At 71.7% G+C, this 57671-nt stretch carries 46 protein-coding genes, 1 tRNA gene, 1 other RNA gene and 1 riboswitch (1 of these 49 only partly in view); of the genes, 25 read left to right on the forward strand and 23 right to left on the reverse strand.

Annotation, left to right across the window (positions count from 1 at the left end; translation table 11 throughout):
* The coding region (dnaX, locus tag G569_RS63360; RefSeq protein ID WP_157592593.1) for a DNA polymerase III subunit gamma/tau at nt 1–1449 on the reverse strand (1449 nt) is incomplete at its 3' end.
* A gap of 54 nt (nt 1450–1503) precedes the next feature.
* Between dnaX and G569_RS63365 the strand changes: the two genes are divergently transcribed.
* On the forward strand, nt 1504–2835 hold the full coding sequence (locus G569_RS63365) for a hypothetical protein (protein ID WP_028067324.1): 1332 nt from the start codon (nt 1504–1506) through the stop codon (nt 2833–2835).
* A gap of 8 nt (nt 2836–2843) precedes the next feature.
* Here the strand turns inward: G569_RS63365 and ffs are convergent.
* An RNA gene (ffs, locus tag G569_RS60635) (signal recognition particle sRNA large type) lies at nt 2844–3107 on the reverse strand.
* An 8-nt stretch (nt 3108–3115) separates the two neighbouring features.
* The gene (locus tag G569_RS0138350) at nt 3116–3586 is read right to left on the reverse strand and encodes an RNA polymerase sigma factor (RefSeq protein ID WP_028067325.1); all 471 of its coding nucleotides are present in this window, start codon (nt 3584–3586) and stop codon (nt 3116–3118) included.
* Nucleotides 3587–3764: 178 nt separating this feature from the next.
* Between G569_RS0138350 and G569_RS0138355 the strand changes: the two genes are divergently transcribed.
* The gene (locus G569_RS0138355) at nt 3765–4244 is read left to right on the forward strand and encodes a hypothetical protein (protein ID WP_157592594.1); all 480 of its coding nucleotides are present in this window, start codon (nt 3765–3767) and stop codon (nt 4242–4244) included.
* A 124-nt stretch (nt 4245–4368) separates the two neighbouring features.
* Here G569_RS0138355 and G569_RS0138360 read toward each other — a convergent pair whose 3' ends face one another.
* On the reverse strand, nt 4369–5979 hold the full coding sequence (locus G569_RS0138360; protein ID WP_028067327.1) for an O-antigen ligase family protein: 1611 nt from the start codon (nt 5977–5979) through the stop codon (nt 4369–4371).
* A gap of 640 nt (nt 5980–6619) precedes the next feature.
* Here G569_RS0138360 and G569_RS55200 point away from each other — a divergent pair.
* Complete coding sequence (locus tag G569_RS55200; protein WP_053227635.1) at nt 6620–7945, forward strand: sugar transferase; 1326 nt, start codon at nt 6620–6622, stop codon at nt 7943–7945.
* A 45-nt stretch (nt 7946–7990) separates the two neighbouring features.
* Here the strand turns inward: G569_RS55200 and G569_RS0138370 are convergent, their stop codons facing one another.
* A complete protein-coding gene (locus G569_RS0138370) occupies nt 7991–9163 on the reverse strand; it encodes a glycosyltransferase family 4 protein (protein WP_028067328.1) in 1173 nt (390 codons plus the stop codon).
* A 113-nt stretch (nt 9164–9276) separates the two neighbouring features.
* Nucleotides 9277–10731 (reverse strand): putative glycoside hydrolase, encoded by a 1455-nt coding sequence (locus tag G569_RS0138375; RefSeq protein WP_028067329.1) that lies wholly within the window; start codon nt 10729–10731, stop codon nt 9277–9279.
* A 29-nt stretch (nt 10732–10760) separates the two neighbouring features.
* On the opposite strand from G569_RS0138375, the gene G569_RS0138380 reads away from it, so the two are divergent.
* From G569_RS0138380 to G569_RS0138395, 4 genes are read left to right on the forward strand one after another with little or no spacing between them, the layout of a single operon-like run.
* On the forward strand, nt 10761–11759 hold the full coding sequence (locus G569_RS0138380) for a glycosyltransferase family 4 protein (RefSeq protein ID WP_157592595.1): 999 nt from the start codon (nt 10761–10763) through the stop codon (nt 11757–11759).
* The gene (locus G569_RS0138385) at nt 11760–13070 is read left to right on the forward strand and encodes a tyrosine-protein kinase domain-containing protein (protein WP_028067331.1); all 1311 of its coding nucleotides are present in this window, start codon (nt 11760–11762) and stop codon (nt 13068–13070) included.
* Nucleotides 13067–14368 (forward strand): O-antigen ligase family protein, encoded by a 1302-nt coding sequence (locus tag G569_RS59950; protein ID WP_157592596.1) that lies wholly within the window; start codon nt 13067–13069, stop codon nt 14366–14368. The genes G569_RS0138385 and G569_RS59950 overlap by 4 nt, the downstream gene beginning before the upstream one ends.
* Nucleotides 14365–15414 carry a glycosyltransferase family 4 protein gene (locus G569_RS0138395; protein WP_028067332.1) on the forward strand — a complete coding sequence of 350 codons (1050 nt, stop codon included), beginning with the start codon at nt 14365–14367 and terminating at the stop codon, nt 15412–15414. Before G569_RS59950 ends, G569_RS0138395 begins: the two co-directional genes overlap by 4 nt.
* Here the strand turns inward: G569_RS0138395 and G569_RS0138400 are convergent.
* The gene (locus tag G569_RS0138400; protein WP_028067333.1) at nt 15380–16906 is read right to left on the reverse strand and encodes a putative glycoside hydrolase; all 1527 of its coding nucleotides are present in this window, start codon (nt 16904–16906) and stop codon (nt 15380–15382) included. The genes G569_RS0138395 and G569_RS0138400 overlap by 35 nt on opposite strands.
* 51 nt (nt 16907–16957) lie before the next feature.
* A riboswitch (cyclic di-GMP riboswitch) is annotated at nt 16958–17036 on the reverse strand.
* Nucleotides 17037–17088: 52 nt separating this feature from the next.
* Nucleotides 17089–18240 carry a glycosyltransferase gene (locus G569_RS64240; protein ID WP_169542341.1) on the reverse strand — a complete coding sequence of 384 codons (1152 nt, stop codon included), beginning with the start codon at nt 18238–18240 and terminating at the stop codon, nt 17089–17091.
* Nucleotides 18241–18258: 18 nt separating this feature from the next.
* Between G569_RS64240 and G569_RS61910 the strand changes: the two genes are divergently transcribed.
* The 7 genes from G569_RS61910 (at nt 18259) to G569_RS0138455 (ending at nt 24532) form a co-directional block, all read left to right on the forward strand.
* A complete protein-coding gene (locus G569_RS61910; protein WP_053227638.1) occupies nt 18259–19401 on the forward strand; it encodes a glycosyltransferase in 1143 nt (380 codons plus the stop codon).
* Nucleotides 19382–20920 carry an oligosaccharide flippase family protein gene (locus G569_RS0138420; protein ID WP_028067334.1) on the forward strand — a complete coding sequence of 513 codons (1539 nt, stop codon included), beginning with the start codon at nt 19382–19384 and terminating at the stop codon, nt 20918–20920. The genes G569_RS61910 and G569_RS0138420 overlap by 20 nt, the downstream gene beginning before the upstream one ends.
* Nucleotides 20917–21666, forward strand: a complete 750-nt coding sequence (locus tag G569_RS55220) for a tyrosine-protein phosphatase (RefSeq protein ID WP_053227639.1) — start codon at nt 20917–20919, stop codon at nt 21664–21666. The genes G569_RS0138420 and G569_RS55220 overlap by 4 nt, the downstream gene beginning before the upstream one ends.
* 31 nt (nt 21667–21697) lie before the next feature.
* Nucleotides 21698–22216, forward strand: coding sequence for an ArsR/SmtB family transcription factor (locus G569_RS0138430; RefSeq protein WP_028067335.1), 519 nt, complete (start codon nt 21698–21700; stop codon nt 22214–22216).
* On the forward strand, nt 22213–22788 hold the full coding sequence (locus tag G569_RS64245) for an SRPBCC family protein (protein WP_169542343.1): 576 nt from the start codon (nt 22213–22215) through the stop codon (nt 22786–22788). Before G569_RS0138430 ends, G569_RS64245 begins: the two co-directional genes overlap by 4 nt.
* Before the next feature lie 10 nt (nt 22789–22798).
* Nucleotides 22799–23734 carry a universal stress protein gene (locus G569_RS0138440; RefSeq protein ID WP_028067336.1) on the forward strand — a complete coding sequence of 312 codons (936 nt, stop codon included), beginning with the start codon at nt 22799–22801 and terminating at the stop codon, nt 23732–23734.
* A gap of 726 nt (nt 23735–24460) precedes the next feature.
* A tRNA-Val gene (locus tag G569_RS0138455) sits at nt 24461–24532 on the forward strand.
* Nucleotides 24533–25555: 1023 nt separating this feature from the next.
* Here G569_RS0138455 and G569_RS0138465 read toward each other — a convergent pair.
* Nucleotides 25556–26209, reverse strand: coding sequence for a LysR family transcriptional regulator substrate-binding protein (locus G569_RS0138465; protein WP_028067337.1), 654 nt, complete (start codon nt 26207–26209; stop codon nt 25556–25558).
* 187 nt (nt 26210–26396) lie between these two features.
* Between G569_RS0138465 and G569_RS61915 the strand changes: the two genes are divergently transcribed.
* The gene (locus G569_RS61915) at nt 26397–29285 is read left to right on the forward strand and encodes a PAS domain S-box protein (protein WP_084286189.1); all 2889 of its coding nucleotides are present in this window, start codon (nt 26397–26399) and stop codon (nt 29283–29285) included.
* A 210-nt stretch (nt 29286–29495) separates the two neighbouring features.
* Nucleotides 29496–29717 carry a hypothetical protein gene (locus tag G569_RS63375; RefSeq protein WP_028067339.1) on the forward strand — a complete coding sequence of 74 codons (222 nt, stop codon included), beginning with the start codon at nt 29496–29498 and terminating at the stop codon, nt 29715–29717.
* Between the two features lie 78 nt (nt 29718–29795).
* Here the strand turns inward: G569_RS63375 and G569_RS55230 are convergent, their stop codons facing one another.
* Nucleotides 29796–30740, reverse strand: coding sequence for an NmrA/HSCARG family protein (locus tag G569_RS55230; RefSeq protein ID WP_053227641.1), 945 nt, complete (start codon nt 30738–30740; stop codon nt 29796–29798).
* A gap of 134 nt (nt 30741–30874) precedes the next feature.
* Here G569_RS55230 and G569_RS59970 point away from each other — a divergent pair, with 134 nt between their 5' ends.
* Nucleotides 30875–31525, forward strand: a complete 651-nt coding sequence (locus G569_RS59970; protein ID WP_053227642.1) for a TetR/AcrR family transcriptional regulator — start codon at nt 30875–30877, stop codon at nt 31523–31525.
* 303 nt (nt 31526–31828) lie between these two features.
* Here the strand turns inward: G569_RS59970 and G569_RS0138490 are convergent, their stop codons facing one another.
* The gene (locus G569_RS0138490) at nt 31829–32515 is read right to left on the reverse strand and encodes a GntR family transcriptional regulator (RefSeq protein WP_169542344.1); all 687 of its coding nucleotides are present in this window, start codon (nt 32513–32515) and stop codon (nt 31829–31831) included.
* Between G569_RS0138490 and G569_RS55240 the strand changes: the two genes are divergently transcribed.
* The 3 genes from G569_RS55240 to G569_RS0138505 all read left to right on the forward strand — a co-directional run bounded on the left by G569_RS55240 (nt 32510) and on the right by G569_RS0138505 (nt 35981).
* Complete coding sequence (locus G569_RS55240) at nt 32510–34090, forward strand: replication initiator (protein WP_157592598.1); 1581 nt, start codon at nt 32510–32512, stop codon at nt 34088–34090. The genes G569_RS0138490 and G569_RS55240 overlap by 6 nt on opposite strands.
* A 224-nt stretch (nt 34091–34314) precedes the next feature.
* The gene (locus G569_RS0138500; protein ID WP_028067341.1) at nt 34315–34641 is read left to right on the forward strand and encodes a hypothetical protein; all 327 of its coding nucleotides are present in this window, start codon (nt 34315–34317) and stop codon (nt 34639–34641) included.
* Nucleotides 34638–35981, forward strand: a complete 1344-nt coding sequence (locus G569_RS0138505) for a tyrosine-type recombinase/integrase (RefSeq protein WP_084286191.1) — start codon at nt 34638–34640, stop codon at nt 35979–35981. Before G569_RS0138500 ends, G569_RS0138505 begins: the two co-directional genes overlap by 4 nt.
* Before the next feature lie 137 nt (nt 35982–36118).
* Here the strand turns inward: G569_RS0138505 and G569_RS0138510 are convergent, their stop codons facing one another.
* Nucleotides 36119–37429, reverse strand: coding sequence for a phenylacetate--CoA ligase family protein (locus tag G569_RS0138510; RefSeq protein ID WP_157592599.1), 1311 nt, complete (start codon nt 37427–37429; stop codon nt 36119–36121).
* A complete protein-coding gene (locus tag G569_RS0138515; RefSeq protein ID WP_028067344.1) occupies nt 37413–38015 on the reverse strand; it encodes a TetR/AcrR family transcriptional regulator in 603 nt (200 codons plus the stop codon). Before G569_RS0138515 ends, G569_RS0138510 begins: the two co-directional genes overlap by 17 nt.
* 72 nt (nt 38016–38087) lie before the next feature.
* Between G569_RS0138515 and G569_RS0138520 the strand changes: the two genes are divergently transcribed.
* Complete coding sequence (locus G569_RS0138520) at nt 38088–38990, forward strand: LysR family transcriptional regulator (protein ID WP_028067345.1); 903 nt, start codon at nt 38088–38090, stop codon at nt 38988–38990.
* Between the two features lie 5 nt (nt 38991–38995).
* Here the strand turns inward: G569_RS0138520 and G569_RS0138525 are convergent, their stop codons facing one another.
* From G569_RS0138525 to G569_RS55255, 10 genes are all read right to left on the reverse strand, one after another.
* Complete coding sequence (locus G569_RS0138525; RefSeq protein ID WP_028067346.1) at nt 38996–40867, reverse strand: molybdopterin biosynthesis protein; 1872 nt, start codon at nt 40865–40867, stop codon at nt 38996–38998.
* Nucleotides 40864–42066 carry a molybdopterin-binding protein gene (locus G569_RS0138530; protein ID WP_028067347.1) on the reverse strand — a complete coding sequence of 401 codons (1203 nt, stop codon included), beginning with the start codon at nt 42064–42066 and terminating at the stop codon, nt 40864–40866. The genes G569_RS0138525 and G569_RS0138530 overlap by 4 nt, the downstream gene beginning before the upstream one ends.
* A 3-nt stretch (nt 42067–42069) precedes the next feature.
* The gene (locus tag G569_RS0138535; protein ID WP_037501915.1) at nt 42070–43590 is read right to left on the reverse strand and encodes an NADH-ubiquinone oxidoreductase-F iron-sulfur binding region domain-containing protein; all 1521 of its coding nucleotides are present in this window, start codon (nt 43588–43590) and stop codon (nt 42070–42072) included.
* A complete protein-coding gene (gene fdhF / locus G569_RS0138540; protein ID WP_211233196.1) occupies nt 43587–46397 on the reverse strand; it encodes a formate dehydrogenase subunit alpha in 2811 nt (936 codons plus the stop codon). The genes G569_RS0138535 and fdhF overlap by 4 nt, the downstream gene beginning before the upstream one ends.
* A 2-nt stretch (nt 46398–46399) precedes the next feature.
* Nucleotides 46400–48139 carry an aldehyde ferredoxin oxidoreductase family protein gene (locus G569_RS0138545; RefSeq protein WP_028067350.1) on the reverse strand — a complete coding sequence of 580 codons (1740 nt, stop codon included), beginning with the start codon at nt 48137–48139 and terminating at the stop codon, nt 46400–46402.
* A gap of 26 nt (nt 48140–48165) precedes the next feature.
* Nucleotides 48166–48948 carry a molybdenum cofactor guanylyltransferase gene (mobA, locus tag G569_RS55245; protein WP_053227644.1) on the reverse strand — a complete coding sequence of 261 codons (783 nt, stop codon included), beginning with the start codon at nt 48946–48948 and terminating at the stop codon, nt 48166–48168.
* Nucleotides 48949–49376: 428 nt separating this feature from the next.
* A complete protein-coding gene (locus G569_RS0138560) occupies nt 49377–49712 on the reverse strand; it encodes a hypothetical protein (protein ID WP_157592600.1) in 336 nt (111 codons plus the stop codon).
* Nucleotides 49709–51121, reverse strand: a complete 1413-nt coding sequence (locus G569_RS0138565; protein WP_157592601.1) for a hypothetical protein — start codon at nt 51119–51121, stop codon at nt 49709–49711. Before G569_RS0138565 ends, G569_RS0138560 begins: the two co-directional genes overlap by 4 nt.
* Nucleotides 51118–51708, reverse strand: coding sequence for a CAP domain-containing protein (locus tag G569_RS55250; RefSeq protein WP_053227645.1), 591 nt, complete (start codon nt 51706–51708; stop codon nt 51118–51120). Before G569_RS55250 ends, G569_RS0138565 begins: the two co-directional genes overlap by 4 nt.
* A 439-nt stretch (nt 51709–52147) precedes the next feature.
* Nucleotides 52148–55189, reverse strand: a complete 3042-nt coding sequence (locus G569_RS55255; RefSeq protein ID WP_053227646.1) for a reprolysin-like metallopeptidase — start codon at nt 55187–55189, stop codon at nt 52148–52150.
* A gap of 163 nt (nt 55190–55352) precedes the next feature.
* Between G569_RS55255 and G569_RS0138580 the strand changes: the two genes are divergently transcribed.
* The 4 genes from G569_RS0138580 to G569_RS0138595 all read left to right on the forward strand — a co-directional run.
* Nucleotides 55353–55778, forward strand: coding sequence for a carbohydrate-binding protein (locus G569_RS0138580; protein WP_028067355.1), 426 nt, complete (start codon nt 55353–55355; stop codon nt 55776–55778).
* A 125-nt stretch (nt 55779–55903) separates the two neighbouring features.
* A complete protein-coding gene (locus G569_RS0138585) occupies nt 55904–56311 on the forward strand; it encodes a YciI family protein (RefSeq protein ID WP_028067356.1) in 408 nt (135 codons plus the stop codon).
* On the forward strand, nt 56308–57480 hold the full coding sequence (locus G569_RS0138590; RefSeq protein ID WP_245602679.1) for an RNA polymerase sigma factor: 1173 nt from the start codon (nt 56308–56310) through the stop codon (nt 57478–57480). Before G569_RS0138585 ends, G569_RS0138590 begins: the two co-directional genes overlap by 4 nt.
* A 46-nt stretch (nt 57481–57526) precedes the next feature.
* On the forward strand, nt 57527–57671 hold the 5' end (the start) of the coding sequence (locus tag G569_RS0138595) for a PKD domain-containing protein (RefSeq protein WP_211233198.1). Its footprint extends 1883 nt past the window's final position; 145 of the gene's 2028 nt are visible here — the first part of the coding sequence; the start codon lies at nt 57527–57529; the stop codon falls past the right edge of the window.

Here is a 57671-nt window from a genome sequence, read left to right on the forward strand (position 1 = left end):
TGCGGCCTGCGGCGGCGCGGCGTGCCCGGCGGGCGCGGGCGCTGCGGCCTGCGGCGGCGCGGCGTGCCCGGCGGGCGCGGCCTGCGGCGTCGCGGCGTGCCCGGCGGGCGCGGCCTGCGCGGGCGGCGCGGCCTGCGACGGCGCGGCGTGCCCGGCCTGCGCGGGCGGCGCGGCCTGCGGCGGCGCGGCGTGCCCGGTGGGCGCGGCCTGCGGCGGCACGGCGGCGCGGCCGGCGGCCGTCTGCGGGACCTCCGGGGTGCGTGGCGGCGCGGCGACCACGGGGCGGTTCGCCTCGAGCCGCGCGATGCGCTCCTGCAGCGCCTTCACGGTCGGCTCGAGGTCGGGCTTGGCCGCCTTGACGAGCGCGAGCTCGAGCTGGGTGCGCGGGTCGGCGCCGTCCTTCATCGCGCGCAGCGCGTTGGCGATCAGCTCGAGCAGCCGGACGAGCTCGGCGCCGCCGACGCGACGGGCCTGCTCGGCGAGGCGCTGGTCCTGCTCGGGGGTCACCGCGAGCTCGGTCGGCACCGCGCCGAGCACCTGGGTGACCATGAGGGCCCGGGCGTGGGCCTCGAGGTCGCCGAAGAAGCGACCGAGGTCGCGCCCGCTATCCGCCAGTCGTGCCGCCGCCAGCAGCGCCGAACGGGCGTCGCCGGCCGAGATCGAGTCGATCGTGCCGAACAGCAGGTCGGCGTCCGCGGCGCCGAGCACCGCCAGCACGTCGTCGATGACGATCGCCTTGCCGGAGTAGGCGACCAGCTGCTCCAACGTGCCCAGCGCGTCGCGGAAGGAGCCCGTGGCCGAGCGGGCGACCAGCGCGATCGCCTCGTCGGGGACCTCGATCGACTCGCTATCGGCCGCACGGCGCAGCACCGAGGCGATCTGCGGCACGCTCGGGCGCCCGAAGTCGAAGCGATGGCAGCGGTCGACGACCGTCGGCAGCACCTTGTTGGCCTCGGTCGTGGCCAGGACGAAGATCGTGTGCGGCGGCGGCTCCTCGAGCGTCTTGAGGAACGCGTTCCACGCCGCCGGCGTGAGCATGTGCGCCTCGTCGAGGATGTAGACCTTGTAGGCGCCGGCGACCGGCGCGTAGGCGACGCGCTCGCGCAGGTCGCGGATGTCGTCGACCGAGTTGTTGGACGCGGCGTCCATCTCGACGACGTCCAGCGAGGTCGCCTGGACGATGCTGCGGCAGGACTCGCACGCGCCGCAGGGGTCCAGCCGCGGGCCGCTCGGGCCGGTCCCGCCACCCGCCTCACCGGCGCAGTTCAGCGAAGCCGCCAGGATCTTGGCCATGGACGTCTTGCCGGTCCCTCGAGAGCCGACGAACAGGTACGCGTGGTGCACGCGGTTCTGCTCGATCGCGTTGGAGAGGGTGCGGACGACGTGCTCTTGGCCTACGACGTCTGCGAACGTGCGGGGGCGATGACGGCGGTACAGAGAAGCGGCCACGGGCTGTCTGAGTCTAGTGGCGAGGTCGGCCGCCTCGGGCTGCGCGCGGCGATCATGATCCCGCTCGGAGCGCTCGTCGCCTGGGCGCTGATCGGTGCCGGGTTCCTCAACTACGACACGGCCTACAGCCTGCTCTGGGGCGGAGACGTGGCGCACCTGCGCAAGCCGGACTTCAGCGTCCCCGTCGCTCCCACGCCGCACCCGCTCTCGACGGCGCTCGGCGTCGTCCTGACGCCGTTCGGCGACGCCGGCCAGACGATCTGGGTCGTGATCGCGTTCCTGGCGCTGGGCGCTCTGGCCTGGGTGACCTACGAGCTCGGAGCCCACTGGTTCGGGCCCGCGGCCGGCGCCGTGGCCGGCATCGTGATCCTCACCCGCATCCCGGTGCTGAGCTTCGGTGTGCGCGCCTACCTGGACATCCCCTACGTGGCGCTGGCGCTCGGCGCCGTTCTGGCCGAGGCACGAGGCAAGAACCCCCGCCTCATCCTCACATTGCTGACGCTCGCGGGCCTCCTGCGGCCGGAAGCGTGGATGTTCGCCTTCGCCTACGTGGCGTACAAGCGCGACGTGCGCCTGCTCCCGTGGGCCGCGGCCGCCCCGGTGATCTGGATGGCGCACGACCTCGTGCTCGCCGGCGATCCGCTCCACTCCCTGCTCGGCACCCGCGACAACGCCGAGACGCTGCAACGCAAGACCGGCCTGGCCGCCGTCCCCGGCACGGTGCCGAGAAGGCTCGGCGAGATCCTCCGCGAGCCCGGCCTGTTCGGCGCCGTGGTCGGCGGCCTGTTCGTGCTCGCGCTGCAACGTCGCCGGGCGGCGCTGCCGATCGCGGCGGGCTTCGTCTCGATCGCCGCCTTCTGCGTGCTCGCCGCCGCCGGACTGCCGATCCTCGGCCGCTACCTGCTGCTCCCCGCCGCGATCTTGGCCGTCTTCTGCGGCGCCGGCGCCCTCGGCTGGCTGCGCTATCAAGGCCCGCACCGCACGGCCTGGGCGCTCGCCGGCGCCGCGGTCCTCGCGTCCTTCCTCGTCTTCGCGCCCAACCACGTGGACCGCGTCCGCGACCTCCGCGCCTCGATGCACACGCAGGCCGGCATCCTCGACGACCTGCACACGATCACGGACGAGATCAGCTGCCGCCCGGTCGCGGTCCCGAACCACCGCCCGGTCCCGCACGTCGCGCTCTGGACCGGAATCCCGCCGGGAGAGATCGTCTCGGCACAACTCGAGCAGCCGACGAGCGGCGCCTACATCGACCCCGCGTCCGAGCGCGTGCTGCGCAACTTCACGCTCGACCCGAAGGACCCGAAGAAGCTCACCGCGAGCGTCCCGGCGGGCTTCGCAGAGGTGGCGAGCAACGCCTCGTGGCGGCTGTACGAGAAGTGCTGAAAAGTGGACCGTGCACCACTCTGTCGAGGTCGGCCTCCAGGGACGATCACCTCACTGACTCCGGTCAGGCGACCCCCATACGCCCGCCGGTGACCGCTTAAGGCTGCTTCCTTCCGGACCTGACCTGGTTCACGGGCCGACGTCGTAGGGGACCCAACCATCGACGCCGTGGCAGCGAACGTTGGCCCGGAGCCGTGCCCCTCGAGAGGGAATTCGGCCCCGCTAGAGCGGATTGCGGATACAGGGCGCCGCTACGTCCCCGCCTAGCACGGTCCGCGAACTAGCCTAGCGCCTCGCGCAGCTTGCGCAGCGCGCGGTAGACGCGGCCCTCGACCGTCGTGAGCGGAACGCCCAACACCGTCGCCATCTCGGGAACGGTGAGATCGGAGCCGAACCGGAGCGCGATCGCCTCGCGCTCCTCGGCCGCGAGCCCGTTCAAGGCCCGCATCACCTCGTCGCGCACCTCCACGCCCGCGAACGGGTCGCCGCCCTCGCCCACGTCGACCTTCGCGTAGGCGCGCCCCTCCGCCGCCACCCGGCGCACGTGATCGCGCAACACGTTGAGCGCGATCGCGTAGAGCCACGTCTTCGCCGAGCCCTTGCGCGGGTTGAATCGCCCCCGCAGGGCGCGCTCGAAGGCGTCCGCGAGCAGGTCCTCGGCCAGCGCGCGATCCCCCGTCCGATAGGCCAGGAACGCGAACAGGCCTTGGGCCTCGTCGCTATACAAACGCTCGAACTCGTCGTCTTTCAAGGATCCGCCAGTAAGGAATCGGGGCCGAGCTTCGTATCAGTGTGCGATGACCGAGTTCGACGACGTCATTCGGCTCCTGAAGGATGAGCGGCCACAGGCCACGGAATTGGAGCTGGACGAGATCAAGCAGCGAGTTCGCCGCCGCGCGGCGGATCCCTCACGGAGGAGTAGCCAGTCCATGAAGTCACGTATCGCCATTCTCGGCCTGCTCGTATCGGGGATGCTCTTCAGCACCGCCGGCGCGGGGTTGGCGATCTCCGGCGGCGGCTCCGCCCAGTCCGGCACGAACGCCGCGATCTCGCAGTACGAGACTCCGACGCCCACCCCGACCCCGACCTCGACGCCGGTCTGCACCCCGACGCCGCCGCCGGACAACGGCAAGGTCAGCCCGTCGGACACCTGCGGTGAGGGCGGCGTCCTCCCGGCCGAGTCCGAGAACGCGCCGACGACCGAGACGGCCCCGGCGACCGACACCGGCTCCGGCGTCCTCCCGGCCGAGGAGACCAACTCCGGCACGCAGCCCACCCGCCAGGAGGCGGCCGCGGCCCAGACGAGCCAGCTGCCGTTCACCGGCTTCGCGGCGATCCCGGTCCTGCTCGGCGGCCTCGCGCTGCTCTCAGGCGGCCTGGTCCTGCGCCGCCGCACCCGCGGCGAGTAAAGCGGGGGGATCCGGGGGGCGGCAGCCCCCCGGTCGTTCTCACCGAACGGGCGCCCCGCACGGCGGGGCGCCACGTCCGCGCCGGGTGTGCCGGCTGCGTTACGCAATCCGTAACGAGCCCGACTCACCCGCTCGGGATCGGCGCGCGCACCGTCACGTCGCGGCGCGCCTTCGCCGTCTTGGCCGCGTCGAGGTTCTTGACCAGCGCGACGGCGTCCGGGTCGAGCGGGTTCAAGCGCAGCGCCTCGCGGGCATACGGGCGCGGGTCGAGGCCGGAGACGCCGTAGACGATCGCCTGGCCGTAGGTGTACTGCCAGTTGTTCGGGTCGCGTTGGCGGGCGGCGTTCATCGCGCGGCGGGCGAGCGCGTACTGGCCGAAGCGGGCGTCGCAGTAGCCGAGCACCGCCCAGGGCTCCGGCCGCGTGCCGAAGCGCTCGGTCGCGGTCAGGGCGTCGTTGATCGCCACGTCGCAGTTGCGGTCGTCGTAGGCGTTGATCGCCTGGTCCAGCGGTCCCTGCGAGTACGCGAAGAGCGCCGGCGTCATCGCCAGCACGAGCACGGCCAGCGCCGCCACCACGCGCGGCATCCGCCCGAGCGTCCCGAGTCGCGAGCCCGACCCCGCCCGCCCCGCGAGCACGACCCCGCCCGCCCCGAACACCCACACGAACAGCGCGGGCATCTCCCAGTCCCAGTCGATCCCAGCGTGGATGGCGAGCATCGTCCCCGCCGCGACGAACGCGCCGTGCGCGTGCCGTTCCTCCCCGCCGAGGCGCGCCACGCCCATCACGAGCGGGGTCCCCAGCGCGACCAACAGCAGGACGAGCCCGACGATGCCCATCTCGCTCATCGTCTCCAGGTAGAGCGAGTGGCCGTCGTTGACCTTGACCGGCGGCGCCGGACGGTCGTGGTCCCACGTGATCCGGTACGTCCCGGCGCCCGTGCCGTGCAGCGGCTCCGCCTTGAAGCCGTCGAGCGCGACCCGCCAGTTGTCGATCCGCCCGTTGTCGACCGCGGAGGTCAGCCGCGTGCGCAGGTCGGACGAGTACGTCATGTACTGGCCGCGGGTGAAGGTCTCGCGGGCGTCGGCGATCCGCTGCGGCGCCCGCACGAGTGCGGCACCCACGAGCAGCGCGAGCGCGGCGCCGCCGAACAGCAGGAGCTTGGCCTCGCGCGGGATCTCGATCCGATCCAGCCAGCGATCCAGCGGCGCCGCCGCGAACCGCAGTCCCGCGGCGACGAGCGCGCACGCGAGCACGACGACGAAGACGTGCTTGCCCTGGCTCGCGGCGGCGGCCGAGGAGTCATAGTCCGCGCGCGCCAGCAGCTCGTTGCCGTAGGCGATCTTGGTGGCGATCGCGGCCGGGACGCCGCCCGCCAGCAGCCCGCTGACGATCCCCCGCGGCTGCGCCAGCACCAGATACAGGACGAACCCGATCGGGAGCACCCAGATCGCTCCGCGCGAGAACGTCAGGTAGAGCGTGACCGCGATCGGCGAGAGCAGCGCGGCGGCCACGACCTGGACCGCGCGCGGCTCGCTCCCGCTCGAGGTCAGATGCAGCGTCAGCAGCGCCCCGACGGCGCACGCGATGCCCATCGCGTTCCAGTACGTGAGGGGGAACGAGATCCGCTCCGGGAGGAACTGCTCGCCGATCGGGAACGCGTCCGGAAGCAGGCGGGTGACGAGGCCGGCGAGGGCGATCGCGGCGAACGCCGCGGCGACCCAACGGAGCACCATGGACAAATCTCCGATACGGGCCGCGGCGGAGCCGGTCAGCACCAGAACCAGGCCGTACAGAAGTGTCCGGTCGAACTCGGCCAATGCGCGGGCCGGCGCATCGGACCAAATTGCCGATGCGAGCGTCCAAATGGCCAAGCCAGCGAGCGCTCCAGAACTTAGTGCAAGAGCTGAACTCCAGCCTTCGAACGGCTTTTCGGCGAGTGTGATGCGACCGACGAGCACGAGCGCGAGCGTCAACGCAACGAGACCCACCTGCCCCGGAAAGAACCCACCTGCTCGAAAGCCCAGCCAAGCCGTCGTCAGCCCAGGTAGGGTTAGGTACCAGGCGCCAAAGAGGGCGCGAGCGCGGGCCACCGGACGGGGCGGGCTCAAGCGCTGACCGACAGAGGCCGATTCATGATTCAGGACCCCGTCGTACGACAGTCTGGAAGACGGTGCAGAGCGCAGACGGGGGATTGACACTCAGAATTCCTGGGCAGGATGGAGTCGCCCGCCAAGCAAGGACGCGGTCTTGAGCACGAATGCGACATCGGCAGATCCAGGGGGAAGTCTGAGCGTCTCAACGGACGTCCTAACTGAGGCGTTCATCGCGGCTGAGCCCCCGGCGGGCCGCCGCAACGCCCAGCTACGTCGTCAGTTGCTGTCGGCGGACATCATCGCGGGTTCCTTCACGGGAGCCATCGCCGCCGTCGCCGCCGGCCTGTCGCTGAACCAGCTGCCCGTCGTCGCGCTCGCCATCGGCCTCGGCTGGCCGGTGCTCGCCTACATCTGCGGCCTCTACGCGCTCGACGATCTGCGCTCGTGGGCGAGCGGCGTGGGCGACGCCCCGCGGCTCGCGGTCACCTCGCTCTTGATCTCGTGGCCTGTCTTCGGCCTGCTGACCGCGCTGGACGCCGGCTCCCCCGTGCTGGGAGCCCTGAGCGCCGCGGTCATCACCGGGGCCGGCGCCGGCATCGGCCGCGCCGCCGCGCGCGTCGGCCTGCATCGATCGCCCTCGCTGCGCGAGCGCACGCTGATCCTCGGCTCCGGCACGGTCGCCCTGCAGCTCGTGCAACGCCTGCAACGCCATTACGAGCTCGGGCTCGACCCGGTCGGCTACATCGACGACGACGTGCAGGAGCCCGGGCGCCTCGGCATCCCGCGCCTGGGCACGCTGGACTCGCTGGCCGACCTGATCACCTTCGGCCGCGTGGACCGCGTGATGATCGCGTTCACCCGCGCCAGCCACGAGGAGCTGCTGCACGCGATCCGCGTCTGCCGCGACGCCGGCGTCACCGTGGACATCGTCCCCCGCCTGTTCGAGTTCCTCGAGGGCGCGCGCACGATCGAGCAGGTCGGCGGGATGCCGCTGCTGTCGATCTCGCAGCCGACGTTCTCGCCGCTGTCGCGCTTCTCCAAGCGCACGCTGGACGTCATCGGCGCGTCGCTGGCGCTGCTGCTCCTCTCGCCGCTGTTCGCGCTGATCGCGGTGGCGATCAAGCTCGACTCGCGCGGCCCGGTCTTCTTCACCCAGCAGCGCTCCGGCCGCGGCGGGCACTTCTTCAAGCTCTTCAAGTTCCGCTCGATGAAGGTCGACTCGACCGTGCTGGTGCGCGAGGACGGCGCGATCGTCAAGGCGCCCGACGACGACCGCATCACCCGCGTCGGCCGCATCATCCGCCGCTTCTCGCTCGACGAGGCGCCGCAGCTGTTGAACGTGCTGCGCGGGGACATGTCGCTCGTCGGCCCGCGCCCGCTGGTGATCGCCGAGCACGCCGCGCTGAGCGAGGCCTGGCAGTCCCGCCGCGCCGACCTCCGCCCGGGCTTGACCGGTCCCTGGCAGGTGAGCGGCCGCTCGCACATCCCGTTCCAGGACATGATCAAGTTCGACTACCAGTACGTGGCCGGCTGGTCGCTCGCGCGTGACATCGAGATCCTCCTGGCGACGCTCCCCGCGGTCATCTCCGGCCGCGGCGCATACTGAAGTCAAGGCGGGGCAGCGCCTCCGCCCCACCCCGATCGTCCGACCTCAACGGCTCAGCACGCGGTCGTAGACCGCAGCCGTCCCGGCGACCATGTGGTCGAGGGTGAAGTGGGCGGCGTGACGTTCGCGTGAGGCTTGGCGCATGCGCTCGCGACGCTCGGGGTCGCGGAGCAACTCGATGACGGCGCCCGCCAGCGCGTCCGGGTCGCGCGGGGGGACGAGGAGCCCCGTCTCCGGCACGACCGCCTCGCGCGTCCCGCCGACCGCGGTGACGACCTGCGGCACCCCGCACGCGAGCGCTTCCAGCGGGCCGATGGGGAACGCCTCCCAGCTCGACGCGAGCACGTAGACGTCGAGCTCGCGCAGGTGGTTCGCGGCGGGCGGGCGGTAGGGCTCCCAGCGGGCGAGGCCGGCGTTCGGGTGGGCCTTGAGCTCCGCCTCCTGTGGCCCGTCGCCGGCGATGACGAGCCGGGCCTGCGGGACCGCCGCGAGGATCGCGGGCGCCGCGTCGAGGAACACGTCGACGCCCTTCCCGCGCCGCAGCGCCGAGACGGTCCCGACGACGGGCGCGCCGACGTCGCGCCGCGCACCCGCGGCCTCCCGCGCGGCGCCCTCCCTCCCCGCGGCCTCGCGCGCGGCGCCTTCCCTCCCCGCGGCCTCGCGGGCGGCACCGCCCCTCCCCGCGGCCTCGCCGCCGGCCCACGTGGCGCCGGCCGGGCACGCCGGGGACCCGTTGTGGACCACGGCGAGCATCCGCGGGTGCAGCTGGTTCGCGCGCGCCAGGTCGCGCTCGAAGGCGCAGACGCCGATGATCGCCGCCGTCGGCGGGGCGAGGAGACGTTCGACCACGTGGGAGAAGACCCGGCGCGCCTCGCGCATCTCGCCCACGAACGGGAACCCGTGCGGCGTGTACACGACCGGCGTCCGCGCGCTCCAGCCCGCCAGCCGCGCCAACACGCCCGCCTTGGCCGAGTGCGCATGAACGAGGTCGAAGCCCCGCAGCTCGCGCGCCAGCCGCACGAATGCCCGCGCATCGTCACGCGGGTGCGCGTAGTCGCGCCGGAACGTGAGCGGGATGAAGTCGACCGCAGGAGCGAACTCGCGCGGCGCGTACAGCACCGGCTCATGCCCGTGGACGCCGAGCCCCCGCACGAGCTGGGCAACGTGCTCGGCGGCCCCGCCGTCGGGCGGCTCGCAGACGAGGGCGATCCGCGCCATCGCGCCGCGAGTCTAGATAAAGCACCCCAGGCCTGCTTTATGTTCGGCGGCGGCGGACCGCGGAATCCGGCCCTTTGCCACCTAAAGCGAACCTAAAAGGGAGCAGGCCGGGTTTAGATTGAGTGGGTGCGTTCGGCGCGGGAGGGTTCGGCGGTGCCGGTGCCCTCGAAGTTCGCGATCACGCGGTAGGTGCCGCGGGACAGGCGCTTGATCTCGCCCGAGAAGCGGCCTCGCTTGGAGACCGAGTCCTTGGCACGGCGCACGGTCACCCACTCCCCGCCGCGCCGCCGCTGGACGGTGACGCGGGTGAAGCCGCTGACGGCTCCCGCGACGCGGCCGAAGACCTTCGTGCGGGTCAGGGTCACCGACGTCTTGGTCTCCTTCGGCTCGTCGGCGCCCGCGATGTGGGCCTTCGAGCCGCTCGAGGGCTTGACGGGCCGGCGCGGAGAGACCGGCGGTGCGGGCTCGGGGGTCGGGGTCGCGACCGGCGGCACCACGGGCGGAGGCGTCGGCGTGGGAGGAGCGACGGGCACGCGGACGAGCACCGCGCCACTGCCCGGCGCCAACGTGAGCTGGCTCACGACCGCGCCGTCGAGGTCGGCGAAGCCGGCGCCCACGGTCACCGTGCGGATCCCGTTGCCCGGCGGGTTCACGAGCACGACGCCGCCCGCGAAGTCGCGCCGCGACACACCCGCCCACGCCGCCCGCCCACCGAGCGGCGCGCCCAAAGCGACGTCGTATCCGCTCCACCAGCGGTTCTGCGCGGTCCAAGCGTCGTTCCCCAGGCTCGTGTCCAGCAGCAGGGCATTCGCGAGCCAATAGAGCCGCGGACCCGCCCCGTCGGCGTAGGCGTCGAGCACGACACCGCGCCCGGAGGCGACACGCCGCTCCACGAACGACGCGAACGACTCCCACGCCGACTGGTTCGTGAGGTACGGGCTCTCGATCGCGACCACGCTCGCGGCGTTCAGCTCGCGCTGGATGTCCGAGCGGGTGTCGCCCTTGGCCCACAGGACGTCGTGCACGAGCTCAGCCCCGGGGAGCGCGGCGCGCAGCTCGACCATGAAGTCGGCCATGTACCGCTGCCAGCTCGCCTCGGTCATGGTCGCGCCGGTGCGCGGGTCGCGGATCCCCGCGGCGGCGCCGCCGTAGTAGGTCGCGCGGCGCTCCATCGAGACGTCGTCGACGTACACGCCGACCGCTCCCGCGGAGGCGGAGGACACCTGCGCGATCCACCACGCGCGGTACGCCGGGTTGCCCAGGTCCGCGGCGAAAGAAGCGTTGACGTAGAGCAGCGTCCCGTACCCGTCCTTCAGAACCCAGTCGGGATGCGCGGCGGCCGTCGCCCCGTCGAGCGCGAGCGCGCTGCGCCGGATCCACGTCGTCGCCGGGTCGGACGCGGTCGTCCCGTGCGAGCGCCAGATGTGCGCGCGGGTCCAGGCCAGATCGCCCGACGCACCCGCCGTGCGGACCAGCGAGACCTTGCCCTGCGCGGCGGCGGGCGCCATCGCGAGAGCCAGCAGGATGAGCGCGATCAGGCGGACCATCTTGCTCCGGGTGGTCGGCACCCCGGAGGTGCTCTGTAGCCTCCCGGCCCGTGAGAGTCCTGCTCGCGAGCCCGGGCATGGGCCTCGGAGGCGCCGAGCGCGTGGTGTCGAGCCTCGCGTCCGGCCTGCTCGCGCGCGGCCATGCGGTGGCGATCTCGGGCGCGCCCGGCCGGCTTGACGAAGGCCTCGAGACCGGCGTCGAGCGCCTCATCCTGCCCGAGCGCGGGCGCTCCCCCATCGGGGTGAGCGAGTGGACCGCCCGCCAGGCCGCCTTCATCCGCTCCTGGCGCCCGCACGTCATCCACAGCCACAACGCGAAGGCGACGGTGATCGCCGCCGCCGCGGCCCGCCTCGCCCGCGGCCCGCGCCGCCCGCCGCTGCTCGCCACCCACCACGGCGCCGCCGAGACCGACCGCACCACCGCGGCCAAGCTCCTCCTCCGCGCCGCCGACGCGGTCGTCGTCGTCTCCGAGGGAACCCTCCCCGCGTTCGCCCCCGCCGTCCCGCGCGTGATCCACAACGGCATCCCGCCCGCGCCCCACGTGACCGGCGAGCGCGAAGGCGTCGTCTTCGTCGGCCGCCTCGAGCCGGTCAAGAACCCGCAGCGGTTCCTCGACGTGGCGGAACGCGTGCCGGAAGCCACGTTCACCGTCATCGGCGACGGCTCGCTCAGAGCGCGCCTGACCGGCCGCGCCACGTTCCTCGGCGCCCGCGACGACGCCCGCGAGTTGCTCGCCCGCGCGCAACTCCTCCTCGTCACCTCCGACTCCGAGGGGATGTCGATCGCGGTGCTGGAGGCGCTCGCCGCCGGCACGCCGGTCGTCTCGACGCCCGTCAGCGGGATGCGCGAGCTCGAGGGCGTGCGCGTCGCGAGCTTCGATCCCGACGACCTGGCGGACGCCGTGCGCGAATTGCTGCAGGATTCCGTGCTGCGGACGATCATGGGGGAAGCGGGTGAGAAGCTCGTGCGTGAGCGCTTCTCCGCCGACGCGATGGTCGATGCCTACGTGCGCGAATACCAATCCCTCGTTCCTAAGATCAAGAACTAAGTGCAGCTCAACGAGCTCCTCGCGATCCTGAGCAAGCGGCGCTTCGGCGTCATCGCCGTCGTCATGCTCACGGTCGCCTTCAGCGCCGCGCTGGCGCTCGTCACCCCGCCCAAGTACGAGGCGACGACGACGCTCGCCCTGACGCCGAAGATCGACCGCACGACGGGTCTGATCAGCGCCACCGACCTGACCGCGCTGCTGAGCACGTACGCGGAGACGGCGAAGTCGCGCGTGAACCGCTCGCGCGCCCAGCAGATCCTCGGCCGCCCGCTGCCGGGTGACGTCGACACCTCGACCGTCGGCGGCACCGGCATCCTGCGCATCTCCGGCACCGCCGCGACGCCCGAGGAGGCCGCCGACACCGCCCGCGCCGCCGCGCAGGCGTTCAGCGACTCGATCAAGGACAACCCGCTGATCAGCGTGTCGACGATCGACCCGGCGGTCGCGCCCACGACGCCCGTGCAGCCGCGCCCGCCGCTGATCGTCGCCATCGGCATCCTCCTCGGCCTGTTGGCCGGCATCTCCTACGCGCTCGTGATGGAACGGGTGCGGCGCCGGATCGAGGTGCCCGCGGACCTCGACCCGATCACCGACAAGCCGGTCATCGGCCGCCTCCCGCGTCAGCGCGCGCTGCAGCGCGTCCCCGCCACGCTGGTCTGGAACCAGGAGCGGATGACCGGCCTCCAGGAGGCCTACCGCGCGCTGCGCACGAACGTGCAGTTCCTCGCCGAGGAGAAGCGGGTGATCGAGGTCACGAGCCCCGATCCCGCCCAGGGCAAGTCGACCGTCACGGCCAACCTCGGCGCCGCGCTCGCCCAGATCGGGATCGACTGCGTGATCGTCGACGCCGACCTGCGCCGCCCGACCCAGCACAAGATCTTTGGCGTCGACAACTCGACCGGGCTCTCCAACCTGCTCTCGGTCCGCAACCCGCAGATCAACCTCAAGCCGTCCGGCTTCCCGAACCTGTGGGTGATCCCGAGCGGCCCGCTGCCGCCGGACCCGACGGAGATGCTGCACGTGCGCTTCGAGCCGCTGGTCGAGCGCCTGCGTGACCTCGACGCGCTGATCCTGATCGACACGCCGCCAGTCCTGCCCGTCTCGGACGCCCGCCTGATCGCCCCGCACGTCGACGGTGTGCTGATGGTCGTCTCCGCGGGCCAGGCCAAGCCGGTCGCGGTCGAGACGGCCCTCGAGCGGCTGAACTTCGTGCACGCCAACCTGCTCGGCGTCGTCCTGAACCAGTCCGGACAGGACCTGGAAGCGACGGGCGGCTACTACTACACGAGCCCGGAGTCCACCCCAGTGTGAGGGTTCGTACTGCCGAGTGGCCGCTGATCGTCCTGATCGCGGTGGCGGTCGCGGTCCCGACCGCGTTCGCGCCGGTCCTCGCGCTCGCGGCGGCGGCACTGCTGATCGTCCTCGGGTTCGTCGTCTTCAACGCCGGCGCGCTGCTGCTGCTGATGGTGGCCGCGTTCCCGTGGGACGACATGCTCGGCTACCCGACCGAGACGATCTCGCTGATCAAGCTGATCGGCGCGCTGCTGCTGGTCGGCTACTTCCTGCGCTCGCTGGCGCGCGACGAGGACGTGCGGCTGCCGTCGACGATGCCGTCGCTCGTCATCTTCACCATGCTCGTGCTGCTATCGCTGATGGCCTCGGGCGACGTCGCCTCGGGGCTGAGCAAGACGCTGCGCTACCTGCTGTTCGCGGCATTCTCGTTCCTCGTGGTCCAGCTGATCCGCTCGCGCGCCCAGCTGACGGCGCTGCTGCGGGTGTTCGTGGTCTCCTCGACGGCGGCCGCGCTCTACGGCGTCGTGCTGCTGCTCAAGGGGGACGTCGACCGCGTCTCCGGCCCGATCGGCGAGGCCAACGACTTCGCCTACCTGCTCGCCTCCGTGCTCCCGTTCGCGGTCTACCTCTCGCTGCGCGACCGGCGCTGGCGGACGTGGTGGGTGATCTGCTGCGCGGTGCTCATCCTCGGCCTGCTCGGGACGCTCTCGCGCGGCGCGCTCGTCGGCCTGGCGGCGGTCGTGCTGTGGGCGGTGGCGACACGCCGGACGCGGATCGGCGGGATCGTCGCCGGCCTGTTCGTGATCGCGGGCGTGCTCGCGCTCGTCTTGACGCTGTGGCGGCCGTTGGTCGACGAGCGCCTGGCGGCCAAGCAGAAGGTCGCGACCGCGAACGTCGAGTCGCGCAAGGAGTATTGGCGCGCGGCGGCGTCGATGGCGGCGGACCGGCCGCTGCTCGGCGTCGGGCCGGGGCGCTTCGGCGTCGAGGCCCGCAACTACGTCCGCAACGACCCGCTCAACATCGAGGACCCGGTCGTGCACAACGCCTATCTGGAGGTCCTCGCCGAGGGCGGTGTGCCGACGCTGCTCGCGTTCCTGGCGTTCATCGGCGGGTCGTGGGTGTTGACCTCGCGCGCGCGAAGACAGTTCCTCGTGGTCGACGATGCCGACGGCCTGCGCGTGACCGCCGCCGTCCAGGCGTCGCTGGTGGTGGCGATCGTCTCCGCGAACTTCCTCTCGGTGCAGACCTCCGTGCCGTTGTGGCTGCTCGGCGGCCTGGCCGGCGTGCTCGCGCTGGGGCCGCCGGAACGCGAGTGAAGGTCGCGCTCGTCACCTCACTCGAGCGGGGCGGGCCGCTCGAGCACGCGGTCCTGCTGGCGCGCGATCTCGTGACGCTCGGCGCCGAGGTGCGCGCGGTCGCGGTGGACGAGCGGGTGGCCGCGCGCTTCGACGCGGTCGGCGCGCGGGTGGCGGTGCTGCCGCTGGTGCGGCCGTTCGACCCGGTCGGCGCGGTGCGGGTGCGGCGCTTCGTGGCGGGAGCCGACATCGTGCACACGCACGACCGCCGCAGCGGCCTCTGGGTGCGCCTCACGCCGAACCTAAAGGGGTCAGGCCCCTTTAGGTTTCACACCCTGCACGGGTTGCCCGAGCCGTTCCTCACCGAGGCCGCGCCGTCGCTGCGCGCCCGCATCGCCTACCGGGGCCTCGACCGTGGGCTGCGGCGCTTCACGGACGTGCTCGTCACGCCGTCGCACGCGATGGCGCGGCTGCTCGTGCAGCGCATCGGCTACGACCTCGACGAGCTCGTGGTCGTGCCGAACGGGGTCGACGTGCCCAGCGAGACGCAGCCGCGCGGCGACCGCGTCGGGACCGTCGCCCTGCTCGAGCCCGTGAAGGGCCTCGAATACCTGATCGACGCGATGCGCGTCCTGCAACGACCGCTCGTGATCTTCGGGACCGGCTCGCAGGAGGCGGCGCTCCGCGAACGCGCGCGTGGACTGGACGTCGAGTTCGCCGGCTACGTGCCGAGCGCGCAAGCACTGCGCCGGCTCTCCATCTTCGTGCTCCCCTCGATCATGGAGAACAGCCCGCTGGCGCTGCTGGAGGCGATGGCCGCCGGCATCCCCGTCGTCGCGTCCGACGTCGGCGGCATCCCTGAGTACGCACCGCCCGAGGCGCTCGTCCCGCCGCGCGACCCAGCCGCGCTGGCGAACGCGATCCAGGCGCTCGACGATCCCGCCGTGGCCGCCCAGCGCATCGCCGCCGGCCGGGCGACCGCCGAGACCCGGTCCGCGCGCAGGACCGCCGAGCGGCTGCTCGAGCTCTACGTCACAGCGACGCGCGCACGCCGCGCGGCGCCTTGACCTTCAGCCGCTTCACCCGTGAGATCGTGGCGCGTGTCCGGGGCGTGATCGAGAGCCTCTTGGTCTGCCCGTAGCGGAGCTTGACCGAGCGGGTGCCGACGGTCGCCGTGCCCTGCACGAGCGACACCGTGCCGTTGCACCCGCCCCGCAGCTTGCACGTCACGACCACGATCACCGGCTTGGTGCGATCCGTGGCCGGCGGCGTGACCGGGATCAGCTTCGGGCCGACCGGCCCGACCGGGGTCTGCGGCTGCGGGCCTTCTTCTTCCGGGCCTTGGCCTTCTTGGCCGCCGTCTTGCGGCTCACCGTCGCCGTCACCTTGGTCTTCGTCTTCCGGTCCGTTCGTGCCGGTCGCGGGGGTCTGAAAGGGCGAGCCCTCACCCGCCTTTGCCAGCACCAGGCCGCTTCGAGGCGGCAAGGTGGTCGAGGTGGCGTCCTGTAGGCCGGAGCCGGTGTAAGCGCCGCCGAAGTCGACGCGCACGGCGCTGGACGTCGGGTTCACATACACGAGCCCGTTGGAGAAGACGCGCTTGTGGACGCCGCTCGCGTCCTTGGTCTCGCCGCCCCGTGGGTCGCCGATCGCGTAGTCGTACTCCTCGAACCAGCGCTCGTTCGTGTAGTCGTTGTGCAGCGCGAACTGCAGCTTCCCGCCGCCCGCGAGCAGCATCGTGGCGAAGCCGTAGCGCGCGGCATTGCGGTCGGTCGCCGTCGAGGGCGTGATGCCGAGGTAGTACTTGCCCGCGGCCTCGGCCTCCTTCATCTGCTTGAGCTGCAGCTCCCAGTAGTCGGTCGGGTCGTAGGTCTCAGGCCCGGTCTGCGTCGTCCCCCACTTGAGGAACTGCTCGTTGAGCCCGCCGTCGACGAGCCCCATCCAGTCCTTGACGACCGCCGGGAACGACTTCTGGTTGGAGAAGTTCGGGATCACGAGCTTGCCCGCGGCGTGGAAGCGCTCGCCGATCGAGACGAGCGCCGAGCGCGTGGCCGCCTGCCAGGCCGCGTCGGTCGGGTACTTGGCGATCCGGTCGACGTCGTAGTGCCACGACATCGTCGGGTTGGTGTCGTCCATGAAGACGCCGTCCCACCCGCCGGCCTGGACCTCGCCCAGGACGTTGTCGGCCCACTGCTGCTGATAGGACGCGCTGCCGACGTCGGCGATCCAGACCCAGCTGAAGTAGCGGCTCGTGAAGCGCTGCCCGCTCGTGTTGAGCAGGAACCACTCGGGGTGCGCGGCAGCGTCCTGCGTCGCGACCCCGCCGGAGACGAAGCCCGAGCTCGTGCGCTCGGTCATCCCCGAGAGGTTCTTGTACATCAGCACCTTCAGGCCCGGATTGGCCGCCTTGAGCTGCGGCACCCGCGCGTACTGGTACTGCTGCAGGATCACGACGTCGTCGCGCGCCGGCGCGTACGCCGCGCTCTGCGCGTTGGTGTCGATCGCGACACGGAAATGCCCGACCGGGGCCGCATGCGCCAACGACGGCACAGCCAACAGCATGGCCAAGATGCCAGCGAATGCCCTCGTAGCGGTTTTCACGCGGTGTCCCCTTTCGGTAACCCGGCGGACCCTGACCAAGGGTTCCGTGGCTTTGCGTCCCCGCCTCACGACGGGTTTGCCTTTGTCGGTGTGGGAGATGGTGCCCCATTTCCTTCATCGGCGCCGTGCGGTCGAACCTGAGGTCAGCGCGCGAAACGGGCGCGGGCCCGCACCTCCGCGTAGAACGTCGACGCGCCTGAAAGCGCCTCTTTCCACCGGTAACGTTCAGCCAGAATCCGGCCTTCTGGACCATAGGTCGAGGGTTGGTCCAGCGCACCCGCGAGCGCGGTCGCGAGCGCCTCCGGGGACTCGGCCAGCAGCCCGTGGCGCTCGTGCTCGAACCCGATGCCCGACGCACCGAGCGGGGTCGAGACGACCACGCGTGCCGCCGCCAGCGCTTCGAGCACCTTCAGCCGCGTCCCGCCGCCCTCCCAGATCGGCACGATCACCGCCCGGGCCGTGGCGAGCACGGCCGCCAGGTCGGGGACGAGACCGAGGATGTCGACGCCGTCGCCTTCGAGCCCGCCCGTCGGGCCGCCGCCGGCGATCGCGAGCCGCGTGCCGGGACGGAGCTCGCGCACCCGCGGCCAGCCCTCGCGCAGGAAGCGTTCGATGCCGCGACGGTTGGCCTCGTAGCCGAAGTGCCCGAAGAACAGCACGCGGTTCGCGTCGCCGGGACCGTCGACCGCGAAGAAGTCGTCGTCGACGCCGTTGGGCGCGAGCACGGCGCGGCCGCCGATGGCGCGCACGACCGCGGCGTCGGCCTCGGAGACGCACAGGACGCGGTCCGCCCGCGGGATCGCGCGCCGCTCGACGCTCTTGAGCTCCGCCGCGCGATTGGCCTCCCGCAGCCACGCGAGGCCGCTGAGGTGCTCGGCGGAGCTGGCGGCCGCGCGCGAATCGATGTTGTGCAGGCTCAGGACCTTCGCGGCCGTCTTGGGGGCTCGGTAGTAGGCGCTCTGCGTGTGCTCGTACTGGACCAGGGCCGCGTCCTTCGCCAGGACCTCGAACCGGACCGCGAGGCTCCCCAGGTACGGGCTCGGGCGCCGCTGCACGTGCTGCCGGATCCGGTCCAGCGGCCCGGGCTCGGGCTCCCGCACGACCTCGACCGTCCAGCCGCGGCCGCGCAAGAGCTCCAGCGATGCCTCGTCGCCGTGGTCGGCGGTGAGGATCCGTGGATGCATGCCGGCGCGCTCGATCGCCTCGAGCAGCCGCAGCGTGCGCTTCTGACCACCCGTCACCGGCGGCTCGGGCAGAATCGGCGAGACGACGAGTGCCGGGATGGGGTCGCGCAAGCCGCACATGCTGCCAACATGGCCGCGGTGCGCATCCTCTTCTGCGCGTCCGAGTCGCCGCGGGGGCCGCTGAACGGATCGCGTCTCGTGTCCCGGGAACTGGTTTCGCGCCTCGCGCGTAGCCATGACGTGACCGTGCTCGCGCTCCGCCACCCCGACCAGGACGGGCCGCCGCCCGAGGGCGTGGAGCTCTACGAGCTGCCGCTGTCGCCGCCCTCGCGGGGGCGGGCGTGGGCCTTGCGGGGCGCCGCGCTGGCGCTGCGCGAGCCGGTCGAGGCGCGCCGCCTCTCCGCGCCGTTCCTGGAGTTCCTCCCGCGCCCGGGCACGTTCGACGTCGCGCACGTGATGCTCGGGACGCTCGCCCCGATCGCGCCCGCGCTGGACATGCCCGCGCTGATCGCGCCGCTCGACGCCTGGCATCGCAACGTCGAGGCCGAGGCGGCGTCGGCATCCGGCCTGGAGCGCGCGTGGCGATTGGCCCAGGCCGCGGCGGTCCGGCGGTTCGAGGGGCGCGCCTACCGGCCGTTCGCGCGAGTCGTCCTGGTGACCGATGAGGACGCGGCCGAGGTCCGCGCGCTCGACCCGTCGCTGCGGACCGAGACGATCCCGAACGGCGTCGACGCCGCGCACTTCGCGCCGCCCGCCCCCTCGCCGTCACGCGCCGGCGTCCTCTTCACCGGCGCCCTCGACGCGCCCGCCAACGAGCAGGCCGCCGTGCGGCTGGCGGAGCGGATCATGCCGCTCGTGCGGCGGTCGATCCCGGACGCGGCGCTGTCGCTCGTCGGCCGCTCCCCGGGCGACCGCGTGCGTGCGCTGGACGCCACCGTCGTCGCGGACGTCCCCGACCTGCGGCCGTATCTGTGGGGCTGCGCGGCGTACGCGTGCCCGATGGTCAGCGGGACCGGGATCAAGAACAAGCTGCTTGAGGCGATGGCCGCGGGCGCGCCGTGCGTGGCGACGCCGCTCGCCTGCCAGGGGATCGCGGTGCGCGACGAGGTGCGCGTCGCCGACTCCGACGAGGCCTTCGCCGCCGCGCTGGTCGACGTCCTGCGCTCGCCCGGTGGACTGGGCGAGGCGGGCCGGGAGTACGTGACCGCCCACCACGACTGGGACGCGGTCGTGGACGCGTACTCGGCGGTGTATGAGCGCATCGCTGCCTGAGCCCGAGCTCGACCTCGGCGCGACCAGCGCGCCGGCGATCGTCAGCGGCGGGCTCTGGACGCTATTGAGCCGCGTGCTGCCACAGGCGCAGCTGCTCGTGCTCTCGATCGTCGTCGCCCGCTACCTCGGGCCGGACGAGATGGGCCGCCAGAGCTACATCGCGTTCGTCGCGCTGACGCTCGTGCAGGCCGCGACCGCCGGGCTGCCGGGCGCGGTCTCCCGCTTCGTGGGCGAGTTGCTGGGCGCGCGGCGGGGCGGGGCGGCGCTGTCGATCTACCGGCTGACCCGGCGGATCGAGGTGCTCGGCGCGATCCTCGTCATGGCGGTCATTGCGATTGCGGTGGTCGCGGGCAGCGCGCCGCGGACGGCGTGGATCCTCGCGGGCGTCTCCGCCGCGCTGTCGGTGCTGCAGGCCGTTCCGGCGGCGCTGCTGATGGGGGCGCAGCGCTGGCGGGAAGCGTGGATGCCCGGGTTGGTGACCGGCGTGGCGACCGTTCCCGCGGTCGTGGTCGCGCTGGAGCTCGGCGGCGGGATCAGCGGCCTGTTCGCGGTCGAGGCGGTCGCCGTGTTCATCAACCTCGTCTGGACGTCGGTGCTCGCACGGCGGATCGAGGGCGCACTGGCGCCGGCGTCCGAGATCGATCCCGAGCTGCGACGCCGCTTCTGGTCCTTCGCCGCGTCGACCTCGGTGATCGTGATCATCAGCTTCGTCGTCTGGCGGCGCTCGGAGCTCTTCATTCTCCAGCACTACTCGGGCGACGCGCAGATCGCGTTCTACTCGATCGCGTTCGCGGCGGTGAGCGGGTTGTCCAAGCTGCCCGAGACGGTCGAGACGGTGACGATGCCGGCGGTCGCGAACCTGATGGGGACCGGGCAGGACGAACGCATCCGGCGCGGCTTCTGGCGCGCGCTGCGGCTGCTCGTGCTGGCGACGTTCCCGCTCGTCGCGGGCATGGCGGTCGCGGGCCCCGCGCTGCTCGAGCTCGCGTACGGATCCGACTACTCGGACGCCGGCCCGGTGCTGCTGGCGATGCTCGCGCCGCTGCTCGTGCAGCCGATGCTGCGGGTGAGCGAGGGCGTCCTGTACGGGCTCGGCCGACCGATGTTCATCGTCTACGCCGGGCTGGCGGCAACCGTCGTTGACGTGGCGCTCGCCTTTCTCCTGATCCCTTCATTGGACGCCGTGGGCGCCGCGATCGCCAACGGCGCCGCGGTACTCGTCGCGGGCGTGCCGTGCTTGTGGGTGGTGGCGTCGCTCTACCGGCCGGTGGTGCTGCCTTTTGGTGCGATGGCGCGTGCGGTGCTCGTTTCGCTCGCCGTCGCGGCCGGCGCGTTCGCGGGGCTCGAGGTCGGCGCGCTCGCAGCGGTCCTCGTGGGCGCGATCCTGGGCATGGCGGCCGCGCTGGTGGTGCGGCCGTTGTCCGGCGAGGATGCCGCCTGGCTCGCCGGTGCGTTGGGTGACGACGGCGCGCGGGGGCGCGCCGCCGGGTTCGTCCGGCGGCTAGGTTCCCGCTCGTGATCGATCTCCACTCGCATCTGCTTCCGGGGCTCGACGACGGTTCGCCGGACCTGGAGGCCGCGGTCGCCCTCGCCCGCGAGTCGGTCGCCGGCGGCGTCCGGGTGATGGCCGCGACGCCGCACCTGCGGGCGGACTTCCCGGGGGTGCGGGTGGCCGAGCTCGAGTCGCGCGTGCGGGCGCTGCAGGCCGCGTTGGATACCGCGGGCGTGGCGCTGCGGGTCGTGTCGGGCGGGGAGATCGACGTCCTGTGGGCGCAGAGCGCGTCCGACGAGGATCTGCGGCTCGCGTCCTACGGCGCGAACGGGACGGATCTGCTGGTCGAGACGCCCTACGGCGAGCTCCCGCCGATCTTCGAGGACCTGCTGTTCAAGATCCGCGTGCGCGGGTTCCGCGTGCTGCTCGCCCACCCGGAGCGCAATCGCTCGTTCCAGCACGATCCTTCGCGGTTGCTGCGGCTCGTCGAGGGCGACGTCCTGGTGCAGGTGACGGCGGCGTCGGTGGTGGGTGGTGGGCGGGCGGCCAAGCTCGCTCTGCGGCTGATCGCGGACGGCCACGCGCATGTGATCGCCGGCGACCTGCACCGGGCGGGCGGGGCGCGGGCCTCGATGCGTGAGGCGGTCGAGGCCGTCGACGGCGACCGCGGCGCGTGGATGACGGAGGCCGTGCCGGCCGCGATCCTCGAAGGCCGCCCGATTCCGCCTGCGCCTGAGGCGCCACGCCGCCGTGGGTGGTTCCGCCGCGGCTGACCCCATTTGACAAACATGATTTTCTAATGGTGTGAACGTCGTCGCCGCGCCGCTCGCCCCGCTCCGCCGAGCCGTCCTGGAAACGTTGCGCGAGCCGTTGTCCGCGACGGAGGTCGCGGCGCACCTCGGCGAGACCCGCCAGCGCGTCAACTACCACGTCCGTGCGCTGGAGCGCGACGGGCTCGTCGAGCTCGTCGAGGAGCGCAAGCGGCGCGGGTGCGTGGAGCGGGTGGTGCGCGCGACCGCCGACGCGGTCGTCGTCGAGCCGACCGTCATCGGCATGGTCGGCGAGCAGGACCGCTTCGCCGCCGACGCGCTGCTGGAGAACGGAGCGCGGCTCGTCCGCGACGTCGCCGCCGCCCGCCGCGCCGCCGAGGAGCGCGGCCAGCGCCTGTTGACGTTCTCCGTCGAGGCCGAGGTCGGGTTCGAGCAGCCGAGCGACCTCGAGCGGTTCGCGGATGCGGTCGCCGACCGCATCGCCGAGCTCGCCGCCGAGTTCGGACCCGGCCGGCGCCGCTACCGAGTCATCGTCGGAGGTCACCCCGCATGAGCATGGACAAGCCGTACCGCATCGAGGTCACGGTCGATGCGCCGCGCGACGTCGTCTGGCGCGCGCTGACCGAGCCCGAACAGATCCGCCACTGGTTCGGCTGGGAGTACGACGGGCTCGACGCCGAGATCGAGTACATCTTCGTCGAGCGCGCACGTCAGCACCCGCCCGATCGGATCGAGTTCGACAGCGACGTCACGTTGCACGACCTCGGCGACGGCCGGACGCTGATCCGCGCAATCAAGCCCGGCGACCTCGACGCCGCCGAGTGGGACGGCGTGTACGGCGACATCGAGGAGGGCTGGATCACGTTCTTCAACCAGCTCCGCCACCGCCTGCGGTTCCACCCGGACGGGCGGCGGCGGATGATCGTGCGCAAGGCGGACGCGTTCCCGGAGCTGGTGGGCGAGCCGTGGCATGAGAGTCGCTTCCAGCGCGGCGTGCTCGTGGGTGACGAGCTCGCGATCGTCTTCGGCAAGCCCGGCGGCGAGCAGATGCTGCTCGTCACCACCTACGACCTCTCCGATGATGAGTTCGCGGCCGCGGAGGCGCGGTGGGCGGCGTTCTCGTAGGATCGGGTGGGTGCACCTCGCGATCGCGTACGACGGGTCGGAGAGCGCCGCTGCGGCCATCGACGCCGCCGCGAAGGAGTTCCCAGGCGCTCGCGCCACCGTCCTGACCGCACGCGCCCAGACGTCGGTCACCGCCGGCATGGCCGGTGTCGCGGTCTCCACGCTCTCGCCCGAGCTGGTGCAGCGGACATTGGACGAGATCGACGGCGCGGAAGCGGACGAGGCCGGCCGCACCGCCGGCGAGGGTGTCGCGCGCGCTCGTGCGGGCGGCCTGGACGCGACCGCCCTGACGACCCGTACGAACCCGCCGATCTGGCGTGCGCTGCTCAGCACCACGCGCGACGTCGGCGCGGACGTGCTGGTGACGGGAACGCGCGGCCGCAGTGGGCTCGCCCGCACGCTGCTGGGCTCGACCGCCGCCCGGCTGCTGCATCACGCGGATCTCCCGCTGATGATCGTGCCCGATGGCGTCGCGGGCGCGTTGGACGGTCCGGCCCTGCTGGCGTACGACGGCTCCGCGGACGCGAAGCACGCGGTCGAGGTCGCGGGCCCGCTGCTCGTCGGGCGTGAGGTGATCGTCGCCCACGCGTGGGAGTCGCAGTACCGTCACTCGCTCACCGCGCGCGCGTTGGGCCGCGGGCCGGTCGACGATCTCACCGAGATCGTCGCCTCGCTCGAGCAGGCGCTCGCCGACCACGCCAATTCGATCCTGGCGGACGGCGTCGCCGCCGCCCGCGACGCGGGTCTGACCGCGACCGGCCGCGTGTTCGAGTCCGATGCGGGCGTCTCGCGGACGCTGCTGGCCGCCGCCGCCGAGGTGGGCGCGGGGCTGCTCGTCACCGGCTCGCGCGGGATCGGCGGTGCCCGCTCCGCGCTGCTCGGCTCGGTCTCCTCGGGCCTGATCCACAACGCGGACGTGCCCGTCCTGGTCGTGCCGGCGGCCTAGTCGTCGCCCTCGAGCAGCTGGATCGACAAGCTGGCCGCCGGCGGTGTCGGGGCGACGTTCGGCGACGGCGTCGGGCTCGACCTCGGCATCCGCGACATCCGCAAGGACGCGAGCGATCAGTACGTGACAGCGCCAACGACGGCAGCGCCGAACCGGCCTCCTGGGAGGGCATCGTCAGCGTGCCCGACACGACACGCCCGCCACGGCAGCCAGGTCGAACTCGTGATGGACAACGGCACCGTCGACCTCTACAAGGACGGCGACGAGGCCAAGAAGCTCAACGTCGACGCTGGGGGGGCGGTCGGCGGCTCCTTGGGGCGACGCTCGCACTGCAGCTGGGCGCGTCCGTGTCGTTCGGGGTGTTCACCCCGGGGGTCGCTCGGTCCTACACGGCCGTCACGGTCACGTCTTCTGCGGGCGATGCGTCGCTGACCGCCGCGGCCGCGGGCTCACCAACGGCGCGTTCGCTCTGCCGTCCCCGCTCCAGGTCGATCTCTCGCGGTCGACCTGGGCCGGTCCGGTGTCCAACGACGTCGTAACGGTCGGCTTCACGCAGCCGGTCGCGTCTGGCGACGCGTTGCGCACCGGGGCCTACGCGACGACCGTGACGTTCACGCTCTCGACGTCGACGCCGTAGCCGGGGCGGGCGGTGCGAGGCGGCGTTCGCGGGCCGCTCCACCCGCCCGTCGTGCGATCTATCTGCCGCTAGACTTCCTCGTCCCCTGAGGGCGCGTAGCTCAGTGGGAGAGCGCTCGCTTCACACGCGAGAGGTCGCAGGTTCGAAACCCGCCGCGCCCATCGTTCAGAAAGCCCGCTAGCGCGGGCTTTCTGCGTTCTGCGACCGTCGGTCGTCTCTTTGCCTGAGCGTGCGATGGAAGCGCTATGGAAACAAGCGGAGTTGCGGATCGCGCGGAGTCCGGTCGTCGACGGTGAAGATCTCGTCCACGCTGAACGGACTGCCCGCTGCCATCTCGACCCCGGCACGCGAGGACCGAACCACGCCCGTATCTGTCGTTCACCCAGGCGGGCAGGACCGCGCAGCTCAGGTACCGGGAGGGCTGGCAGCTCGCGGCCGCCCCGCCTCCCTCAATGCCTGCAGTACCGCCGCCACTCGCGCGCGAACGCCGCTGATCGTCGGCGGTGAGCTGCTGAGGGTTGTCGTGGACGTCGCGGTGTCCGTGGATCGGCGACGTGCTGCGTGCCGAGGAGCCGGTCGCTGCCGAGGCGTCCGACGAGCTCGAGCGCGCGTCAGTGGTCTAGCAGCGCCTGCGCCACGGCGTCAATAGCGCCGTCGCTCCGGCAGGCGCTCACCGACTGACGTCCCGACGCGGGTTGCGCGTCGGCGAGGACGGCCGCCTGCGGCCGCCCGCAGCCGCGCGGCGGCGAGCGAAGCGAGCCGCCCTTGTTGTCGTAGAGAAGATTCTCACCGAGCGAGCGACGTGATCCGACGACAGGCTCGGTGCTTCAAATGCGACAAGCGATCCACGAAGACTCGACGGCGGGCAGGGGATCGAGGCGTGGCTGGCTCAACGGGACGGGGCTCCGTAAGCCGGGACCTCGTGTGACGAATTCCGCCCCGGCCGATCCCTGGCCAGACGTTACGAGATTCCACAATCTCGTAACTCCTCGGCGTCATGCGCGCTCTCGCAATGCATGTCCAGAGCGAGAGCCCTGCCGGGAACCGCTGGCGACGATTGCATCGTCGTGACGATGAAGCGCCTGTGAGGGGGTTGACGGCCGGGCGTCAAATTCGGCGGGGCTTAGGTGACACGGTGCGATGGCGGAGGCCCGCACCCGTTGATGCGGCCGGGGGTCTGGCCGTTAGGGCCGGGTAGGGGTTCGCCGGCCGTCGCGCGTCCAGGCGGTGACGAGGTCGAGGAGGGCGTCGACGATCGGGTTGTCGGGATGGGAGTGACAGACCAGACGAGTCCTGACCTGCGGGCCGTCGCAGAGCGGGAGTGCGATCACTCCCGGATGGGCGAGACCGTCGGCCATCCAGGCGGGCAAGGTGCCGATGGCCCGGCCGGCGGCGATGACCTCGAGGCCATCTTCGGCAGATCTGACGTCATCGGCGGTGCAGGTCGGGGGGCCGCCACGCTGCTCGTCTAGCGTCCAGAACGAGGTCCATTCGGGATTCAGGTTCGTGCCGCCGGGAAATGGCCTGTCGAGGATGTCGACCACGCGCAATTCGGTGCGGCGGGCGAGGCGATCACCGGCCGCAACGATCACGACCATCGGGCTGACATCGAGGGTAAGGGCGCTGCGGCCCTCCTCTCGCGGCGGCTCGACGAACAGCCCAGCGTCAGCGCCGTCGAGCAGCGGGCGTCCGCGAATCGGGAACCCGGCGGCTTGCCATTCGAGGCGCAGGTCGGGATGCTCCAGGCGGAAGACATGAAAGAGCGGTCCCCAGCGCGCACTCGGCAGCCGCGCATCGAAGACAATCGTGAGTTGCCTCGTGGCGTCCCGAGCGGTCATCTCCTTCGCCCGAGTCGGCAATCGTGGCTGGTAGCGGTCGGCTGAGTCATATGCCTCAGACGAGTGTTACGTCTCGAGGTGGTGCTTGCAAGAGCACGCGACCGAGATCACGAAGCCGTGGGCGCGTGCGGAGCGTCGAACGCGGGTCCGGCTCGTGAGCTCCTCTAGCCCGCATGAATTCCTCGGCATGGGCGTCGAGGAAGTGCTCGGTCACATTCCCGCCGCGGTCGTGGTCGTCGAGGCCGGGTCGCGTGGAATCGTGTACGCGAACCCGCGTGCCCAGCGGATGACTGCGCAGCTCGGTCGGTCGATCCCGCCCGATCTGACGGAGGACTGGGAGATCTTTCATCACGACGGGCGGCCGTACGACATCGACGAGTGGCCGCTGGTGCGCTCGCTCACGACCGGCGAAGAGGTCGTCGACGAGGAATACTTCAACCTGCGCGCGGACGGGAGTCGGCTGTTCGTGCGCGCCAGCTCGGGCCCGATCTTCGGCGACAGCGGGGCGATCGTCGGCGGCGTGCTCGTGATGACGGACATGACCGAGCAGAAGGCTGAGGCTGAGCGGCTGACGTACCTGGCCGGGCTGCTGGACAACACCGAGGACGCGATCGTCGCCATGGACGAGCGTTATCTGCTCACCGTCTGGAACAAGGGCGCCGAGAGGCTCTACGGCTGGAGGGCGGACGAGGTCGTGGGTCGCCCCGTCAGCGACGTGGCTCGAACGAACCTGAGCGAAGCGCAGCGAACCGAGCTGCGCCGGGAGCTGGCCGCCAACGGCCGCTGGCGCGGCGAAGTGACCGTCGCCCGCAAGGACGGCACGACCGTCGACGTGGAGCTGATCAGCGTCGCGCTCCGGGGACAGCAGCCTGACATCACCGGCTACCTCGCCATCCACCGCGACATATCGGAGCGCAAGGGCGCGGAGGAAGCGCTGCGAGCGGCACGGGGGCGCAGCGAGGCGATCCTGGAGAGCATCAGTGACGAGTTCTTCGCGGTGGATCGCGAGTGGCGCTACACCTACATCAACGAGCGCGCACTGGCGCACGCCGGACGGATCCCGGGGCGAGACCTCGAGGCCGCGGACTTTCTCACCAGGACCGTCTGGGAGTTGTTCCCGGACCTGGTCGGATCGACGTTCGATCACGAGGCGCATCGGGCGCTGCGGGAGCAGGCAGTGGTGGAGCTCGAGATGCGCTACCCCGTGACGGGACGGTGGACCGATGTCCGCGTCTACCCGTCAGAAGCGGGGCTGTCGGTCTACGTGCACGACATCACCGAGCGCAAGCGGGCCGAGGAGGAGTTGCGCCGGCGGGCCGAGCAGCAGGCGCACGTCGCCGAGCTGGGGCGGCGTGCGCTGGCCAGCGACGATTTGCAGTGGGTGCTGGAGGAGGCGGTCGGCCTGCTGGTCCGGACGCTGGGCGTCGAGTTGGCGTGCGTGGCGGAGTTGCCGGCGGACCGCGATGAGGTGATCCTGCGCGCCGGGGCGGGATGGCGGGAGGGCTACGTCGGGCGGCGCTTCGAGCGCGGCCGCGACTCGCAGGTCGGGTACACGCTGCTTCGCGGCGAGCCGGTGATCGCCGAGGACCAGGCAAACGATCCGCGGTTCAAGCGCAGTGCGCTGGCGGGCGAGCACGGCGTGGTGAGCGCCCTGACCGTGATGATCGAGAGCCCCGACGAGCCGTTCGGGGTGCTGGAGGCGCTGTCCACGCAGGCCCGCTCGTTCTCGCCGTCGGAGGTCGACTTCGTGCAGGCGGTCGCCAACGTGCTGGCAAGCGCGGTCGAGCGCAGTCGAGCGCACAAGCGGCTGCTCGAGGTGCTCGAGGCGGAGCGGCGCCGGATCGCGCGCGACCTGCACGACGAGGCGCTCCAGAACCTCACGCACGCGCTGGCGCTCGCCGTTCCTGCCGGCAGCGCCGGCGGGCCGCCGGACGAACTGTCGGCGACGCTCAAGTCCGTCGGCGAGCAGTTGCGCGCGGCGATCTACGACCTGCGCCTGGGCGGCGAGCAGCGCAGGCCGTTCCCTCAACTGCTGGAGTCGCTCGTCGCCGCACACCGCGCGATCGCGGTCGACCCCGAGATCGAGCTGGACGTGCGCGGCGCGATGCCCGCCGGTCCGCTCGGGGCAATCGGCACCGAAACGCTGCGCATCCTTGGCGAGGCGCTTTCGAACGCACGGCGCCACGCGCATGCCCGGCACGTCCGCGTCAGCGTGTGGAGTTCGGATGACGCGCTCCATGCCGAAGTCTGCGACGACGGGCGCGGACTGGATCCTGCCGGGCGGCCGGCGCGCGCCGCCGGGCATGGGATCGCGGGAATGCGCGAGCGCGCGGCGCTCCTCCACGGACGTCTGGACATCGTCGGCGAGCCGACGGGCACCACAGTCCGCCTGGAGGTGCCGCTCCGGCCGGCGCAGCGCGCAGCCGAGGAGGTCCGCGTCCTGCTCGTCGAGGACCACACCGCCGTGCGGGAAGCGATCGCCGGTATGTTCGAGCGCGAGCCCGACTTGACGGTCGTCGGCCAGGGCCAGTCGCTGGCCGAGGCCCGCGAGCTGCTGTACGGCGTCGATGTTGCGGTGCTCGATCTCACGCTGCCGGACGGCGACGGAATCGCGTTGATCCCGGAGCTTCAGGCGGCCAGCCCGGGAGCTCAGGTCCTCGTGCTGAGCGCCAACCTGGACCGCGCGCAGACCGCCAGGGCGGTCGAGGCCGGCGCAGCCGGCGCGCTCGACAAGGCCGCCGACCTCGACCAGGTCGTCGATGCCATCCGGCGCCTACGCGCGGGCCAAACCCTGCTGGCCAGCCGCGAGATCGCCGAGCTGCTCCGGTTCGCCAGCCAGCGACGCGAGCAGGAGCGCGAGGACCGTCAGGCGATCGCCAGCCTGACGCTCCGCGAACGCGAGGTGCTCGACGCCCTCGCCGCGGGCCTCGACGGCCAGACGATCGCCGACAGGTTCGGGATGAGCATCCGCACCGAGCGCAATCACGTCGCGCGCATCCTCACCAAGCTCGGCGTCCACACGCAACTCCAAGCCGTGCTCTTCGCCCTTCGCCACGGGTTCATCGACGAGTCATGAGGGCCATGCGCCCGGGCCGCTGGTCGGCGGTCCGCCGCGCGAGTTGCGGTCGGGGCTTGCGTGGCGGCGGCATAGAGCGTCGCGAGTGCCTGTTGCTCGCGCTGGCGCACGCGTTCGGCACTCGTGCCGAGTTCGGCTCCGAGGCCGCGCTGCGGTGCACAGGCCCGTCGAGGCCATACGAAAGGAGCGGCGAACCGGGTTGGTCTCCGGATGCGTGCTGATGCGCACGGCGCATACCTTGCCGCGCTCATCGGCCAGAGCCGGGCCTACGCAGGACCGGCGACCCCGTCCGGCGTCTGGCTCCTGGCCTCGTCGGATGACGACCCGGGAGCGGGCCGCACGTCGCAACTGGCCGCGCACGAGAGTGGCCATATCGTCGAGAAGCACTATTTCCGCGTTCGTCCGTCACTGCCGGCGGTCGACCGGCAGTGACGGGATGATCGTTGGCCCGTCACCTTCGACGGGCCGATATCCGATTTGTCGGGGTCAGCTGCCTGCGTCGGCCGGCTTCTACGCAGGGTCGGTGGTGCCGGCGATCCAGGTGAGGTCGTCTCGGTGGTCGTTCAGGAGCTCCGGGAGCTTGGTCGGCATGGAGAGCCCGTGCTCCTCTGCGTCCTCGGGTCGGGCCGAGTATCCGACCTCGGCCCACCAGATCTGACCGGGCAGCAGCAACGGGTGCAGGTCGTCGTCGGGGCGCGCCTGGCGGGCGGTGACCGGGCGGCCGAGGGTGTCGCTCAGCGCGGCGGCGATCTCGGTGAAGGTCCGTCGGTCAGACGCCAACTCGATCTCGACGCCGGCGAACCGGTCCGGCGCCGCGGTCAGGACGTCCGCAACGAGGTTGCCGAGGTCGGGGGCGTGGAGCAGGGCGAGCTCCGTGCTCGGGTCGCATGCGGTGACGAGCTCGCCCGATGACGCCAGGTGGGGCCACTGGAACGTGTAGTGGTGCGGGCTGGTGAAGTTCTCGATGAAGTAGGCGGGTTTGACGATCGTGTAGGACTCAAAGCCGGCCGCTCGTACGGCGGCCTCGACGTCCTCTTTCGCGTCCCAGTACCAGTCGTCGTCCCGCGGCTTCCGGGCGACGTCCGGACGATCGCGCCACCCCGTCGAGGAGACCGTCGTCTGCACGAACTGCGCGACGCCGGCCTCGCGGGCGGCGGCGATCAGGTTGCGCGCGTGGCGGGGCTCGGTGTCTTTGGCGTCGGGCACGGCGAGTTGCACCGAGAACACGGCGTCGTGACCCTCGGCCGCCGCCCGCAGTGAGGAGGGGTCTTCCAGGTCGCCGGCGACGAGGGTGATGCCCTCGTCCTTCAGGGCGCGCGACGCTTCGGAGTCGGGATCGCGGACCAGGGCGGTCACCTGCTCCCCGCGACTGGCCAGCGCGCGGGCGACGGCGCCACCCTGCATCCCGGTGGCGCCGGTAATCAGGTACTTGCGCTTGGTGTTTGCGTTCGTCATAGCTGCTCCGAAGATCGACTGGTCACGTCATGTCGGCGGGGGCAGGACCCCTCGCGACTAAAGACAGTAACGTATCGAGTCTTAGGTGTATCTGGTTGAGAGTCACGGAAAGCGGATGCGGTACCGTCGTGCGTATGACCAGGACGACCCGCCCCGCTGGACGCCAACGTCCCAGCGGCGCCTTCGGGCCCGCCCGCGACGAAACACGCAACGCGCGCATCATCGAAGCGGTCCTGGACCTGATCGTCGAAAGCGGGTACGCGGACCTCACCATGGGCGCTGTGGCCGCGCGCGCGGAGGTCGCCAAAGCCACCGTCTACCGCCGCTGGGCCTCACGCGAGGACCTGGTCGCCGACGCCCTGGAAAGCCTCATGCTCCCCGCTCCCCCGACCGAGGCGAGGGCCGTCGGAACGCTGCGCGAGGACCTCATCGCCACGCTGACCAACACTTCCGCGTGCCTGCAGCCCGATAGGCGTCGCTTCTCGGCCGTGCTGGCCGCCGCCACCGCCTCCCACCCGCAGATCGCCGACACCCTGCGCGAGCGCTACATCGCCGGACAGCGCGAGGGAATCGTCTCCAGCCTGCACCGCGCGCAAGAGCGCGGAGAAATCACTGCGGAACGCGTTGAGCGCCTGCTGGCACCGGACAGGCTGGAGATCACCGCCGCCGTCGCGGTGCTCATCCTGCAGGAGGAGCTGCTCGGTGCGGTCCTCGACGTCGAGGGGATCGCCCGCATGGTGGACCAGGTGCTGCTGCCCCTCATTGACGGCACCCCCGCCGGCTAATCCCTCCCGGCCGGCTTCGAGTCCGCGCTCCTGCCTGCTCGGCCGGTGTAAGCCAAGATCCGGACTCGATAACGGCCCAAGTCCAGCGGCGTACTAGGCACACCCCGCGCCGGACTCGTGCCCGCCGAGATGCGGACAACAGTGACGAAAGGTCCGAATAGCCGAGCCTCTTGCGCTTGGGTCACCCACGAGCTAAAGCCTTTGCTTAAAGGATCATCGAAATTAGCGAGTTTGTGGAAAGTCGCAACGTCGGTCAGCCGCGCTAGCGGCAGGAATCCGTGGTGCGATGGCGCGGTGCCGCGGTTAGGGCTCGATGAGGTAGTCGACTTCGAGGCGGTCGGTTCGGGCGGTGATCGTGAGTCGGGAGATCGGTGTAGTGGTGGTTCGCGCGGTGCGGGAGAGCGTGAGCACCGGCGCGCCGGCGGCGATCTCGAGGCGGTCGCGTTCGTCGGCGGTGGGCAGGCGGGCGTTGATGCGTTCGTGGTAGCCGACGAGGCGACGGCCCGAGACGCGTTCGAGTTCGTCGTCGTCGACGAACCCAGCGTCGAGGAGAAGCGTGCGGGTGGCGTCGTTGAAGGCGTCGACTGGGTAGGTGGCGAGTCCGAGCGCCCACGTTTGCTGACTGGCCGCGCCGCGCAGTTCGAACGGGCAGATGATCACCGCGTCGTCGGGGTCGATGCGGAACGTGTCGGCGTCCGCGGACGTCGCGGGTCCGATGGCGGTGTCGATGATCTCGACGTCCCAGGGTTCGTCGCTGAGCAGCCGGAAGCGACTTAGCCACGGGATGCGGGGGGCGAGGACGTCGTAGCCGCGGGGATAGGCGGAGACGATCATGCCGTCGCGGGCAAGGCCGGCGAGCGCCTGGCGGATGACCGTGCGGGTTACACCGAACTCCGCGGACAGGTCGCGCTCGGCGGGGAGTCGATCGCCCGGCTGGAGCTCGCCGCCGGCGATGCGTGCCGCGAGTACGGCTCGGACATTCTTGTGCATCGGCGCGTACATGGTCTAGACCATATGGTACATTCGGTGGCGATGTGGTCTGGACCATCAGCAGCAGTAAGTGGTACGGGCGGCATGACCACGCTCGCGCCCGAGCTGCTGGTGGGTCTGGTCGAGCGCGCCGGACGGCCGGACTTCCGTGCATTCGAGGCGCAGTTGCGCTCGTCCGGCTTCTGCGTGCGGCCAGTGCGGCTGAGCGGCAGGATCGAGACCTGCGACGGGCACGGGCGGCGGCGGGTGTGGTCGACGGACGACGAGCCCGATGGCGTGTTGCGCAAGGCGTGCGGCAATCGACGTGAGGCGGTGTGCCCCTCGTGCGCGGAGCGCTACCGCCAAGACGCTTATCAGCTGATCGCCGCGGGACTAAGAGGCGGCAAGGGCATCCCGGAAACCGCGGCCGAGCACCCGGCAGTATTCGCGACGTTGACAGCGCCGAGCTTCGGTGTCGTGCATTCGCGCGCGCTCGGATCGGACGGGGAGCAGCGCCGCTGTCGTCCTCGGCGCGACGCGCCCATATGCCCACACGGCAACCCGCTGTCGTGCCACGCGGTGCATGTCGACGGCGATCCGTGTCTCGGCGAGCCGCTGTGCTCGGAGTGCTTTGACTACGCCGCCGCGGTGGTGTGGAACAACGCGCTCGGCGAGCTCTGGCGGCGGACCACGATCTACCTGCCGCGCGCGATGGCGCGGATCGCAGGCGTGACACAGGCGGCGCTCAAGCTCCAAGTGCGCCCCGCGTACGTGAAGGTCGCCGAGTTCCAAAAGCGCGGTCTGGTGCATGTGCACGTGCTCGCCAGGCTCGTCCGCGCGATGCCGGCCTATCGCTCCGACGAGGTCCACCCACCCACCGGACGCTTCGATGCCGAGTTGCTCGAGCGCGCGTTCCGCGAGGCCGTCGCCGACGTGTCCGCGCCGATCCCGGACGAGCTCGGCGGCGGGAGCATCCGCTGGGGCCAGGCCATCGACGTTCGCCAGCTACACACCGGGACCGCCCGCGGCGAGATCGCCGGCTACCTGGCCAAGTACGCGACCAAGAGCACCGAGCAGGCCGGCGGACTTCTACACCGCATCGACGCCGACGCGGTCGAGCACGCCCCTGTCCGTGAACACGTCCGCCGGTACATGCAGACCGCCTTCACGCTCGATCAGACCGCGTCAGAGCACAGGCCGCCGCCGCCGATTGAGGCGCCCGAGCCGATGATCGACGTCGAGACCGATTGGCACCCGGCCGCACTCGTCATCCGAGCGCGCCGCGAAATGGGCTCCGGCGAGCTCGTGCGGGTCCGCCTGCACGACAGCACCGTGCACACCGGCCGAATCGCACGCGTGCTCGACCTCGAGCAAGATCGGGACGCGAGTACGCTCGCGATCGAGCTGGACTCCGGCGCGGCCGTCGCCTTGGGTGACGTCGCCTCCATCGGGCCGGCCACAACGCGCCGCAGGCCCCGTGACCGACGCGACCCCCGACTCGCCGCCTGCGCGCACGCGCTCGGCTACCGAGGGCACTGCCTGACCAAGAGCCGCCGCTACTCCACAACCTTCAAAGCGCTGCGCGAGGCACGCTAAGCGTTCGTTCACGCTCAGATCCTCGCCCGCTCCCACGACGCCACCCAGCGCGCGATCGCCAGCGCGGACACCGAGCAGCGGACCGCGTCCTTCGAATGCGTCGGCGTCGGGCATCTCACAGCAGCGGATGCGTACTTAGCCGCTTCGGCGGCCGCGCGAGCGCGTGAGGAGCGCGCCACGGCACGTTTGGTGCGGGCGATGGAGTTCGAGTCGGGAGGTTCAAGGTGAGCGGGAAGGTCACGACAGGCGGCTCTGCCCAGACAGCTGGGCAGGCGATCGCGGCGATCATCGCCGGTGACGAGAGCGGGCTGCGGCAGCTGGCGGAGCTCCTGGCGCCGTACCTGCCCTCTGCGGAGCTGGAGTCGGACGGGTGGATGAGTACGCGCGAGGCATCGGAGTACGCGGGCACGACGACGCACTCGCTGCACCGGGCGATGGCGGCACGCGAGATCGAGTTCGAGCAGGAAGTACGCGGCGGGAGAGCGTGGTTCCGGCGGGAATACATCGACGCGTGGCGGCGCGGTGAGCGGCCTGGCAGGCGGGCGGCATGAGCGGCACTCCGCGGCCGCCCCAGCCGTGGCCGGTGGATGGGTCGGGCCGTCCGAAGCGGCGTGTCGGTGTGCCCGGCAGTCGCGGCGTCTACTGGCGTGCCGATGGCCTGTTCGAGGTCGGCTATCGCGATGCCGATGGTCGGCAACGGTGGCGCGGACCGTTTGAGACGTTGACGTCGGCGCGGCTCGCCCGTGACGACGCGCGAGTCAAGGCTCGTGGCGGCGAGCGGGAGTCGGCGAATCCGCGGCTCAAGTTCGGTGAGGCGGCAGACCGCTGGTTGTCCGAGCAAGTCGTCGAGCTTCGGCCGGCGACGCGCGCGAGCTACACGAGTTACCTGCAAAACCATCTGCGGCCGCGCTGGGGCAACCGGCGCATGGACGCCATCGATGTCACCGATGCTGCGCGCATGGTGCGCGAGCTGCGCGCGGCCGGGCTGGCGGAGTGGACGATCTCAGGCATCTGCCGCGCGGCGAGTCGAGTCTTCAAGTTCGCTCGCAGGCACTGCTCGTGGCGCGGGGACAATCCTTTCGCCGAGTTGGAAACCGGTGAGCGGCCAAGACCGAGCACGACGCCGGAGCGGCGAATCTACGTCGGCGGCGAGCTGGCCCAAGTGCTCGCCGCGGCGACGGAGCCGTGGCGGACGTTGTTCAGGCTCGCGAGCGTGGTGGGCGGTCGCGAGAGCGAGTTGCTCGGGCTGTGGTGGGAAGACTTCGAGCTCGGCGCGCTAGACCGAGCGACGATTCGCTTCTCCCATCAGGTAGGTCGCGACGGCAAGCGGGTGGCGCTGAAGACCGAGGAGAGCAAGGCGACGTTGCCTCTCCCCCGCTCGACGGCGTTGATGCTGCTCGAGCACAAGGCGCGCACGCCGGCGCCGATCTCGCCGAGGTCGTACGTCTTCAGCACGCGGATCGGCCGCCCGATCCACCAGCGCAACGTGCTGCGCGCGCTCTACCGCGCCCAGGAGCGCGCCCGCACGCCGGACGGGCAACCAACGTTCCCGGAGCTCTTCCAGACCGACCGGCGTGGCCACCTGGTCTTTGACGCCGACGGCGACTACGTCCCACGCGAGGTGAAGCGCCGCGAGCTGCACCTACCGGACTTCCACGCGCTCCGGGACGGCGCCGCGATGGACTGCGATGACGCCGAGGAGGCGCGCGACCTGCTGCGGCACAAGAATTCCAACGTCACCCGTGCCATCTACCGCGCACACTTCGGCGATCGCCGGCGTGAGCTGCTGCGCGCGCGTATGGAAACACGCATGGAAACATCGGCCGTCGGCGATGAACCTGACGGAACTGGCGCGAGCGCGCAGCAGAGCGGAATCAAGGGGGCGGCATGACCACGAAATCGGCTCGCGCGGGCTTCACACGCGAGAGGTCGCAGGTTCGAAACCCGCCGCGCCCATCACTTCCGGGGGTGGCAAGGAAAACTTGACTCAGAGGACGGTTTTCCTGCCCACCCCCCGTGCAGCGGCACTCACGTGCAGGGTTCTGTATCGAGGCCCTTCACCAGCTGCAGCTTCCCCGACGCGGGGCGCGGGAGCGCCGTCCGACGCTCGATCTCGACCACCGGCTCAGGCACGCCGAGCTCGAGCAGCCGGGACGTGAGCGCCGCGCGCAGGCGGTCCTGGATCTCGCCGCGCGAGACGACGAGCACGCGCACGGCGGCGGCGCCGGTCTGCTCGATCTGGAACTCGATCACGTCGCGGTCGCGCGCGATGACGCCGAACTGCAGCGGGAGCACGCGGATGCCGGCGAGTGTGAGGACGTCGTCGCTGCGTCCGGCGATCGACGCGATACGACGGAGCGTGCGACCGCAGGCGCAGGGCTCGGGCACGATGGTCACCGAGTCGGCGATCGCGAGCCTGATCAGCGGCTGCGTGAAGTTGGAGAGGTTGGTGACGAGCAGTTGTGCGCCGGTCCGGCCGTCGGGCACGGATCGGCCGCGTTCGTCGACGTTCTCGACGAGCGTCATGTCCTCGAACAGGTGGATGCCCGCGTGTTCGGCGCAGTCGGCGCCCCACAGGCCTTCAGTCGTCGCGTAGAGGTTGAACGGGCGCACGCCGAACGCCTGCTCGATCCGGTCCGCGGTCTCGGGGGTCAGCAGCTCGCTGCTCGTGGAGACGAGCTCGGGTGTGATCCGCAGGCGGCCCGCGCGCTGCTCCTCGGCCAGCAGAGCTGCCATCGACGGGAACGCGTTCAGCGACTGCGGCTGGAACTGGTTCAGGCGCGCGACCAGCTCATCGATCGGCATCGTCACCGGCACGCGCAGCACACGGTGAACACCGACCGACAGCGACTGCGCGACGCGACGGCTCATGTGCGTGCCGGCGGGGCTCACGACGGCCGCGATCCGCAGCCGGCGCGGGAGGCGCGGGCGGATGCCGGCGAGCGCGTTGAAACGCAAGAACTGCGCCAGGATCGCGACCCATTCGGGACGGTCGTAGACGAACAGGCCCTTGCGTCCTGACGAGCCGCTCGTCGTCATCGCGCGGTAACGGCCGAGGTACAGCTCATCTCCGTCGATGCCTTCGACGTGCGCAAGGAGCGCGTCGCGGCGAAGTCGGGGGTCGGTGACGATCTCGTCGAATCGCTCCATCATCGTCGCCTTCTCGAGCGGCTCGCCGCTCCAGTCGCGATAGAACGGCGAGTGGGCGCGGGCGTGCTGTACGAGCGCGTCGAAACGGTCGCGCTGGAAGCCTTCCAGCCGCTCGCGGGTCCAGCGCTCACGAGCCGCAAGCTCGCGGGAGCGCCGCGCGGCGACGGCGAAGTCAGCCACTCGGGTCATCGCGCATCTCCTCCAGGAACAACCGCCCCATCCGCGCGCCCAGCTGTTCGTCCACCACGTCAGGCTGGGTCAGCCGCTCGAGGGCGAGCCCGAGTTGCATCGCGTACCCGGCGACGGCCAACCGCCGTGCGTCGGAGCGGCCCGTGTGGCGTTCGAGGGCCTCGACCAGCGGCGCCTGCGCGCGTGCGTGGAGCTCGGCGAAGCGCTCCCGCAGCGCCGGCCGGCGGATCACGTGCGCCCAGAACTCGAAGAACGCCGCCAGCCAGCCGTCCTCCGCCGTGCCGCGCCGCCGCGCGGTCGCGAGCGCGATCGCGTCCAGGCCCGCGAGCACGTCGCCCGTCTCCACGAGTGTGCGCTTCATCTCGATCACCCGCTGCGCGACACGACGTTCGTAGACGGCGAAGAAGACGTCCTCCTTGGCGGCGAAGTTCGAGTACACCGCGCCCTTCGTGAAGCCCGCCGCGGCGGCGATGTCACCCACCGAGCTGGCATGGAACCCGCGCTCGACGAACAACCGCTCCGCCGCCGCGATCACCCGCTCGCGCGTCTGCTCCTGCTGCTCGATCCGCGTGAGGCGAACTGACATACCGTTGGAATTCTAATACCACCGGTATGCGAATGCAAGCCGACCGGCGCGTTTGCCCGTACGATCGGTCGCGTGTTCATTCGCCAGCTCGAGTACTTGGCGGCGCTCGATCGTGAGCGGCATTTCGGCCGCGCCTCGGTGGCCTGTCAGGTGTCGCAGCCGACGCTTTCGGCGGGCATCCGGAGCCTCGAGCGCGAGCTCGGCATCCCACTCGTGCGCCGCGGCCACGCGTTCGACGGTCTGACGCCTGAAGGCGAGCGGGTGCTCGGCTGGGCCCAGCGCACGCTGGCGGACCTCGAAAGTCTGCGCCAGGAGGCCAGTCGCCTGCGTGGCGGTCTTGAGGGAGTGCTGCGGCTGGGTGCCATCCCGACGTCCTTGCCGCTGTCTCCGCGTGTGACGGCGCGGCTGCGCGAGCGCCATCCACGCATGCGGGTCCGGCTCACCTCGATGACGTCGCGGCAGATCGCCCACGGGCTCGCGCACGGCGAGATCGACGCCGGCATGACGTACCTGGACAACGAGCCGCTCACACACGTGGACACGTTGCCGCTGTGGCGCGAGCACTATCTGCTCGTCATTCCGGCCGAGAGCGAGTTCGGCGCCGACAAGAGCGTTCCCTGGCGCACCGCGGCCGAGCTTCCGCTGTGTCTGCTCACGCCCGACATGCAGCACCGGCGAATCGTCGACGACGCGTTCGCGGTGGCGGGTGCCGTCCCGGAGCCGGCGGTCGAGACGAACTCGGTCTCGACGCTCATCGCGCATGCGCGCACGGGCTTGCCCGGCGTCACGGCGCACACTTGGCTCGACGCGAACCCGCTCCCCGACGATCTGCGCGCGATTCCGCTGACAGACCCCGCGGTCGAGCACACGATCGGGCTCGTCGTGTCCAACACCGTGGAGCGCACTCCGGTGATCGCGGAGCTGTTGTCGATGTTCGAGCCGCTCGAACTCGGGGCAACGTCACTCGACCGCTGACCCCGTCAGGCGATCCGCCGTCCGCTCTCCGCGGTCGAGTACCCGCCCATCGCTTCGACCTGCGCGCGGAAGTCGTCGTGGCGCATGAGATCGAGGAGCGGGGCCACCGCGGGCTCGCCCGGGCGCATCACGAGGTCGAACGGCTCGCGCGCGACTGGGACGAAGTCCAGGCCGAACGCGCGCGCGGCGGCCTTCACGCCGAGGCCGGCGTCAGCGCGGCCGGCGGCGATTGCGGCGGCGACGGCGAGGTGCGTCGGCTCTTCGCGCTCGTAGCCGGCGATGGACGACGGGTCCAGGCCGATCAGCTTGAGTTGGTGATCGAGCAGCACGCGGGTGCCGGCACCGCGCTGGCGGTTGACGTAGCGCAGGCGCGCAAGATCCTCGAGACCTTCGATTCCGAGCGGGTTGCCCGCGGCCACGATCAGCCCCTGCTCGCGGTGGACGAGGCGGACGACCTCGACGGCCTGGCCGGGCAGCACGCGTTCGATCCACGGCAGCGTGTACTCGCCGCTGTCGGGATCGAGCAGGTGGCAGCCGGAGAAGTGGCAGAGGCCGTCGCGCAGGGCGACGAGGCCGCTGAGCGAGCCGACGGGACCACTGACGAGCGTCTGCAGGGGATCGCGGGCACGCAACAGCGAGGCGGCGAGGTCGAGGACGGGATCGTGTGAGCCGATGGCGACGATCGTGCGCTCGACCGCGTCGAGGTCGCGCAGCAGCCGCACCTCGACCTCGGCGCCCGCGTCGTGGCCCTCGACCGCGGCGGGCACGACCAACAGCCCGTCGGCGCGCACCAGCGAGGTGAGCACGCCCGCGCCGCGCCGGAGTGGCGCCGCGACCAGTCCGCCGCCCACGCGGCCGAGCCGCACGCGGATCCAGTCGTCGGAACCGAGCGATGAAGCGAGCCGGCGGGCGAGCCGCGCCTGCGCGCGCGGGCGTTGCACCGGAGCCGCGCCCTCGAGCGCGGCCAGCAGCGGGAGGGCGAAGATCTCGAAGGTCAGCGCGGCCGAGACCGGGTACCCGGGAGCACCCAGCACCGGAGTGCCGTCGACGGTCCCGAGCACGACCGGGTGGCCGGGTTTGACCGCGACGCCGTGCACCAGGAGCGTTCCCTCGCGCGCGACGACGTCCGCCGTGTAGTCGTCGCGGCCGGCGCTGGAGCCGGCGATCACGATCACGAGATCGGCATGCGACGCGGCGTCCGCGACCGCGGCCCCGATCCGCGCGGGATCGTCCGGGAGCACGGGCAGTGACTCCACGGTGCAGCCGATCTCGCGCGCCTGCGCGGCGAGCATCAGCGAGTTGGTGTCGACGAGCTCGCCGGGGGCGGGGTCGGAGCCGAGCGGGCGCACCTCGTCGCCCGTGGGGATCACGATGACGTGCGGTGCTCGCCGGACGGTCAGCGTGGTGTGGCCGCAGGCGCCGGCGGCGGCGAGGTCGACGGGGCGGAGCCGGTGGCCTTCGGGCAGGAGGAGCTCGGTCGCGGCGACGTCCTCGCCGATCGTGCGCACGTGCTGCCACGGAGCCGCGGCGGCCTGAACCTCGGGTACGCCGTCGCGCCAGTGCACCTGCTCGCGCATGATCACGGCATCGCACCCCTCAGGCAGCGCGTCGCCGGTGTCGACGACCGCGAACTCCGGGATCGGGCGCGGGGTGGTCTCGGTCGCCCCGAAGGTGTCGGCGGCGCGCACGGCGATCCCGTCCATCGCGGAGGCGTCGTAGGCGGGCGAGGAGCGAAGCGCCCAGATCGGGGCGGCCGTCACGCGGCCGAGTGCGTCGGCGAGCTCGAGCTCGACGGCTTCGACGCGAGCCGGGACGACGGCGAGCCAGGTCGCCAGCGCCTCGTCGGCGGGGATGTCTGAGAGAAACGGCGCGCTCATCCGTAGAGCTCGACGTCGACCTCGGTCCCCGCGCCCAGCCCCGTGGCGGCCTCGGGCACGCGGAAGAAGCCGTCGGCGTGCACGATCGGGCCGAGCAAGGCGGAGGAGCCGAAACGCGGCGTGGCGACGCCGTCACGCACGCTCGCCTGCACGACGTCGAGCCGTCCTGCGGCGCTCGGGACATCGCGCGCGAGCGTCGCGCGCACGACCGCGGCCGGTGGCGGCGCGGTGATGCCCGCGACGGTGCGCACGAGCGGGACGCCGACCAGACGAAAGACGACCAGAGCCGAGCGCGGGTTCCCAGGTAGACCGATCAGCGGCACGCCGGCGCAGTCGGCCAGCAGCGTCGGCTTGCCGGGCTTGAGCGCGAGCCCGTGGCAGACGATCTCCCCGAGTCGCCCGGCCACGGTCGCCGTCAGGTCACGAGCTCCGACGGAGGAGCCGGCCGAGACGACGACGACGTCGTCCTGGGCGACGCTCTGGCCCAAAGCCTGCTCGAGGGCATTCGCGTCGTCCGGCACGATCCCGCGCAGGACCGGCTCGCCACCGGCCTCGCGGACGAGCCCCGCCAAGGCAGGCGCGCAGGCGTCGCGGACCTGGCCGGCGGCGAGCGTCCGCGTGCTCGCCGGAACGACCTCGTCGCCGGTCGAGACGATCCCGACCCGCGGACGGACGTGCGCGGACAGCGATGTGACACCGGCCGCCGCCAGCAGGCCGAGGTCGGCGGCGCGCAGTGGCCGGCCGGCCGGCGCGAGGATCGCGCCCGGCTCCGCCTCTTCGCCCGGCTGCAGGACGCCGTCGCCGGGAGCCACGCCGCGCATCAACTCGACATGCCCGGGCATCGGCTCGGTCGTGTGTTCGACCATCACGACGGCATCGGCCCCGCGAGGGATCAGCCCGCCGGTCGGGATCGCCATCGCCGTGCCCGGGGTGACCTCGCCGTCAGGGGCGCGGCCCATCGTGACCGCGCCGGTGAGCTCGAGGAACGCCGGCAGGGTCTCGGCGGCCGCGTAGGTGTCGGCGGCGCGGACGGCGTAGCCGTCGACGGTCGCCCTCGCCCAGCCTGGCAACCGCTCGCCAGAAAGCACGTCGGTCGCGGGCACGACGCCGAGCGCCGGCGGCACCGAGGCGATCGCGCTGCGCCGGGTGGGCGCCAGCGCACCAAGCGCCTCGGAGATCGTCATGACGGTCAGGAACATCGCTCAGACGCGCTCGCGCTGCATCCGCAGCACGGACATCACGGGCCCCAGCGCGACCTGCCCGAGACCGCAGATGGAGGTCAACCGCATGGTCTCCTCCAACTCGTCGACGCGCTCGTCGACGTCGGACGCGCCGCCGCCGCGTTCGAGCACCTCGACGAGGATCTTCTGGGCCTTGTGCGAGCCGACGCGGCACGGCACGCACTTGCCGCAGGACTCGTTGCGGAAGAAGTTCAGGACGTTGGTGGCCGCCGCCAGCAGGTCGGTCCCGTCGGCGATCACGACCATCGCGCCGGTCCCGAGCGCCGAGCCGGCCTCGGCGATCGCATCGAACGTCAGCGGCAGGTCGACGCAGTCGGGCCCGAGGAAGTTCGTCGACGCCCCGCCGGGCTGCACCGCGGCGACCGCCGCGCCGTCCCGGACGCCGCCGGCGAGCGCGATCACGTCGGAGATCAGCGTGCCGGCGGGCACGCAGAACACGCCGGGCTGCTCGACGTGACCCGAGACCGAGAAGAACTTCAGCCCGACGCCACCGTTGACGCCCTGGTCCTTCCACCACTGCGCCCCGCGCGCGAGGATGATCGGGACGGAGGCGAACGTCTCGACGTTGTTCATCAGCGTCGGCCGGCCGTGGAGCCCGTAGCCGCCCGGGAACGGCGGCTTGTTGCGCGGCTCGCCGCGGTGGCCCTCCATGCACTCCAGCAGCGCCGTCTCCTCGCCCAGGATGTAGCCGCCCGGCGAGGTGAACACGTCGATCGAGACGTCCTCGAGCAGGCCCGCGGCGCGGGCGCGTTCGATCTCCTCGCGCAGGACCTGCTCCTCCGGCTCGTACTCGTGGCGCACGAACACCCACGCCTGCTGGGCGCCGACCGCGCGCATCGCGATCAGCATCCCTTCGATCACGAGGTGAGGCTGCTCGGCGAGGATCTGGCGGTCCTTGAACGTGCCGGGCTCGGCCTCGTCCGCGTTGCAGATCACGTACTTGATCGAGTCCTCTTGGCCGCGGACCATCGCCCACTTGCGGCCGGTGGGGAACCCCGCGCCGCCCATGCCCTTCAGGCCGGCGTCGTCGAGCACGGGTACCGGATCGCCCGCGAACTCGCGATAGGTCCGGTAGTGGTCGGCGGCGTCGGCGTACGGGTCGTTCGCGCGCCGGCCGGCGCCACGCCGCACCTCCGGATACCGCTCCTCGACGATCGCGACCGGCGCCTGGTCGCAGCGTCCGACGCAGGACACTTCATGGACCGTCGCGCCGTCCGGGATCTCGACGTGCGCGCGAGAGAGCCAGCACGACAGATCGCGGCACACGGCGACCTCCAACGGCTCGGCCGGGGAGGTGCGGAAGTGCGGGTAGAACGAGATGATCCCCTCGATCTCGTAGAGCGGGCGACGCCAGTCGCGAGCCAGCGCCACGAGCTGCTCGCGCGGCAGCCAGCCATGCTCGCGCTGGATCGCCGTCAGCGGCGGGATCAGCGACGGGCCTGCGAACTTCCCCGCGCGCGCCTCGACGCCGGGCACGCTCACGCGACACGCTCCACGCGGACGGCGCAGAACTTGAACTCGGGGATCTTCCCGAACGGATCGATCTCGTCGATCGTGAGCAGGTTCGCGGCCGCCTCGCGGAAGTGGAACGGGATGAAGCACGAACCCGGCGTCTCCCGGTGTGAGACCGTCGCGGCGAGCTCGATGGAGCCGCGGCGCGATGTCACGCGGACGAAGTCGCCCTCGGCGATCCCCATGCGGGCGGCGTCGGCCTCCGAGATGAACACCATCGCGGCCGGTTGGATCGCGTCGAGTGCGAACGAGCGGCGGGTCATCGAGCCGGTGTGCCAGTGCTCGAGAAGCCGGCCCGTGTTGAGGACGAACGGGTACTCCTCGCTCGGCAGCTCGCGCGCCGGCATCCATTCGGCAGGGACGAGGTGCGCCTTGCCGTCGTCGGTCGCGAACGACTCGTCGAAGAGCACGACGGTCCCGTCGGAATGCTCGGGATCGGCGTTGGGATAGAGCTTGCCGGTCGGGCCCAGGTTCTCGTACCGCAGGCCGCTGTAGGCGGGCGAGAGCGCGACCATCTCGTCGAAGACCTCGCTGACGGACTCGTACTCCATCGGCATCCCGATCCGGGCGGAGATCTCGCGGATGATCATCCAGTCCTCGCGCGCCTCACCCGGCGGGTCGAGCACCTTGCGGCCGATCTGCACCCGCCGGTCGGTGTTCGTGTACGTCCCGTCCTTTTCGAGGAACGAGGTTGCCGGCAGCACGACGTCCGCGAACTCCGCGGTCTCGGTGAGGAAGATGTCCTGCACGACCAGGAACTCGAGCGCCGCCAGCGCCTTGCGGACCTTGTTGATGTTCGGGTCCGACAGGAACGGGTTCTCGCCCATCATGTACATGCCGCGCACGCCGCCCTTGAGCGCGCTGCCGACGATCTCGGTGACGGTCAGGCCGGGCGTGGCGTCGAGCGGCCGGCCCCACGCGGCCTGGAACTTCTCGTGCGCGGAGGCGTTGTCGACGCGCTGGTAGTCCGGGAACATCATCGGGATCAGTCCTGCGTCCGACGCGCCCTGGACGTTGTTCTGACCGCGGAGCGGGTGCAGGCCGGTGCCGGGCTTGCCGACGTGGCCGGTGATCGCGCACATCGCGATCAGGCAGCGCGAGTTGTCTGTGCCGGTGGTGTGCTGGGAGATCCCCATGCCCCAGTAGATGACGCCCGCGCCGGCCTCGCCCCAGAGCCGTGCGACCTCGGTGATCGTCGCGGCGTCGATGCCGCAGATCTGCGCGGCGCGCTCGGGCGGGTACTGCTTGACGAGCTTGGCCAGCTCGCCGTAGTTGGTGACGCGCGCCCGCACGAACTCCTGGTCGACCAGGCCCAGCCGGATGACCTCGTGCAGGACGCCGTTGTAGAAGGCGACGTCGGTGCCGGGCTTGATCTGGCAGTAGATGTCGGCGTGATCGGCGACCCGTTCGCGGCGTGGGTCGACGACGATCAGCTTGGTGCCGCGGCGGCGCGCCTGCTTGAAGAACGACGACGCGACGGGATGGTTGGCGGTCGTGTTGGTGCCGGCGAGGATCGCGACGTCGGCGTTGATGATGTCGCCGTAGGTCGTCGAGACGGCGCCGGACCCGACGCCTTCCAGCAGCGCGGCGACGCTCGACGCGTGGCACAGGCGCGTGCAGTGATCGACGTTGTTGGTGCCGAAGCCGGCGCGGATCAGCTTCTGGAAGAGGTAGGCCTCCTCGTTGGAGCACTTGGCCGAGCCGAAGCCGGCGATCGCGCCTGACCCGTCGCGATCGTGGATCTCCTTGAGCTTGGAGGCAGCGAGGTCGAGCGCTTCCTCCCAGCTCGCCTCGCGGAAGTGCGGCATGACCTCGTCGTAGTCGACGATGCCGCCCGGTCGCTTGCGGCCGCGGCCGTTGCCCTTGACGTCGTGGGAGAGCGCGGCCTTGGGGTAGCTGATCCGGATCAGCGGCGTGGTCAGGCGCTGCTTGGACGCGGCGTAGTCCCAGCCGTAGCGGCCCTTGACGCACAGCCGGCTCTTGTTGCCGGGCTGCTCGCGTCCGTCGGCATAGGCGATCGCGCCTCGTTCGGCGTCGACGTGGTAGGTCAGCGCGCAGCCGACGCCGCAGTACGGACAGACCGTGTCGACGGACTTCAGCTGCTCGCGCGGGCGGATCGGGACGTTGTGGATCGGCTTGTTGACGAGCGCGCCGGTCGGGCAGGCGGCCACGCACTCGCCGCACGTCACGCAGGTCGACTCGCCCATCGGGTCGTTGAGGTCGAATGCGATGTGCGTCTCGTAGCCCTTGCCGGTGCGGCCGATCACGTCGTTGCCCTGGATGTCGTCGCAGGCCCGCACGCAGCGGTCGCAGAGGATGCAGGCGTCGTGGTTGACGCTGATCACCGGGTTGGAGTCGTCCAGGCCGCGCCCGCGCGCCTGCGGCAGCCGCTCGGCGTGGCCGACGTCGTAGCGCCGGGCCAGCTCGAGCAGGAGGTTGTCGCCGGTCGTCGTCTCCTTGGGGTCCTCGTCGGGCTGATCGGCCACCAGCAGCTCGGTCAGAACCGCGCGCTGCTTCTCGACCTTCGCGCTCGCCGTGGTGACCTCCATGCCGTCCTCGCACGGGCGCACGCACGCGGCGGCCAGCACCCGTCCCCCGACGTCGACGGCACACATCCGGCACACCCCGACCGGGTCGTATCGCTCGTCGTGGCACAGGACGGGGATGTCGATCCCGGCTCCCTTGGCGGCGGTGTAGATCGTCGTCCCGCTCGCGACGGTCACCTCGACGCCGTCGATCGTGCACGTGACGGTCGGCGCATCGGTCTTCGGAGGCACGCTCAGGGCCATAGCTGCTCCGCAGGATCACGCTCTCGGACGGATAAGTCCAATCCGCGTGTCCGGTGATAGGCGTCGACCATCGCCTCCAGCCGCTCGCGGCTCAGCGCCGCCTCACGGCCGGACGGAAGCGTGAGCGGCACGTCGAGGAGCCGGCCCGGAAGCGTGTCCTCCGCGCGCGTCCATCCTTCGCGGCGGTTGAACGCATGCTTGGCGGCCACGATGCCGCGGGCGGTGTCGTGGAGCTCGTCGGCGTCGATGTCCCACCCGGTCACCGCGGCAAGGAGCGCGGCCCACTCGGTCCACGGGTCGGCGAACACGCCGCGCAAGAACTTGCAGAGGATCAGCGAGTCCATCGCGGCGGCGCGGTCCTCGGTCTCGATCGCCGCCGCGACGTGAGCCATCCCGCCGTCCAAGCGGTTCAGATCGCCCGACAGGTCCGCCTCGTAGGCGCCCGACCGGTTGTGGTCGGCGCCGCGGGCGTTGACGCTCAGGCCGAGCGCCATCGCGTGCAGCGTGCGGGGCTCATAGCCGGGCAGCTCGAGACCTTTGACGTGCATCGCCAGGTCCTCGCGGCCGAAGCGGGCCGATGCCCGGCGCGATCCTTCCGCCAGCAGGTCGCCGACGCCTTCGCGCGCTCCGATCAGCTCGATCGCCCGAAGCAGGGCATCGGCGTCGCCGAAGCGCAGCCAGTCCGCGACCCCCGCCTCCATCGCCCACGCGATCGTGCCGCCGGTCGAGATCGTGTCCAGACCGAGCTCGTCGCAGCGCGCGCTCGCCTGCAGGACGTCGTCCGGATCGTCGATGCCGACCAGCGGGCCGAGCGCGAACGCGCTCTCGTACTCGACGCGGGCGGAGCGTCCGTCTTTGAGCGTCATGATCCGCTCGCAGCCGATCGAGCAGGATGCGCAACTGTCGCGCACGGCGGCTCGGTCCTCGAGCGCCAGCGTCGTGGTCTCGGTACCGAAGTTCTGGCCCGGCAGCGCCGAGAGCGCGTTGAACGTGAGCAGGTTCGACAGCGTGCCGAGGTCGCGGTACTTCGCGGTCGCCGGCCCGAACGAGCGAGCGCGGAGATCCTTGGCGGCGGCGAGCACCGCCGCCGGATCGGCGACGGGGCAACGCGTCGTGGCGCGCACGGCGATCGCCTTCAACCCTTTCGCGCCGAGGACCGCGCCGAGTCCCCCGCGGCCGGCATGGCGGCCGTCGTGGGAGACGGTCGCGTAGCGGACCAGGCGCTCGCCCGCCGGCCCGATCGCCGCGATCCGGTACGCGGGACCGAGCTCCTCGCGCATCCGTTCCTCGGCCTCCGCGGCCGTCAGACCCCAGAGGTGGGCGGCGTCGACGAGGCGCGGCCCGTCGCCGTCCACGATCAACGCCGAAGGCGTCGAGCGCGCGCCGCGGATGACGATCGCGTCGTGGCCGGTCAGCTTGCCCGCGATCGCGAAATGACTCGACGCGAGCGCGTCGTTGAGACGATCCGTCAGCGGTGACTTCGCCACCACGGCGAACTTCGCGCTCGTGGTCAGCGGTGTGCCGACCAGCGGCGAGAACACGAACGCGATCGGCGCCGCGGGCGCGAGCGGCTCGACACCCGCGGGCGCGAGACCGGACAGCAGGTGCGCCCCGAGCCCGACACCGCCGAGCGTGGCGCGCAGGGTCGCGTCGCTGAGCGGGAGTGTCGTGCTGCCTCCGTCGTCGAGGTCGACGACCAGTGCCCTTCCGAAGTAGCCGCCGGGCGGCATCGGATCCACTCTACTCGCCGCCGCGCTCATCCTCCGGCGTCGGCGGCCGTGAACGCGACGCTGTCGCCCTCGGCCAACGGCTCGAGCGCCTCGCGGGCGATCTGATCGCCGTTGAGCGCTGCCAGCACATGCTCGTCGAGGACGACGCCGACCGCGGCGGCGGCCGCACCAAGGGTCGCCGCGCGCACGTCGGCGGGCGGACGCCGAAGCGGACCGAAGCAGCGGACATGGACGAGCGGCTCCGGCTCGCCGAGAGCGGCGTCGTAGTCCTCGCGCGTGTTGAGGTTCCGAACGCTCTCGGCATGCGGGAGGTCGTCCAGCCAGCGGGTCTCGCACCGTTCGAACAGGAACGCCGGCTTCATCCGGTCGGCCGCCACCAGCTCCGCTACGAGCGGCACGAGCGCCGTCCGATACGCCGCCGCGAGCGGCTGACGGAAGCCGCCGAGGTGCGGCACCGCGGCGTCCGCGCCCCGCGCCGCGTCACAGACCGCGGCGACGAACCGCGGGTGCAGGAAGGGCATGTCGGTCGAGGCCACGAACGCCACCTCGCCATCGACGGCCTCCAACCCCGCGAGCAGCCCCTGCAACGGACCCTGACCCTCACGAGCGTCCTCGACCACCTCAACGCCGGCGGGCAGCTCGGGGAGTTCCTGCCCGGGGGCCCGAACGACGACGACGGGTCCGTCCACCCCTCGTGCGACGACGCCGCACGTTCGCCGCAACAGCGTCGAGCCGTGCCAGTCCAGCCACGCCTTCGGCGTGCCCATGCGGCTCGAGCGGCCGCCCGCGAGCACGATCCCGGCGGGCATCCCCGCGAGCGTATCCAACCCGTCGGCTCGTGCACCCCCGTGTCTCCGGCGCCGCTCGGCGACACGATCGTCGCTATTGGAATGGGCGAGGCTCCGCCGACGGCGTTCAGCTCGCGTCGCGGCCTCAGGTGGTCAACGTCGCGGCGACCTGCCTTGTGAGGCGTGGATCGCGGTTGTCGAGGCGTCAGGAGTCGCCCTCGAGGGGCCAGCGCCGCGGGCGAGCAACACGGCCAGTGCATCCGGCGTGATCGAGCACATCTGGCTCAGGTCGAAGGTGAGTGTGTGATCGTTGGCTTCGGCGAGCTCGATCGCGTCGTCGATGAGCGCGATGGCCGGGTTGTCGAGGGCGCCGAGGAGGGTGACTCGGGTGCGCGCGAGGGCGGCTGAGACGGTGACGTCGACGCGATGCCACGTCGCGGGAGGAACGGTCAACGTCTGGGTCCGAAGTTGATCGCGGTGACGATGCGTTCGCCGTGGCGGTCGGCGAGCTCGCGGCTGCTGGCGATGCGCGGTTCGTCGCCGTCGCGGAGCCCGTCGCGGTCGCTGCCGGCGCGTCGGGGAAGGGTGTTGAGGGTGTACTCGCGGAGGTTGGCGATGCCGTCGTGTTCCGGGTCTTCGGCGTGCCAGGCGCCGTGTAGGTGGTGTCGTTTGGCCCGTCGTTGAAGTGGGCTCGTGGTGCTGGCGTGGGCGGGCGCGGACACCGCGAGGAGTGCGGCAGCGAACAGAGGCGTGATCGCCACCTTGGCTGCAAGGGCAAGGGTCATCGGGTGCTCCTGTGCTTGTGTTCGGCGGCCGCGCGGGTGATCGCGAGCGCGGCGATCGGGGCCGTGGGAGCCGAGGTGGAGGAGGTGATGCCGTCAGCGTTCTCGGCGACGACGACCACGCGCAGACGATGTCCGAGGTCCCGCGTGGTCGCGATGTAGCGAGCGTCCGACGCGCCGCTGACGTTGACCCAGCGGTTGCCGCTCAGCCGTTGCCACGTGCGCGTGTAGCCGTCGGGTGCATTGAGCCAGGTCCCGTCGTCGCCCCGCAGTGTCGCGCCGCGGCGTGCGTGACCGCCGATCGAGGGCGCTGTGGTCGCCACGGGAGGAGCCGGGACCCACAGTTCGCCTCCGCCGCAGGCAGGGGCGATCGTCGCGCAGGCCGCCATGAACGCCGAGTCGTAGGTGTTCCAGTGCGTCGCGAGATAGGAGCCGTCGGCCGGTGCGGGGTTGTAGTAGTCGTCACGGCCACAGTCGTAGCTCTCGTCGATCGTGCCGGCGAAGACGGCGCAGTCGTTCTGCATCGCATGCGCGGCGCCGCTGTTCTCGAGGTAACACATGACGTCGGCGCCCTGCCAGCAGTGGCCGTAAGGCGAGCGGTCGACGCCGGTCGCGGGCGCGGTGGAGTGCGGCGCACCCCACTGCACGCCCCCGAGGTTGTGAGTGATCTCGTGCAGGAACCCTTCCGGCCACCAACCGCCGCGGGCGGTGCCCGGCGCGGCGCCTCCGTCGCGCGTGAACAGGACCGAGCGCAGGCCTCCGCGATTGTGGACGTTGGCCGCGCCGGGTTGCTCGCCGGCTGCGCCCATGACGGTCTCGCCGAGCCCGTACTCGATACCCGAAGGCGCGAGGCTGTCGGCCAGGATCAGCGTGTCGCGCGGGCCCGGCGTCGTGTCGATGGCGCGGCCGACGGCCGCGGTGATCGCGCCGAAGTCCCCGGCGTAGGCGGCCCGCGGACCGGGCAGCGCGACGACGCGCAGATCGACGTACTGGGGTCCACAGCGCGTGCCCATGTCAAAGCGCAGCGCCTTCGTCCCACCGCTCTGGGCGCTGAGAAACCGCTCGGTGATCGCGACGTCGGCCTGCAGCGCGTCCTTGAAACCGGCGAAGCGATCCGGTCGGTCGGCCGCGTACGCGTAGACGACCTTCAATTGCGCCGCCGTCTGCGGCGCGGAGGCGTTGAGGGTGCCTTCGTCGGCGGTCTCGTCGCCGCACCAGGTCGCGGGCAGGCCGTCCGGCCCATCCGCCTGGCTCTGAGCCACGGTGACCGCCGCCGCCAGATGCACGCTCGCCAGCTCAGACCGCGTGTCGCGATGGATCGCGATGTCCGGACGATGGCCGGGCATCGCGAAGATCGGCAGCGCCAGCGCGGCCGCGATCACGACGGCGCTGCCCGCTAGGGGGAACCTCACAGCTTCACGCCGAAGTCGGTCGTGTATGTGGCGCCGACACCCGCGTCCTTCGGGACACCTGGCCGCACGCCGATACCGAGCTCGCGGTAACCCGCCTTGAGGATGTTGGCCCGATGACCGCTGGAACGCATCCAGGCGTCATGTATGCCGCGCGGCGTGCTCACGTCGCCGGTGCCCCACGCCAGGTTCTCTCCCAGCGACCAGGCCGCTGTGCGGCTCGTGTACCCGGCGGCGAGGATCCGATCGACGAACGTATCGCCGTCCAGCGACGTGTGGGCGAAGTAGCCGTTGCGGACCATGTCCGAGGAATGCGCGACCGCGGCCGAGCGCAACTTGACGTTCTCGCGCAGAGACACGAGGCCCCGCTGCGAACGCTCGGCGTTGATGAGGCACAGGACGCCGGTGCGGATCTCGGTGGCGTTGGCAGCCCTGGGCGCGACGTTCACGCTGGGGCACTCGGCGGCCGCGACCGAGGGGGCGGCAAACGACGGCGAGGTGCTGACGAGCGCCAGCACGCCGCCGATCACCGCGCCGGTCGCGAACAGGCGCAGACGAAACTGCAGGGGAGTCGGGTTCGACGGGCTCATGGGAGCCGTCTCCAATCACTTGCCGGAGGGGAGGGAGCGCTACAGGCGACGCCTCCCGCTCGCTGCGAGCCGGTGCTCGCAGCGACGGGCAAACGTCGGGCTCGCGTGCCGGTGGAGCGGCACTCAGCGAACCGGACGTCAAGGGCCGCGGGACGCAGGCGGCGGACCTACACAGGCCCCGCCCGACATATGGCGCACCGCTCCTGGCGAGCACGCTGTATTGAGCCCAGTCCCTGGGCCAAGGACGAACGCTCGGCTGAGCGCTCTCGGCATTGACTCCAGTGTGCGAGGAGCCTGCGAGGCTCAACCGTGCTCCAGAAGTTAATACTGGCGCCAGTGTAGCGTGGGTTCCCTGACTAAAAGGACTATTCTGATCATTTTGTTGCGAGTCGATCGATTAACCACAAACCGGACGGGAGCGGTGGCTCGTCGCCCATCGCTAAGTCGTCAGCGTGAACCCGCGACTGACGCGGGCGCTTCCGTTCGTGACCGTCAGCGTGAGTGAGGCCTTACGTGCCGCGCCGATCCGGTTGCGGTCCGCGCGGCTCAGCTTGAGCGTCAGCGTGGCCCCACCGCCGTCCACGAGCTTGAGCGACTTGACAAGAGTGAACGCGTAGCTGCGCTTGCGGCCCTTGCGCGGTGTGAGCGTGAGCTTCGCCGTGGCCTTGCCGGAGCACGTGCCGCCCGCGCAGACCGCGGCGGCGAGGACCATGCCGGCCTTGGGCTTGCCGAGCTTGGTCGACTTGGACTTGGTGAACAGGCGCAGGTTGCCCGCGGAGCCGGCCGCGAATGGGCTCGCAACCCCCAGCAGTGCGGCGGCCCGCGCCGCCGGGTCGACCGGCACGGGCGTCGGCGTCGGCACCGGGGTCGGCGTCGGCGAGGCCGGAACCGGGGCCGTGCCGGTCAACGCAACGGTCGCCGGGGAGCTCGGATCGTCGCTCGCGAGGCTGAGCGTCGCCGACTGCGTGCCGCCATGGACGGGCGCGAGCCGGACGCTGACGGCACACTCCGAGTACGCGGGGAGCGCGCGGCCGCTGCACTGGTCGGACAGGACCTGGACCGCCCCGGCGTCCGCGCCGCCCGCTGTCAGCGCGCCGGTGGTCGGGGAAGCCGGGCCGTCGCTCGTGAAGAGCAGGGTGACCGGCGCACCCACGCCGCCGATGTCCGCGAAGCCGAGGTCCGCCGACGCCGGGCCGTTGACGACGACCGTCGAGCCCGTGTTCACGCTCAAGGTGCCGCGCGAGGCGTCGTAGAAGACGTTGCCGACGGCTTCGATCCTCAAAACGCCTGCAGTCGTGGTGACGCGCGGGATCGTCACGGTCTCGGCGCCGTCGTTGGGGGTGGAGGCGGCGAGCACCTTCGAGAAGGTTCGCCCGCCGTCCAAGGAGAGGCTGATCTTCACCGCCGGCGCGAGCGCGTCGGTCCCGTTGACCGCCCACGTGACGGGCAGCGCGGCACCCACGCCGACGCCCGCGTTCGCGGCCTGCGAGGTGAGCCGGAACGGGCCGGTCGCGGCAGCGACGGTCAGCGCGACGTCGGCCGTGCTGGTCCCGCCGAACCCCGCATGGTTGTCGCGCGCGGTGACCCGGAAGTGCAGCGTCCGGCTCCCTGCGAGGCCGACCCACGAATTGGTCGGGAGCAGCTCGGAGCGGCACTCGACGTTGGCGGCGCAGGTCCCGGTCCCCGCGTTGGTGTTGTCGCTGCGCACCTGGGCGAGGTCCGGGAACGAGCGCGAGGTCGTGGTCGTGACGGCGTTCTCACCCACGGGCGGCGCGGAGCCGAAGACCCGGAACAGCGGGCCGTCGGACCTGGCGTCGTTCACGAGCGCGGTCCCGGCGGTCGCGCCGTCGTTCTGCTCCCACGAGTAGGTGAGCGTGTCGCCGTCGAGGTCCGTGCCGGTCGCGTCCAACACGAACGGCGTGCGGGTGGGGATCGTGTAGGCCGCCGAGCCCCTGACCGCGACATCCGGCGAGCGGTTCGCCGTGGTCTGTGCCGTGCCGCCGAAGCGCGTCGACGTCCCCGCCGGCCAGGTCTCGACGACGAACCCGCCGTCGAAGCCGTTGACGTTGGTGAGCGAGACGAGGCCCGGGGCGGCGGCGATCGTGAAGCCGCCGTCGGAGGCGCTGGAGACGAACACGCCGCCCAAGCCGGGGAGCCCCCGGAGCGCGGCCTGGATCGTGCCCGCCGAGGCGCCGTTGTTGATCGCCGCGGTCGTGTTGCCGTTGTAGGTGATCGTGAACGTGTCGCCGGCGCCGAAGTTGTTCAGGGCGACCTGCTGGTAGCTCCCGAACGCCAGCTCGGGGCGTTGCGCCTGCGCCGCGATCTGCCCGATCGTCGCCTGCGCGAAGTACGGGTCCGAGTGGGGCTGCAGGTCGTCACCGCCGCAGATCCCCGCGTAAGCCATGACCGAGGAGCCGCCGCCGGGCTCGACGCGGACGGCCTGCGTGCCCGCGAGATAGGCCGCGCACACCAGGCTGGCGAAGGTGTGCTCACCGCCGAACTGGTGTCCCACCTCGTGCGCGACGTAGTCGACGTCGAACGCGTCGCCTTCGGGCGTGGTGCTCGCCGTGCACGCGTTGCCCTTGAACGGCGTGCCGACCACGCCCAGGCCGGCGAGGCCGCCGCCGTTGCCGCCCATGGCCAGGTGGGCGATGTCGTAGTTGGCCGGACCGATGACGCGGGCGGCCACCGCGTTGGTGCGCGAGAGCGACACGCCGTCGCAGTCATCCAGTTGCCCCGCCGTGTAGCAGGCCGCGGCGCCGCACGGCCCGCCGCCCTGGATCGCCAGGGCGTCGGTGTCGAGGTTGAGTTGGTCGTTGCCCGCCACCAGGTTCAAATGGATCGCGAGGTCCTGCTCGTAGATCTGGTTGAGCCGGTTGACGAGGACCGCTTTGGCCACCGTCGTGGTCCCCGCGGTGTCGGTCGCATAGTCCTGGTCGGAGATCAGCGCCAGCCGGTACGTGCGCAGGACGACCGGCTCGTTCGCCGCCGCACCCGCGGGGGCGGCCGGAGCGGCGAAGCGCTGGACCGGGCCGGATTCCTCGAACGGCCGCTCGGACACAGCGGTCTGCCGGTGCACGACGTGCCGGCCCCCGCGCGGATCGACGTACCAGGTCCCCGACGCCGACCGCACCGACGCGTGGAAGCCCACCGGGGTGAGGTCGAGCCGCCCCGTCGCCGACGGGTCGTCGAGGCCGCGCGCCGTGTACGTCTTGATCTCCGGGTGTTCGGCCGCCAGCGCCGGCTCCATGACCGGCGACTCGGCCACCGCGAACCGCTCGAAACCGCCTTCCGGCGACGGCACCGAGATGGTCGTCCGACCCCGCTCGAGCACGTCGGCGAGCGCGTGCTGATCGAGCGTGAAGGTCGTGGGCGCGACCCGCTTCCATGCCGCTCGCGATGTCGCGGCCGGGTTGGCCGCCGACGCAGTGACCGGCAGCACGAGCAGGCCGGCGACGGCCGCGAGCATCGACGTGCGCATACTCGCCACCGTCTCACGCGGGTCCAATGGACGCCAGGTGTGGCAACGCCCGTGCGCCGCGCGTCCGCCGAACCGACAAAGTGTCTGTTCGCATGCGGACGCGCCGGCACGGCGTTCAGCTCAGGCGTCGCAACGGAACGGGGCGCGCCCCGCGGCCATCTCGATGCGGTCACGACGCCGGTCGACGGCGGCACGTTCGCCTTCGGCGAATGACATCCCCTACACGGTCACCGTCACCGACCACGGCGGCGCGGGCGGCGTCCCGACCCTGACGACGGTCGGGCAGAACCAGATGCGCCAGAAGCATCAGGAGGTCGAGTTCGCCGACGCGGGGGCGGGCCGCACCGCCGGCTCACCGCTGGCCGCGATCGAGATCCATCAGGACGCGGTCGACGGCCCGATCGTCGCCACCGCCAACCTGGTCTCGACCGGCGGCACCTCCACCTGGACGAGCCAGACCTTCCCGATCGCGCTGAGCGGCCGGCACGAGCTCTTCCTCGTGTTCCGCTCGGTCACCGGCGGGTCGACCGGCGGCAACCTGTTCAACCTCAACTGGGCGGAGTTCAACGGAGCGGGCATCGGGACCTGAACCGCGATCCCCGGGGGCGCCGCGAGGCGCCCCCGGAGTGATTGCATGTCGAGAACCGCCGGCCGGCTCCGCTCACCAGGTGAAGGGCCTCGACAGACGCGGCCCACGACACCAGGAGAGACCCGATGCCGAAGTACCTGCTCCTCAAGCGTTACCGCGGTGGGCCGGAGCCGCACCGTTCCGTGCCGCCGATGGACCAGTGGGCGCCGGAGGACGTCGAGGCGCACATGGCCTTCCAGAACCACGTCAGCGAGCTGCTCGAGTCCAACGGCGAATACGTCGACGCACAGGCGCTCGCGCCGGCGCAGACGTTCGTGCGCTACGGCGGCCCGGACGCCGCGCCGGTCACCACCGACGGCCCGCACCCCGAGACCAGCGACCTGATCGCCGGGTGGTGGATCATCGACGTCGACTCGTACGAGCGGGCGGTCGAGCTCGCGGCGTACGTCTCCTCCGAGCCCGGCCCGGGCGGGGAGCCGTTGTACGAGTGGATCGACGTCCGGGAGGTCATGTGGGAGCGCCCGCGGACGTGATCGACGAGCGCGCGCTGCGGGACCTCGCCCCGAGGGTGCTCGCGGGCCTGGTCCGGCGGGGCGAGGACTTCGACGAGGCCGAGGACGCGCTGCAGGAGGCGTTGCTGGAGGCGTTGCGGGTGTGGCCCGAGCACCCGCCGCGCGATCCGCGCGCGTGGCTGGTGACGGTCGCGACGCGGCGGCTCGTCGACGCCCGCCGCAGCGAGGTCGCCCGCCACCGCCGCGAGGAGGCGACGCACGCGGAGCCGCAGCCGGTCGAGAGCGATGAGGCGGGCGACGACACGCTCTTCCTGCTCTTCTGCTGCTGCCACCCGGACCTCGCGCCCGCCTCGCAGGTCGCGCTGACCCTCCGCGCGGTCGGCGGCCTCACCACCCGCGAGATCGCCGACGCGTTCTACGTCCCGGAGGCGACGATGGCGCAGCGGATCAGCCGGGCCAAGCGCACCGTGCGCGGGCGCCGGCTGGACCAGCCCGGAGACCTCGCCGTCGTGCTGCGCGTGCTGTACCTCATCTACACGGCCGGCCACGCCGGCCGCGTGGACCTGGCGGTCGAGGCGATCCGGCTCGCCCGCCAACTCACGCTCGAAACCGAGGAGCCGGAGGCGCGCGGGCTGCTCGCGATGATGCTCCTCAACCACGCCCGCCTCCCCGCGCGGTTGGATTCAGCGGGTCGCATCGTCACGCTCGACCGGCAGGACCGTGACCTGTGGGACACGCGCGAGATCGCCGAGGGCGTGCGCGTGCTGCAGTCGGCGCTGGCCCTGCAAAGACATGGTCGCTACCAGATCGAGGCCGCGATCGCCGCCCTGCACGACGACGCGGCCACCGCCGAGGAGACCGACTGGCCGCAGATCCTCGCCTGGTACGACGACCTCGTCGCCCTCAGCGACGACCCCGTGCGCCAGGACCCCGCGGCCGTGCTCGGCCGCGCGGTCGCGGTCGGCCACGTCACCGGCCCCGCGGCGGGGCTGTTCGAGACCGATCGGCTGCGCGAGGTGCTCGGCGACCGCCACCGCTGGTATGCCGTCCGCGGCCACCTGCACGAGCTCGCGGGCGACCTGCCGGCCGCCGGCGACGCGTACGCGGAGGCCGCGCACCGGGCCACCGACGTCGCCGAGCGCGACCACCTGATCCGCCAGGCCGCCCGCGCACGCGCGGCACATCGCTGACGCGCGTCTCATCTCCTGTTCGCGTTCGCCCTGAGAGAGTCGGGCGATGACTGGCAGGCGACGGGTGTTGGCGGCGTTGATGGCGGCCGTCGGGGTCGCGGGTGCTGGTGCGGGGACGGCGTCCGCGGCGTGGACGGGACTGCCGGACCTCGTCGTGAACGCGCCGGGGCACGCGATCGACGGTCCCGCCG

This window comes from Solirubrobacter soli DSM 22325 (genome assembly GCF_000423665.1).
In the GTDB taxonomy this organism is placed as follows: Bacteria; Actinomycetota; Thermoleophilia; order Solirubrobacterales; family Solirubrobacteraceae; genus Solirubrobacter; species Solirubrobacter soli.

Bases quoted from the DNA above. Each gene is read 5' to 3' on its own strand.
- G569_RS63365 (WP_028067324.1), top strand. From the start codon at position 1,504: ATGATCCCGCTCGGAGCGCTCGTCGCCTGGGCGCTGATCGGTGCCGGG.
- G569_RS0138355 (WP_157592594.1), top strand. From the start codon at position 3,765: ATGAAGTCACGTATCGCCATTCTCGGCCTGCTCGTATCGGGGATGCTC.
- G569_RS0138360 (WP_028067327.1), bottom strand. From the start codon at position 5,979: ATGGTGCTCCGTTGGGTCGCCGCGGCGTTCGCCGCGATCGCCCTCGCC.
- G569_RS0138370 (WP_028067328.1), bottom strand. From the start codon at position 9,163: ATGGCGCGGATCGCCCTCGTCTGCGAGCCGCCCGACGGCGGGGCCGCC.
- G569_RS0138400 (WP_028067333.1), bottom strand. From the start codon at position 16,906: ATGCTGTTGGCTGTGCCGTCGTTGGCGCATGCGGCCCCGGTCGGGCAT.
- G569_RS61910 (WP_053227638.1), top strand. From the start codon at position 18,259: ATGGCCGCGGTGCGCATCCTCTTCTGCGCGTCCGAGTCGCCGCGGGGG.
- G569_RS0138420 (WP_028067334.1), top strand. From the start codon at position 19,382: ATGAGCGCATCGCTGCCTGAGCCCGAGCTCGACCTCGGCGCGACCAGC.
- G569_RS64245 (WP_169542343.1), top strand. From the start codon at position 22,213: ATGAGCATGGACAAGCCGTACCGCATCGAGGTCACGGTCGATGCGCCG.
- G569_RS0138465 (WP_028067337.1), bottom strand. From the start codon at position 26,209: ATGACCGCTCGGGACGCCACGAGGCAACTCACGATTGTCTTCGATGCG.
- G569_RS61915 (WP_084286189.1), top strand. From the start codon at position 26,397: ATGGGCGTCGAGGAAGTGCTCGGTCACATTCCCGCCGCGGTCGTGGTC.
- G569_RS63375 (WP_028067339.1), top strand. From the start codon at position 29,496: ATGCGTGCTGATGCGCACGGCGCATACCTTGCCGCGCTCATCGGCCAG.
- G569_RS55230 (WP_053227641.1), bottom strand. From the start codon at position 30,740: ATGACGAACGCAAACACCAAGCGCAAGTACCTGATTACCGGCGCCACC.
- G569_RS59970 (WP_053227642.1), top strand. From the start codon at position 30,875: ATGACCAGGACGACCCGCCCCGCTGGACGCCAACGTCCCAGCGGCGCC.
- G569_RS0138490 (WP_169542344.1), bottom strand. From the start codon at position 32,515: ATGCACAAGAATGTCCGAGCCGTACTCGCGGCACGCATCGCCGGCGGC.
- G569_RS0138505 (WP_084286191.1), top strand. From the start codon at position 34,638: ATGAGCGGCACTCCGCGGCCGCCCCAGCCGTGGCCGGTGGATGGGTCG.
- G569_RS0138510 (WP_157592599.1), bottom strand. From the start codon at position 37,429: ATGACCCGAGTGGCTGACTTCGCCGTCGCCGCGCGGCGCTCCCGCGAG.
- G569_RS0138515 (WP_028067344.1), bottom strand. From the start codon at position 38,015: ATGTCAGTTCGCCTCACGCGGATCGAGCAGCAGGAGCAGACGCGCGAG.
- G569_RS0138525 (WP_028067346.1), bottom strand. From the start codon at position 40,867: ATGAGCGCGCCGTTTCTCTCAGACATCCCCGCCGACGAGGCGCTGGCG.
- G569_RS0138530 (WP_028067347.1), bottom strand. From the start codon at position 42,066: ATGTTCCTGACCGTCATGACGATCTCCGAGGCGCTTGGTGCGCTGGCG.
- G569_RS0138545 (WP_028067350.1), bottom strand. From the start codon at position 48,139: ATGCCGCCCGGCGGCTACTTCGGAAGGGCACTGGTCGTCGACCTCGAC.
- mobA (WP_053227644.1), bottom strand. From the start codon at position 48,948: ATGCCCGCCGGGATCGTGCTCGCGGGCGGCCGCTCGAGCCGCATGGGC.
- G569_RS0138560 (WP_157592600.1), bottom strand. From the start codon at position 49,712: ATGACCCTTGCCCTTGCAGCCAAGGTGGCGATCACGCCTCTGTTCGCT.
- G569_RS55250 (WP_053227645.1), bottom strand. From the start codon at position 51,708: ATGAGCCCGTCGAACCCGACTCCCCTGCAGTTTCGTCTGCGCCTGTTC.
- G569_RS55255 (WP_053227646.1), bottom strand. From the start codon at position 55,189: ATGCGCACGTCGATGCTCGCGGCCGTCGCCGGCCTGCTCGTGCTGCCG.
- G569_RS0138580 (WP_028067355.1), top strand. From the start codon at position 55,353: ATGCGGTCACGACGCCGGTCGACGGCGGCACGTTCGCCTTCGGCGAAT.
- G569_RS0138585 (WP_028067356.1), top strand. From the start codon at position 55,904: ATGCCGAAGTACCTGCTCCTCAAGCGTTACCGCGGTGGGCCGGAGCCG.